This is a genomic window from Streptomyces sp. H27-H5, from assembly GCF_026627505.1.
GTDB lineage: Bacteria > Actinomycetota > Actinomycetes > Streptomycetales > Streptomycetaceae > Streptomyces.
In genome coordinates this window covers 55,060-111,622 of record NZ_JAPNLK010000010.1, presented here as the reverse complement: position 1 = coordinate 111,622, position 56,563 = coordinate 55,060, and the positions used below count along the sequence as shown (strand labels likewise).

Annotated in this window: 49 protein-coding genes and 1 pseudogene (2 of these 50 running past the window's edge); 22 read left to right on the top strand and 28 right to left on the bottom strand. The window is 73.2% G+C overall.

Annotated elements, in window-relative coordinates; all coding sequences use genetic code 11:
- Positions 1–234: the 5' portion of a roadblock/LC7 domain-containing protein gene (locus OTB19_RS07010; RefSeq protein ID WP_267797139.1), read on the bottom strand. Its footprint begins 240 nt before the window's first position; 234 of the gene's 474 nt are visible here — the first part of the coding sequence; the start codon lies at positions 232–234; its stop codon lies off the left edge, out of view.
- Positions 231–3,332 carry a nitrate- and nitrite sensing domain-containing protein gene (locus OTB19_RS07005; RefSeq protein ID WP_267797138.1) on the bottom strand — a complete coding sequence of 1,034 codons (3,102 nt, stop codon included), beginning with the start codon at positions 3,330–3,332 and terminating at the stop codon, positions 231–233. Before OTB19_RS07005 ends, OTB19_RS07010 begins: the two co-directional genes overlap by 4 nt.
- A gap of 472 nt (positions 3,333–3,804) precedes the next feature.
- Between OTB19_RS07005 and OTB19_RS07000 the strand changes: the two genes are divergently transcribed.
- Positions 3,805–4,578 carry a protein phosphatase 2C domain-containing protein gene (locus OTB19_RS07000; protein ID WP_267797137.1) on the top strand — a complete coding sequence of 258 codons (774 nt, stop codon included), beginning with the start codon at positions 3,805–3,807 and terminating at the stop codon, positions 4,576–4,578.
- Positions 4,579–4,634: 56 nt separating this feature from the next.
- Here the strand turns inward: OTB19_RS07000 and OTB19_RS06995 are convergent, their stop codons facing one another.
- The 5 genes from OTB19_RS06995 to OTB19_RS06975 form a co-directional block, all read right to left on the bottom strand.
- Positions 4,635–5,081 carry a MarR family winged helix-turn-helix transcriptional regulator gene (locus OTB19_RS06995; protein ID WP_267797136.1) on the bottom strand — a complete coding sequence of 149 codons (447 nt, stop codon included), beginning with the start codon at positions 5,079–5,081 and terminating at the stop codon, positions 4,635–4,637.
- A 123-nt stretch (positions 5,082–5,204) separates the two neighbouring features.
- Positions 5,205–7,601 carry an endopeptidase La gene (gene lon, locus OTB19_RS06990; protein WP_267797135.1) on the bottom strand — a complete coding sequence of 799 codons (2,397 nt, stop codon included), beginning with the start codon at positions 7,599–7,601 and terminating at the stop codon, positions 5,205–5,207.
- Between the two features lie 192 nt (positions 7,602–7,793).
- A complete protein-coding gene (locus OTB19_RS06985) occupies positions 7,794–8,582 on the bottom strand; it encodes a DUF4097 family beta strand repeat-containing protein (RefSeq protein WP_267797134.1) in 789 nt (262 codons plus the stop codon).
- A 64-nt stretch (positions 8,583–8,646) separates the two neighbouring features.
- Complete coding sequence (locus tag OTB19_RS06980; protein ID WP_267797133.1) at positions 8,647–9,489, bottom strand: sulfurtransferase; 843 nt, start codon at positions 9,487–9,489, stop codon at positions 8,647–8,649.
- A gap of 174 nt (positions 9,490–9,663) precedes the next feature.
- On the bottom strand, positions 9,664–11,088 hold the full coding sequence (locus OTB19_RS06975; protein WP_267797132.1) for a glycosyltransferase family 39 protein: 1,425 nt from the start codon (positions 11,086–11,088) through the stop codon (positions 9,664–9,666).
- Positions 11,089–11,129: 41 nt separating this feature from the next.
- Between OTB19_RS06975 and OTB19_RS06970 the strand changes: the two genes are divergently transcribed.
- The 5 genes from OTB19_RS06970 to OTB19_RS06950 all read left to right on the top strand — a co-directional run bounded on the left by OTB19_RS06970 (position 11,130) and on the right by OTB19_RS06950 (position 18,607).
- The gene (locus tag OTB19_RS06970; RefSeq protein WP_267797131.1) at positions 11,130–11,735 is read left to right on the top strand and encodes a hypothetical protein; all 606 of its coding nucleotides are present in this window, start codon (positions 11,130–11,132) and stop codon (positions 11,733–11,735) included.
- Positions 11,736–11,861: 126 nt separating this feature from the next.
- A complete protein-coding gene (locus tag OTB19_RS06965) occupies positions 11,862–12,551 on the top strand; it encodes a spermidine synthase (RefSeq protein ID WP_267797130.1) in 690 nt (229 codons plus the stop codon).
- A gap of 60 nt (positions 12,552–12,611) precedes the next feature.
- Positions 12,612–13,352 carry a response regulator transcription factor gene (locus OTB19_RS06960; protein WP_053676466.1) on the top strand — a complete coding sequence of 247 codons (741 nt, stop codon included), beginning with the start codon at positions 12,612–12,614 and terminating at the stop codon, positions 13,350–13,352.
- The gene (locus tag OTB19_RS06955; RefSeq protein WP_267797129.1) at positions 13,349–14,425 is read left to right on the top strand and encodes a HAMP domain-containing sensor histidine kinase; all 1,077 of its coding nucleotides are present in this window, start codon (positions 13,349–13,351) and stop codon (positions 14,423–14,425) included. Before OTB19_RS06960 ends, OTB19_RS06955 begins: the two co-directional genes overlap by 4 nt.
- A 258-nt stretch (positions 14,426–14,683) precedes the next feature.
- A complete protein-coding gene (locus tag OTB19_RS06950) occupies positions 14,684–18,607 on the top strand; it encodes a multifunctional oxoglutarate decarboxylase/oxoglutarate dehydrogenase thiamine pyrophosphate-binding subunit/dihydrolipoyllysine-residue succinyltransferase subunit (protein WP_267797128.1) in 3,924 nt (1,307 codons plus the stop codon).
- A 75-nt stretch (positions 18,608–18,682) separates the two neighbouring features.
- Here the strand turns inward: OTB19_RS06950 and fxsT are convergent, their stop codons facing one another.
- The 7 genes from fxsT to OTB19_RS06915 all read right to left on the bottom strand — a co-directional run bounded on the left by fxsT (position 18,683) and on the right by OTB19_RS06915 (position 31,127).
- Entirely contained in the window at positions 18,683–21,685 is a 3,003-nt protein-coding gene (fxsT, locus tag OTB19_RS06945) for an FxSxx-COOH system tetratricopeptide repeat protein (protein WP_267797127.1), read from the bottom strand.
- A gap of 63 nt (positions 21,686–21,748) precedes the next feature.
- Positions 21,749–23,014: an HEXXH motif domain-containing protein gene (locus OTB19_RS06940; RefSeq protein WP_267797126.1), complete on the bottom strand. Its 1,266-nt coding sequence runs from the start codon at positions 23,012–23,014 to the stop codon at positions 21,749–21,751.
- On the bottom strand, positions 23,011–24,276 hold the full coding sequence (locus tag OTB19_RS06935) for an FxsB family cyclophane-forming radical SAM/SPASM peptide maturase (protein WP_267797125.1): 1,266 nt from the start codon (positions 24,274–24,276) through the stop codon (positions 23,011–23,013). The genes OTB19_RS06940 and OTB19_RS06935 overlap by 4 nt, the downstream gene beginning before the upstream one ends.
- A 130-nt stretch (positions 24,277–24,406) precedes the next feature.
- The gene (gene fxsA / locus OTB19_RS06930) at positions 24,407–24,601 is read right to left on the bottom strand and encodes an FxSxx-COOH cyclophane-containing RiPP peptide (protein WP_267797124.1); all 195 of its coding nucleotides are present in this window, start codon (positions 24,599–24,601) and stop codon (positions 24,407–24,409) included.
- Between the two features lie 109 nt (positions 24,602–24,710).
- Complete coding sequence (locus tag OTB19_RS06925) at positions 24,711–27,872, bottom strand: SAV_2336 N-terminal domain-related protein (RefSeq protein ID WP_267797123.1); 3,162 nt, start codon at positions 27,870–27,872, stop codon at positions 24,711–24,713.
- Between the two features lie 5 nt (positions 27,873–27,877).
- Positions 27,878–28,888 (bottom strand): AAA family ATPase, encoded by a 1,011-nt coding sequence (locus OTB19_RS06920; RefSeq protein WP_267797122.1) that lies wholly within the window; start codon positions 28,886–28,888, stop codon positions 27,878–27,880.
- Positions 28,889–29,018: 130 nt separating this feature from the next.
- Positions 29,019–31,127 (bottom strand): trypsin-like peptidase domain-containing protein, encoded by a 2,109-nt coding sequence (locus OTB19_RS06915; protein WP_267797121.1) that lies wholly within the window; start codon positions 31,125–31,127, stop codon positions 29,019–29,021.
- 131 nt (positions 31,128–31,258) lie between these two features.
- Between OTB19_RS06915 and OTB19_RS06910 the strand changes: the two genes are divergently transcribed.
- A complete protein-coding gene (locus tag OTB19_RS06910; protein ID WP_030190019.1) occupies positions 31,259–31,444 on the top strand; it encodes a DUF6104 family protein in 186 nt (61 codons plus the stop codon).
- 111 nt (positions 31,445–31,555) lie between these two features.
- Here OTB19_RS06910 and sodN read toward each other — a convergent pair whose 3' ends face one another.
- The gene (sodN, locus tag OTB19_RS06905) at positions 31,556–31,951 is read right to left on the bottom strand and encodes a superoxide dismutase, Ni (protein WP_030036761.1); all 396 of its coding nucleotides are present in this window, start codon (positions 31,949–31,951) and stop codon (positions 31,556–31,558) included.
- 171 nt (positions 31,952–32,122) lie between these two features.
- Between sodN and sodX the strand changes: the two genes are divergently transcribed.
- The gene (sodX, locus tag OTB19_RS06900) at positions 32,123–32,551 is read left to right on the top strand and encodes a nickel-type superoxide dismutase maturation protease (protein ID WP_267797120.1); all 429 of its coding nucleotides are present in this window, start codon (positions 32,123–32,125) and stop codon (positions 32,549–32,551) included.
- On the opposite strand, the gene OTB19_RS06895 is transcribed toward sodX, so the two are convergent.
- Positions 32,455–33,084: a CGNR zinc finger domain-containing protein gene (locus OTB19_RS06895; protein WP_267797119.1), complete on the bottom strand. Its 630-nt coding sequence runs from the start codon at positions 33,082–33,084 to the stop codon at positions 32,455–32,457. The genes sodX and OTB19_RS06895 overlap by 97 nt on opposite strands.
- A gap of 82 nt (positions 33,085–33,166) precedes the next feature.
- Between OTB19_RS06895 and OTB19_RS06890 the strand changes: the two genes are divergently transcribed.
- On the top strand, positions 33,167–33,937 hold the full coding sequence (locus OTB19_RS06890; protein WP_267797118.1) for a class I SAM-dependent methyltransferase: 771 nt from the start codon (positions 33,167–33,169) through the stop codon (positions 33,935–33,937).
- Positions 33,938–34,019: 82 nt separating this feature from the next.
- Here the strand turns inward: OTB19_RS06890 and OTB19_RS06885 are convergent, their stop codons facing one another.
- From OTB19_RS06885 to OTB19_RS06875, 3 genes are read right to left on the bottom strand one after another with little or no spacing between them, the layout of a single operon-like run.
- Positions 34,020–34,772, bottom strand: a complete 753-nt coding sequence (locus tag OTB19_RS06885) for an amino acid ABC transporter ATP-binding protein (RefSeq protein ID WP_267797166.1) — start codon at positions 34,770–34,772, stop codon at positions 34,020–34,022.
- 11 nt (positions 34,773–34,783) lie between these two features.
- Positions 34,784–35,731 (bottom strand): amino acid ABC transporter permease, encoded by a 948-nt coding sequence (locus OTB19_RS06880; protein WP_266969831.1) that lies wholly within the window; start codon positions 35,729–35,731, stop codon positions 34,784–34,786.
- A gap of 30 nt (positions 35,732–35,761) precedes the next feature.
- Complete coding sequence (locus tag OTB19_RS06875) at positions 35,762–36,712, bottom strand: ABC transporter substrate-binding protein (RefSeq protein WP_267797117.1); 951 nt, start codon at positions 36,710–36,712, stop codon at positions 35,762–35,764.
- Positions 36,713–37,238: 526 nt separating this feature from the next.
- On the opposite strand from OTB19_RS06875, the gene OTB19_RS06870 reads away from it, so the two are divergent.
- The 4 genes and pseudogenes from OTB19_RS06870 to OTB19_RS06855 all read left to right on the top strand — a co-directional run bounded on the left by OTB19_RS06870 (position 37,239) and on the right by OTB19_RS06855 (position 40,742).
- Entirely contained in the window at positions 37,239–38,441 is a 1,203-nt protein-coding gene (locus OTB19_RS06870) for an NAD(P)-dependent malic enzyme (RefSeq protein WP_267797116.1), read from the top strand.
- A 485-nt stretch (positions 38,442–38,926) separates the two neighbouring features.
- A pseudogene (locus tag OTB19_RS06865) lies at positions 38,927–39,888 on the top strand (zinc-binding dehydrogenase).
- A gap of 84 nt (positions 39,889–39,972) precedes the next feature.
- On the top strand, positions 39,973–40,182 hold the full coding sequence (locus OTB19_RS06860) for a hypothetical protein (protein WP_053676451.1): 210 nt from the start codon (positions 39,973–39,975) through the stop codon (positions 40,180–40,182).
- On the top strand, positions 40,182–40,742 hold the full coding sequence (locus tag OTB19_RS06855; RefSeq protein WP_267797115.1) for a Clp protease N-terminal domain-containing protein: 561 nt from the start codon (positions 40,182–40,184) through the stop codon (positions 40,740–40,742). The genes OTB19_RS06860 and OTB19_RS06855 overlap by 1 nt, the downstream gene beginning before the upstream one ends.
- 60 nt (positions 40,743–40,802) lie before the next feature.
- On the opposite strand, the gene OTB19_RS06850 is transcribed toward OTB19_RS06855, so the two are convergent.
- The 3 genes from OTB19_RS06850 to OTB19_RS06840 form a co-directional block, all read right to left on the bottom strand.
- The gene (locus OTB19_RS06850) at positions 40,803–41,699 is read right to left on the bottom strand and encodes a PadR family transcriptional regulator (RefSeq protein ID WP_267797114.1); all 897 of its coding nucleotides are present in this window, start codon (positions 41,697–41,699) and stop codon (positions 40,803–40,805) included.
- Position 41,700: 1 nt separating this feature from the next.
- Entirely contained in the window at positions 41,701–42,621 is a 921-nt protein-coding gene (locus OTB19_RS06845) for a DUF4097 family beta strand repeat-containing protein (protein ID WP_267797113.1), read from the bottom strand.
- A gap of 283 nt (positions 42,622–42,904) precedes the next feature.
- Positions 42,905–43,837: a LysR family transcriptional regulator gene (locus tag OTB19_RS06840; protein ID WP_267797112.1), complete on the bottom strand. Its 933-nt coding sequence runs from the start codon at positions 43,835–43,837 to the stop codon at positions 42,905–42,907.
- Positions 43,838–44,044: 207 nt separating this feature from the next.
- On the opposite strand from OTB19_RS06840, the gene snpA reads away from it, so the two are divergent.
- Positions 44,045–44,704: a snapalysin gene (snpA, locus tag OTB19_RS06835; protein ID WP_267797111.1), complete on the top strand. Its 660-nt coding sequence runs from the start codon at positions 44,045–44,047 to the stop codon at positions 44,702–44,704.
- A gap of 45 nt (positions 44,705–44,749) precedes the next feature.
- Here snpA and OTB19_RS06830 read toward each other — a convergent pair whose 3' ends face one another.
- The 4 genes from OTB19_RS06830 to OTB19_RS06815 form a co-directional block, all read right to left on the bottom strand.
- A complete protein-coding gene (locus OTB19_RS06830) occupies positions 44,750–44,950 on the bottom strand; it encodes a hypothetical protein (RefSeq protein WP_267797110.1) in 201 nt (66 codons plus the stop codon).
- A gap of 59 nt (positions 44,951–45,009) precedes the next feature.
- A complete protein-coding gene (locus tag OTB19_RS06825) occupies positions 45,010–45,603 on the bottom strand; it encodes a GNAT family N-acetyltransferase (RefSeq protein ID WP_267797109.1) in 594 nt (197 codons plus the stop codon).
- Positions 45,604–45,780: 177 nt separating this feature from the next.
- A complete protein-coding gene (locus OTB19_RS06820; protein WP_267797108.1) occupies positions 45,781–46,830 on the bottom strand; it encodes a family 2 encapsulin nanocompartment cargo protein polyprenyl transferase in 1,050 nt (349 codons plus the stop codon).
- A gap of 45 nt (positions 46,831–46,875) precedes the next feature.
- Entirely contained in the window at positions 46,876–48,282 is a 1,407-nt protein-coding gene (locus OTB19_RS06815) for a family 2B encapsulin nanocompartment shell protein (RefSeq protein WP_267797107.1), read from the bottom strand.
- 223 nt (positions 48,283–48,505) lie between these two features.
- Between OTB19_RS06815 and OTB19_RS06810 the strand changes: the two genes are divergently transcribed.
- The 4 genes from OTB19_RS06810 to OTB19_RS06795 all read left to right on the top strand — a co-directional run bounded on the left by OTB19_RS06810 (position 48,506) and on the right by OTB19_RS06795 (position 52,132).
- A complete protein-coding gene (locus OTB19_RS06810; RefSeq protein ID WP_267797106.1) occupies positions 48,506–48,967 on the top strand; it encodes an RrF2 family transcriptional regulator in 462 nt (153 codons plus the stop codon).
- 141 nt (positions 48,968–49,108) lie between these two features.
- On the top strand, positions 49,109–50,314 hold the full coding sequence (locus tag OTB19_RS06805; RefSeq protein ID WP_267797105.1) for a globin domain-containing protein: 1,206 nt from the start codon (positions 49,109–49,111) through the stop codon (positions 50,312–50,314).
- Between the two features lie 170 nt (positions 50,315–50,484).
- Complete coding sequence (locus tag OTB19_RS06800; protein ID WP_267797104.1) at positions 50,485–51,075, top strand: N-acetylmuramoyl-L-alanine amidase; 591 nt, start codon at positions 50,485–50,487, stop codon at positions 51,073–51,075.
- A gap of 148 nt (positions 51,076–51,223) precedes the next feature.
- On the top strand, positions 51,224–52,132 hold the full coding sequence (locus OTB19_RS06795; protein ID WP_267797103.1) for a 1-aminocyclopropane-1-carboxylate deaminase/D-cysteine desulfhydrase: 909 nt from the start codon (positions 51,224–51,226) through the stop codon (positions 52,130–52,132).
- A gap of 132 nt (positions 52,133–52,264) precedes the next feature.
- Here the strand turns inward: OTB19_RS06795 and OTB19_RS06790 are convergent, their stop codons facing one another.
- Complete coding sequence (locus tag OTB19_RS06790; RefSeq protein WP_267797102.1) at positions 52,265–53,845, bottom strand: Na+/H+ antiporter; 1,581 nt, start codon at positions 53,843–53,845, stop codon at positions 52,265–52,267.
- Positions 53,846–53,900: 55 nt separating this feature from the next.
- Here OTB19_RS06790 and OTB19_RS06785 point away from each other — a divergent pair, with 55 nt between their 5' ends.
- From OTB19_RS06785 to OTB19_RS06775, 3 genes are all read left to right on the top strand, one after another.
- A complete protein-coding gene (locus OTB19_RS06785) occupies positions 53,901–54,161 on the top strand; it encodes a UBP-type zinc finger domain-containing protein (RefSeq protein ID WP_267797101.1) in 261 nt (86 codons plus the stop codon).
- A gap of 205 nt (positions 54,162–54,366) precedes the next feature.
- A complete protein-coding gene (locus tag OTB19_RS06780) occupies positions 54,367–54,780 on the top strand; it encodes an anti-sigma regulatory factor (protein ID WP_267797100.1) in 414 nt (137 codons plus the stop codon).
- Positions 54,781–54,791: 11 nt separating this feature from the next.
- The gene (locus OTB19_RS06775; protein WP_267797165.1) at positions 54,792–55,790 is read left to right on the top strand and encodes an RNA polymerase sigma factor SigF; all 999 of its coding nucleotides are present in this window, start codon (positions 54,792–54,794) and stop codon (positions 55,788–55,790) included.
- A gap of 57 nt (positions 55,791–55,847) precedes the next feature.
- Here the strand turns inward: OTB19_RS06775 and OTB19_RS06770 are convergent, their stop codons facing one another.
- Positions 55,848–56,300 (bottom strand): hypothetical protein, encoded by a 453-nt coding sequence (locus OTB19_RS06770; protein ID WP_267797099.1) that lies wholly within the window; start codon positions 56,298–56,300, stop codon positions 55,848–55,850.
- An 84-nt stretch (positions 56,301–56,384) separates the two neighbouring features.
- Here OTB19_RS06770 and OTB19_RS06765 point away from each other — a divergent pair, with 84 nt between their 5' ends.
- A protein-coding gene (locus OTB19_RS06765; protein ID WP_267797098.1) for a diacylglycerol/lipid kinase family protein crosses the window boundary here: on the top strand, positions 56,385–56,563 show its start. It continues 787 nt past the right edge of the window; the window shows 179 of its 966 coding nt (coding positions 1–179); the start codon lies at positions 56,385–56,387; its stop codon lies off the right edge, out of view.

Sequence of the window (56,563 nt, the reverse complement as noted above, 5' to 3'; positions counted from 1 at the left end):
GGTCAGGCTGCCGAGCCCGGACACGATGGTGGCGAGGTCGGCCGAGGCCCCTCGGGGGCCCTTGGGCCGGTCCTGCGGGGACTGCGCCGGCGGCTCGGAGGAGAGCAGCAGGAGCCCGTCCGAGGAGACGACGGCGACGGAGTTGACGCCGGGAACCTCCTCGACCAGGTCGGTCAGCAGCCACTGCAGGTTGCGGGCCTGGGTGCTCAGTCCGTACGTACTGGGCGCGGTCATGTGCGTGCCTCCTGTGCGGTGTCCCCCTGGTCGGTCTGTCCCCGGTCCTGCCCGCGGTCCTGCGCGAGCTCGGCCTCGACGACTCGCCTGCCGTCCTGGGTCCCCTGGTAGAACCCGCCGAGCCTGCGCCGCAGTTCGTCGGCGTCCACCCGGCGCGGTTCGGGCCGCGCGTCGGCGGGGCGACCTCCGGTGGCCACGTTGCGCGGGGTCCGCTTGGGGAGGCCCTTGTCGGTCAGGACGTCTTCGGGGTGGCCGGCCTGGCGCGGGAGCCAGTGCTCCTCGGCCTCGGCCCGCCGGTGCGGATCGGACGTCGCGGCGGCGACGGGCCGCACGGGCAGTCCCGGTTCCGCGTCGGGCCGTATCCGCCGGGGCAGCCCCTGCGCGGGCTCCGCGCCCTCCGGTGCCTCGGCCGCGGGGGCGGGCACCGTGAAGACCTGCTCGGCGGGCGGCGCCTGCGCGTCCGGGGCCACGAAGGCCTCGGCGTCGGCCTCCGACACCACGCGGGCGAGGAGTTCCTCGTCCGCGGACAGCACGGGCTGCGGATCCGGAACGGCGGCCGGGGCGTCGATCACGTCGGCGACCTCGTCCGCGACCGCCTCCGCGGCCTCGTCGGCGGCGTCACCCGGGTCGCTCGTCGCGTCCGGGGCGTCGCTCGCGGCCGGCTCGGCCGGCGCCTCGGCGGACGACGGCTCTTCCGGCTCCCGCGCGGGGACGGTGAACACCTGGTCGGCGGGCGGAAGCGGTTCGGAGTCCGTGCGGGCCTCGAACTCTGCCTCGAACGCGGCGTCGAACGCGGCCTCTGTCTCGGCGAGCGGCTCGGCCTCCGGGTCCGTGAGCGGGTCCGAAGCCGGGTCCGAAGCCGGTTCCGTCCCCGTGCCGGACTCGGCGTCCACCCCGGCGTCCATCGCGGCGTCCGCCGGCGTGGGCGTGGCGGGAACCGGGTCGCCGAACGCGGCGGCCAGGTCGGCGGCGATCCCCGGGTCCCCGACCGGCTCGGCCGCCGGTTCGAAGACGGGCTCGGCCGCGGCCTCCACGACCGGGTCCGCCGCCGGGGGCGTCCGCTGGGACATCAGGGTGTTCTCGTTCGCCTCGGCGATCGCCCCGGGCAGGCGCAGCCCGGACGCGCCGGGCATGGCCAGGGAGTGCACCGGCGAGACGGGCGGCGTGGTCGGCAGCAGCGTCGCCGGAACGACCACCAGGGCCTCCGTCCCGCCGTGCCGGGGCGCCCGCAGTTCGGCGGTGACGCCGTGTCGGGCGGCGAGCCGCCCGGCCACGTACAGGCCGAGACCCAGGCCGTGCTCCGACTCGGGTTCCTCGTCGTACGCCTCGGGGGTGGCCAGTCGGGCGTTGAGGGCCGCCATCCGGTCCTCGGTGACGCCGATGCCCTCGTCCAGCACGGACAGCACCACTTCGCCGGTGTCCAGCAGTCGGCCGGACACCTTCACCTTGACGTCCGGCGGCGAGAAGGTCGTCGCGTTCTCCAGCAGTTCCGCGAGCACGTGCGAGATGTCGTCGGCGGCGTGCCCGGCGACCTGCGTGTACGAGGGCATCGCCGCGAGGTCGACGCGATCGTACCGCTCGATCTCGCTGACCGCGGCCCGCATGACGTCGACCAGGGGTACCGGCAGGGCCTGTCCGTGGCCGTGTTCCTGGCCGGCGAGGACCAGCAGGTTCTCGTTGTGCCGGCGCATCACCGTCGCGAGGTGGTCGAGCTTGAACAGGGTCGCGAGCCGGTCCGGGTCCTGCTCCTTGGATTCCAGCTCCTCGATGACCGCCAGTTGGCGCTCCACGAGGCCCAGGGTCCGCAGGGACAGGGACACCGATGTCGCCGACATGACGCGGCGGTGCTCTTCGAGCCCGGCCCGCAGCTTCCTCAGCTCGGCGTCCAGGGCCCCGCGGCCGGAGGTCAGCGCCTCGTTTCGGCCGATGAGGCGGCGCCGGTCGGCGTCGAGTCCGGCGATCCGGGTGTGCAGGGAGACCGTCTGGTCCCGTACCGCGTTCAGGTGGCGGACGACCTCGGCGAACTCGTCGTTGCGGCCGGTGAAGCGCACCGGCTCGACGGAGCCCTCCGGGGTCGCCAGCCGCTGGGCGCCCCGGCGGAGCACCGAGAGCGGGCGGGTCAGGGAGCGGGCGACGGCCGTCGAGAAGCCGACGACGAACAGGAACAGCACGCCCACGAAGGCGATCAGCAGTTCCAGGCGGGTCACGTCGTCGTCGCGCAGGGTCGCGAGGGCGGTGGCCCGTCGGCTCGCCAGTGTGGCTTCGACCGACTGCATCCGGTCGACGCGGGCGGTGAGCGCGGCGCCGACGGCGGCGCGGTCGACCTTGCGGTCGGTCGAGTTCAGGGTGGGCCGGTCGGTGAGCCGCTTGAGGTACTCCTCGGCGGTCTTGACCTCGGGGCCGGTGACGGTGGCGGCGAGCGTCTCGCGCACGTCCGGTCGCGCGGTGCGCGAGAAGTCGTCGAGGGCGGCCTGTTCGCGGACCCGGGAACGCTGGGCGGCGACGGTGAGTTCGTCCACGGGCGCCAGGCTCACGGCCTGTTCGGAGCGCGGGACGGCCAGGGCCGCGAGCAGCAGGCCGCGGGTGGCGCCGGCCTGTTCCACGGCCTGTCCGAGCGGGGCCAACGGCCGGGTGGTGACCAGCGCGGCCTCCGCGCGGGGCGGGGTCAGTTCGACGAGCCGGTCGCCCGGTGCCATGAGGTCCGCGATGACGCCGGCGTAGGCCTGGTGCGCGGCGAGGGCGCCGCCCTTGCCGTCGAGCGCCTCGGCACGGACGGCTCCGATGCGGCCGAGGGCGACGGAGAGGTCCTCGTCGGCCTCCGCGCGGACCTCGTCGAGCTGCCGGTCCGTGCGCGCGGTGCGCTCCCGGACGGCGCTCTTGCCGGAGGCGGGGCGTCCCTTGGCGACGTACTCGATGACGGCGTCGCGTTCGTCGCCGATCAGGTGCGCCAGGGTGAGGGCCGCCCGGGTCTGCTCGGCGAGCGTGACCAGCCGCTGGGAGTCGTTCAGTTCTCTCGTCGCGGAGACGACGGCGGGTGCGCCGGCCACCAGGACCGTGAGGCCGGCGACGGCCACACCGATCACCAACCTGCGGCGCACGCGGACGCGACGTCCTGCGATGGCGGGACCGTCGGCGCTGGCGGTGCCGTTCTTCCGAGACCGCTTCTTCTGCACCGGTGCTCGCAATCCTGTACGTGTGCTCGTGCTCGTCTACTCGTGTGGCCGAGGTAACGGCCGGTCAACAAGTAAACGCTCCCTGCCCCCTCGTACCGCCTCAGACCATTGCAGTGTGTTGGGAAGAGAGCCGAACATCGCCCACCCGGCCACTCGAAGGAGTGAACATCAAGGATCAGTTGGCGACCAACTCGGACGGCGCCCGTCAGGGTCCGCCCGTGGACCGGTGGTTGAAAGATGGCGGCGCGCTTTGGCAAGATGCGCGCCCGCACCGCCGGGGCGGCCCGGTATCGCCCGCCACGCCCCCCGCCCGTTGGTACGGACTTTCCTTCGGCCGGGGATCGGCGCACGGCCGCCCGGATCCGCCCGCAGGCCTCCCCGCGGGCAGAATGTCCGTATGCGCATCGACCTGGCAACGGCCCCCGGCAACCCGGAACGCCCCAATGAGGACTGGCTGTCGGCCGCGATGCCCACGTCGGGTGGCGGTGTCGTGGTGGCGCTCGACGGAGTGACCCCGCCGCGCGGGGACGACGGGTGCGTGCACGGTGTGCCCTGGTTCGTGGCCCGCCTCGGCGGTCGATTGACCGAACTGTCCGGATCGCGGAGGGACATGCCGCTGGACCGGATCCTGGCGGCTGCCATCGAGAGCACCGCCGCGACCCACCGGGGCACCTGTGACCTTTCTCACGTGCGGACACCGCAGGCGACGGTGGTCGTGGCGCGCTGGGACGGGGCGACCGTGGAACACCTCGTGCTGTCGGACTCCGTCCTGCTGCTCCGGACCGGGGACGGTGAGGTCCACGCCGTCCTCGACGACCGACTGGACCGGGTGCCGCGCGAGGCGCTGCGCTCGGTGGCCGCCGCGGACGCGCTGCGCAACGTCGAGGGCGGGTTCTTCACGGCGGCGGCCGATCCGGAGGTGGCGGGCCGGGCGGTCACCGGCCGGACCCCGCGCTCCGAGGTGCGGGCCCTGGCCGCCCTCACGGACGGCGCGAGCCGTTGGACGGACACCTTCGGGGAGGGTGACTGGGCGGCCTGTCTGGGGGTGCTCGGCAAGGAGGGCGCGCAGGGGCTGATCGCCCGCGTGCGCGCCCTGGAGTGCGACCCCACCCGCCCGCCGGGCCGCCACAAGCGCCACGACGACGCGTCCGCGGTGTACGCGGAGCTGTGACGGGGGGCCGGTGACGGGGAGTCCGTGACGGGGCCTGGTGACGGGCGCGGGTCCGGCTACTCCGAGTCCGCGCCCTGGTTCAACTGGTTGAGCAGCCGCGCGAGTTCCGCGACCTCCCCCCGGTCCCAGTCGGCGAGCTTGCGCATGTACTGCTCGCGCCGCGCCCCCCGCACCCGCAGGAACCGCGCCCGCCCCTCGTCCGTGAGCCCGACCAGGAAGGCCCGACCGTCGGCCGGGTCCGGTTCGCGGGCCACCAGACCCAGCACCTCCAGGGCCCGCAACTGGCGGCTCATCGTGGCCTTGCCCACCCCGAAGTACGCCGCCAGCTCCGTGGCCCGCTGTCGTCCCGCGGCCTCCAGCCGCACCAGCAGTCCGTAGGCGGCCGGCTCCAGCTCCGGGTGGAGTGCGCGGGCCATCTCGCCGGAGGAGGCCCGGGCCCGCCGGAGGAAGACGGACAGCTCCCGCTCCAGGGCAAGGAACTCCTGATCTTCACTCCCGTGCACGTCCGGCTCCTGTCGATGGTGGTGTCGTCGCGGTGCGTGTCCGCCCGGTCAGTATTTCGCAGCGGGTACGCCGACGGCCCGGGGCCCCGCCGAAGCGGGGCCCCGGGCCGTCCGTGTGCCGGATCAGGCGGCCACCGCGGCCGCGACCTCCGCCCCGGCCAGGGCCAGCTCCAGCACCTGGCGGACGTCGGTCACCGGGTGTACCTCCAGTCCCTCCAGCACCTCGGCCGGGACGTCGTCCAGGTCGGCCTCGTTGCGCTTGGGGATGATCACGGTGGTCAGGCCCGCCCGGTGCGCGGCGAGCAGCTTCTGCTTGACCCCGCCGATGGGCAGGACACGCCCGGTCAGCGAGACCTCGCCCGTCATGGCGACGTCGGTGCGGACCTGGCGGCCCGACAGCAGCGAGGCCAGCGCGGTCGTCATGGTGATGCCCGCGCTCGGCCCGTCCTTGGGGACCGCGCCGGCCGGGAAGTGGATGTGCACGCCCCGGTCCTTCAGGTCGGCGACCGGGAGTTCCAGTTCCGCGCCGTGCGAGCGCAGGAAGCTGAGCGCGATCTGCGCGGACTCCTTCATCACGTCGCCCAGCTGGCCGGTCAGGGTCAGCCCGGCAGCGCCGGTCTCCGGGTCGGCCAGGGAGGCCTCGACGTACAGGACGTCGCCGCCGGCCCCGGTGACGGCGAGGCCGGTGGCCACGCCGGGCACGGCGGTCCGCCGCTCGGCCGGGTCCTGCGCGGACTCCGGGACGTGGTGCGGTCGCCCGATGAGCGGCCGCAGGTCGTCGGCGCCGACGTGGAACGGCAGTTCCCGTTCCCCCAGCTCGTGTTGTGAGGCCACCTTGCGCAGCAGCCGCGCGAGGGAGCGCTCCAGGGTCCGTACGCCCGCCTCGCGGGTGTACTCGCCGGCGAGCCGGCGCAGGGCGTCCTCCTCCAGGACCACCTCGTCGGCGCCGAGGCCGGCGCGCTCCAGCTGGCGGGGCAGCAGGTGGTCGCGGGCGATGACGACCTTCTCGTCCTCCGTGTAGCCGTCGAGGCGGACCAGTTCCATGCGGTCGGCGAGGGCTTCCGGGATGGCTTCCAGGACGTTGGCGGTGGCCAGGAAGACCACGTCGCTGAGGTCGAGTTCGACCTCCAGGTAGTGGTCCCGGAAGGTGTGGTTCTGGGCGGGGTCGAGTACCTCCAGGAGGGCGGCGGCCGGGTCGCCCCGGAAGTCGGACCCGACCTTGTCGATCTCGTCCAGGAGGACGACCGGGTTCATCGAACCGGCCTCCTTGATGGCCCGCACGATCCGGCCGGGCAGCGCGCCGACGTAGGTCCGCCGGTGGCCGCGGATCTCGGCCTCGTCCCGTACGCCGCCGAGCGCGACGCGCACGAACTTGCGGCCCATCGCGTGGGCGACGCTCTCGCCGAGGCTGGTCTTTCCGACCCCGGGCGGGCCCACGAGGGCCAGCACGGCCCCGCCGCGCCGCCCGCCGATGACGCCCATGCCGCGATCGCTGCGCCGCTTGCGGACCGCCAGGTACTCGGTGATGCGGTCCTTCACGTCGCTCAGTCCGGCGTGCTCGGCGTCGAGCACCGCCCGGGCGCCGCGGATGTCGTACTCGTCCTCGGTGCGTTCGTTCCAGGGCAGTTCCAGCACGGTGTCGAGCCAGGTGCGGATCCAGGAGCCCTCGGGCGACTGATCGCTGGAGCGCTCCAGCTTCTCGACTTCCTTGAGGGCGGCCTCCCGTACCTTCGCAGGCAGGTCGGCGGCCTCGACGCGGGTGCGGTAGTCGTCGGACTCCTCGCCGTCCTTCTCGCCGTTGAGTTCGCGCAGTTCCTTGCGCACGGCCTCCAACTGTCGCCGCAGCAGGAACTCGCGCTGCTGCTTGTCGACGCCGTCCTGGACGTCCTTGGCGATGGACTCGGCGACGTCCTGCTCGGCCAGGTGGTCGCTCAGCGCCTTGACGGCGAGCCGGAGCCGGGCGACGGGGTCGGCCGTCTCCAGCAGTTCCACCTTCTGGGCCACGGTCAGGAAGGGCGAGTAGCCGGAGTTGTCGGCGAGCGCCGACACCCCCTCGATCTGCTGGACCCGGTCCACGACCTGCCAGGCGCCGCGCTTCTTGAGCCAGCTGGTGGCGAGGGCCTTGTACTCCTTGACGAGCTCGGTGACGGCGCCGGGCAGCGGCTCGGGCACCGTCTCCTCGACGGTCTCGCCCTCGACCCAGAGCGCGGCCCCGGGCCCGGTGGTCCCGGCACCGATGCGGACGCGTCCGCGCCCCCGGATGAGCGCGCCCGGGTCCCCGTCGGAGAGCCGTCCCACCTGCTCGACGGTTCCGAGCACACCGGTGCCCGCGTACTGTCCGTCGATCCGCGGCACGAGCAGCACCCGGGGCTTCCCGCTGCCCGCGGCGGCCTGGGCGGCCTCCACGGCCGCCCGTACGTCGGCGTCGGACAGGTCCAGCGGGACGACCATCCCGGGCAGCACGACCTCGTCGTCGAGCGGCAGTACGGGCAGGGTGAGCGATACGGACGTCGAAGCCATGATCTTCCCTCCGGCAGTGAAGTTGAGCTATGCCGACTCAATGCCGATGAGCCCCTCGATGTTCCCCCACCGCCGTTCGCCGGCGGCGAACACCCCGGCCGGCCCTCGTCCGATGCCCGATCGGCCACCCTCGCCGGCTCGGCGCCGGCTCCCGCCGACCCCTCAGGCCGCCTCAGGCCGCCTCAGGCCGCCTCAGGCCGCCGAGACGCGGACGTCGCCCGAGGTGGTCTTCACCGAGAGGCGGGCGCCGGCCGCCGGGTCGGTGGGCAGGGCGATCCGACGGTCGCCCGAGGTGGTGGAGACGTCGACCCGGTAGGGCGCCGACGGCACCGTCAGGGTGACGTTGCCCGAACCGGTTTCGGCGGCCACCGCGTTCGGGGACGTCGTGAACGCCAGGCGGGCGTCGCCGGACGTGGAACGGATGTCGGCTCCCGGGCCGGCCAGGGCCGAGCCGGTGATGTCGCCCGAGGAGGTACGGGCCTTCAGCGCGCCCGCGATGCGCTCCAGTTCCACGTCGCCCGACGAGGTCTCGACGTCCGCCGCGGCCACCCCGGTCACCGTGACGCGGCCGCTGCTGCTTTCGAGCTTGACCGTCGCGGAGGCCGGCACCTCCAGGCGGTAGTCGACGTAGCAACTGCCGGTGCAGCCGCTGTCGAAGGTGAGCAGGCCCCCGGAGACGCGCTGCCCCGGCCGGGGCGCCGTGTCGCCCCGGTAGTGGACGGTGCGGTGGACGGCGACGCCCGGGCCGCTGCCCGGCGTCACCTCGATGGAGCCGTGCCGGGCGCCCGTGATCTCGACCGCCGTGACGGCTTCGGCGACGGTGGCGTCGGCGCGCACGGTCTTCATCGTGTGCGCGGTCAACGAGCAGCCGGTGAGGAGGAGCCCGCCGACGACGGCGCAGGCCGCGACGGCGGTGCGGGCGGGTCGGGAGGCCCGGGCGAGTGCACCGGGGCGGGCGGCGTGCGCGGTGTGGGAAGGCATGGCGCCAGTCTGTCGAGGCGCGGTCCGCACGACGATGGGGCCGGTACCCGGAGCCCGGGTGGGGTTAACCCCCGGTCGCGACCGGCCGGTTGGACGGCAGACCCCATTCGCTCCACGAGCCGTCGTACACCGCGAGGTCCCGGTACCCGGCGAGGTCGGCGCCCAGCGCGAGCACGCAGGCGGTCACCCCCGACCCGCAGCTGAGGTACAGGCGTTCCCGCTCGCCGGCCAACGCCGCGAAGGCCTGCCGGAGTTCCCCGGCGGGCCGCATCAGCCCGTCCGGGCCCTTGAGGTCGCCGAAGGGCAGGTTCAGGGAGCCCGGCATGTGTCCGCCGCGCAGGCCGGGGCGGGGTTCCGGGGCGGTGCCCGCGAACCGTTCCCGGGTGCGGGCGTCCAGCACGGCCGCCGCCGGGTCGGCCAGGGCGTCGGTCACGGCGGCGGCGTCCACCAGCAGTCCGGCGCGCGGCCGGGCGGTGAAGGAGCCGCGGGGTCCCCCGTATCCGGGCCCGGTGTCTTCCACGGGCAGGCCGGCGGCCTCCCACGCGGGCAGTCCGCCGTCCAGGACGGCGGCCCGGTCGAAGCCCATGGCGCGCAGCATCCACCACGCCCGGGCGCTCGAATGGAGGCCCGCGCCGTCGTACACGACCACCGTGGCCCGGTCGTCGAGGCCGAGGTCCCGCATCGCGTGCTCGAAGGCGGCGGGCGCGGGCATCGTGTGCGGGAGGTCCGTGGTGTGGTCGGACAGGGCGCCGTCGAGGTCGAAGGGCCGGGCGCCCGGGATCCGTCGGTCGGCGCCGCGGTGAGGGGCGACGGAGGCGTCGAGGACGACCAGGTCGGGCCCGCCGAGGCGGGCGGCCAGCCAGGAGGTCCCGACCAGGGGGCCCGGGGGGTTCTGCGACACGGTCATGCGGCGCCTCCGACAGCGTGGTCCACGGGCCGCGGCGGTCCGGCCCGCCTCCCATCCAACCACCCGCCCCGACGTACCACTTGGGCCGACGCCCGCACCGACCCCGCCACGAGCCCCACGCCGATCACGGCCCCGGTACCGATCTCGGCCTCGGCCCCGGCCCTCACCCCCGTCTCAGTCCCGGTCGCAGCCGCCGGCCGCGCCCCGGGCCGCGTAGACCACGATCCGCGCGCCCCGCACCCGCGTCTGCGAGCACGGCACGAACCCGGCGGTCAACGCCTCCCGCTTCGCGACCTCCGCCGGGTACGGGTCCAGGGGTTGTCCCTCCGGGTCCAGCAGGGCCACCACCCGGGGGGCCGCGGCCAACCGCGCCCGGATCCGCGCCGGGTCGGCCTCCGTGCCCCACAGGCTCCGCGAGGCGGTCGGGGAGCGGTCCAGGGCGAGGTCGCGCAGGGGCGCGTACACGGCGGGCGAGGACAGCAGCCACTCGCGGCGCCGGGACGGCATGAACAGCACGGCGTCCCCGGGCCGGGCCCGTTCCCGGACGGCGGCCGCCACCGCGAGCACGTCGTCCGTGCGGCTCTCCGGGGTCCGCAGCCACACCGACCACCAGCCGAACGGCGCGAGCAGCGCGGCCGTCAACACCCACGGCCAGAGCCCGCGGGCGGCCGCGAGCCGGGCGCCGGCGAGCAGGGCGAGCCCGGCCAGCGCGTAGAGGACGTACCGGTCGACGTACCAGGGGTGTGCGAGCGAGACGAGCAGCAGCAGTCCGGGCGGCAGCAGTGCGAGCGGTACGGCGACCCGGACGAGTTCCCGGGGCACCGACGTCCCCCGGGCGAGCAGTGCCACCGCGAGCACGAGCACCCCGTACGCCGCCCAGTCCTGCCCACTCGGCCGCCCGAGCCAGCCCAACTGTCGCTCGGCCTGCGCCGCGCTGACCCAGGCCGGCGGCAGCAGCGCGACCACGACGACGGCGGCGCTCCACCGCCAACCGCGCGAGCGCCGGGCGACGAAGCCGTGCGCGAGCAGGGCCAGTACGGCGAACTCGTGCAGCCAGCAGCCGAGCAGCAGCACCACCGTGTACGCCGCCCACCGCCCGCACAGCATCAGGTGGGTGGCCCACACCACGGCGCAGGCGACGAGAGCGTACGAGCGCCCCTCCTGCGCGTACATCTGCACGGGCGGCAAGACGGCGTACGCGGTCCCGGCCCACAGGGCGGCCCGCTCCCCCGCCGGCCGGTAAGCCACCGCGGCCACCCCGGCGGCGGCCAGGGCGGTGGCGGCGACGGACGGCAGGCGCAGCGCCCACAGGCCGCCGTCCCACAGGGCGAACACGCCGTGCATGAAAAGGTAGTGGAGCCCGTGCACGGCGTCGACCTGCCCGAGCAGCGTCCACAGGTCGCCCAGGGGGCGGTGCGCCACCTGGACGGTGACGGATTCGTCGCGCCACATGCTGCCGCCGGCCGGACCGCGTTCCAGGGACCAGAGCCCCAGGGAGACGGCGACGAGCGGGGGCACCCACCGCCAGAGGGCCGTGCGGCTGATGTCGCGGCTGATGTCGACCTCCGGGTGCTTCCGCGGGACGGGTACGGACTCCATACTCGGGGTCCGGGTCGGCCGAATTCCCGCGGGGGTGTGGCGTGCGCACAGGGCGAACGGGACGGGCGACGGCGGCGACGGGCGCGGTACTCGGGGCGGTGCTGGCCGCCTTGCTGCTCGGCGGGTGCGGCGCCGACGGGAAGCCGGCCGCCCAGCGGACGGAGCCGATCGCGACGGCCGACGGTTCGTCACCCGGAACCCCGTCCGCCCCGCCCGCCGGCACCCCGAGCGCACCCGCCCCCCGGGACCCGACCACCCCGGGCCCCGGTCCCACCGGGACGGCGCCGCCCTCCTCGCCCCGCGCCACCTCCCCGAGCACGACCCTGGTCCGGGTCACCCGCAGCGGCGGCTTCGCCGGGCGCACCGGCACCCTGGTGATCGGCGAGGACGGGTCCTGGAGCCGGCTGGACGGGCGGGCGGACGAGGTCGGCCGCGGGAAGCTGACCGCCCCTCAACTCGGCACGCTGCGGGCGGCGCTCCGGGAGGCGGACTTCGCCCGGCTGCCCCGGACGTCGAAGAGCGGGACCGTGTTCGACGGGTTCACCTACGCCTTCGCGTACGGGGGCTTCGAGGTGGCCACCGGCGACGGCTCGGTGCCGATGGCCCTGACGCGGGTGTTGGACGCGCTGCCCCCGTTCGAGGACTGAGGGCCCGGCCGCGGACGCGCCCGCGACGCGGACCGGAAGGCGGGCCCGTACCCGGAACAAGCGGCACGGGGGCCTCGTTGTGTCCGGCGACGAGGAGTGGCCGAGCGGCCACGGGAAGGAAGACCGATGACCGCCCCCGCACCGGAACCCGTCACCGTCGACCGCCGCGAAGGACCGTACGGGGAGGTGGTGTTGCGCCGGCGCGGGGAGACGCACGAGATCATCGCCAACGGCTGTTTCCTCATGGACACTTCGGACGGCCGCTCCGAACGCCTGCTGATCGACGCGGCGTTCGGGGCCCTGGACCCGGCCCCGGCGGCCCCGTCCGTGCTCGTCGGCGGTCTCGGCGTCGGCTTCTCCCTCGCCCACGCGGCCTCCCAGCCGCACTGGGGTCGGATCGTCGTCGCCGAGCGCGAGGAGGCGATCATCGACTGGCACCGCGGCGGGCCGCTGGCACCGCTCTCGGCCGCCGCCCTCGCCGACCCCCGGGTCCGCGTCCTGCACACCGATCTCGTCGCCTACCTCCACGCCACGGACGACCGGTACGACGCCCTCTGCCTGGACATCGACAACGGCCCGGACTGGACCGTGACCGACGACAACCGCGGCCTGTACTCCCCCGCGGGCCTCGCCGCCTGCCGGGCCCGCCTCACCGCCGGCGGGGTGCTCGCCGTCTGGTCCGCGCGACCGTCCGCGGCCTTCGAGCAGGCACTGCGGAATGCCGGATTCGAGTCGGTACGGACGGAAGAAGTGCGAGTCGCCCGAGGTGTCCCGGACGTCGTCCACCTGGCCCGGGGTCCGGTCGGCCCCACATAGCCGCAGGCCTGCGCCTCCTCTACGCTGCACCCCATCACGCGGGTTCTTCAGGGGCGGGACATGGAACAGACACACACCACCCACAACGGCGCCGCGGCCACCCCAGGCGCCCAGCGGCGCGTGCTCGTGGTCGAGGACGACCGCACCATCGCCGACGCCATCGCGGCCCGGCTGCGCGCCGAGGGCTTCCAGGTCCAGGCCGCCCACGACGGCCCTGCCGCCGTCTCGGCGGCCGAGAGCTGGCTGCCCGAGCTGCTGGTGCTGGACGTCATGCTGCCCGGCTTCGACGGGCTGGAGGTCTGCCGTCGGGTGCAGGCACAGCGTCCGGTGCCGGTGCTGATGCTCACCGCCCGGGACGACGAGACCGACATGCTCGTCGGCCTCGGGGTCGGGGCCGACGACTACATGACGAAGCCGTTCTCGATGCGCGAGCTGGCCGCACGGGTCCACGTACTGCTGAGACGGGTGGAGCGGGCCACACTGGCCGCGACGGCCCCGCGCGGGGCCACCCTGCGCCTGGGCGATCTGGAGATCGACCACGCGCAGCGCCGGGTCCGCGTGCACACCGAGGACGTGCACCTGACACCGACCGAGTTCGATCTGCTGGTGTGCCTGGCCGGCACGCCGCGGGCGGTCCTCTCGCGGGAGCAGTTGCTGGCGGAGGTGTGGGACTGGGCCGACGCGTCCGGGACCCGTACCGTCGACAGCCACATCAAGGCGCTGCGCCGGAAGATCGGCGCGGAACGGATCCGCACGGTCCACGGCGTCGGGTACGCCCTGGAGACCCCGGCCCAGCCGTGAGCCAGCGGCAGCCGGGCGGGCTGCGGCCCTTCTCGCCGTTCTCGATCAAGACGAAGCTGGGCACGCTCGTCGTGGTGTCGGTCTTCATCACCACGGGCCTGCTGCTGGTGGCCCTGCGCACGGACACCGAGCTGCGGTTCATCACGGTGTTCTCGGTGATCGCCTCGATGCTGATCACCCAGTTCGTGGCGCACGGTCTGACGGCGCCGCTCGACGACATGACCACGGTGGCCCGGGCGATCTCGCACGGGGACTACACCCGCCGGGTCCGCGAGGCGGGGCGCCGCGACGAGCTGGGCGACCTGGCCGCGACGATCAACCTGATGGCGGACGACCTGGAGGCGGTGGACCGGCACCGCAAGGAGCTGGTCGCCAACGTCTCCCACGAGCTGCGCACGCCGATCGCGGCCCTGCGGGCGGTGCTGGAGAACGTGGTCGACGGAGTGTCGGCCGCCGACCCGGAGACCATGCGGACGGCGCTGAAGCAGACCGAGCGGCTGGGCCGGCTGGTGGAGACCCTGCTGGACCTGTCCCGGGTGGACAACGGCGTGGTCCCGCTGCGGGCGCGCCGGTTCGAGGTGTGGCCGTACCTGTCGGGGGTGCTCAAGGAGTCCGGGCTGGCGGCCGCCGGGCGGCCGGGGCTGACCTCCGGTTCGGGCGGGCACACCCGCAACGACGTCCACCTCCACCTGGACGTGTTCCCTTTCGAACTGACGGCGTACGCCGACGCGGAACGGCTCCACCAGGTGGTGGCGAACCTGATCGACAACGCGGTCAAGCACAGCCCCCCGCACGGCCGGGTCACGGTCCGGGCCCGGGCCGGCGACGCGCCCGGGAGCCTGGACCTGGAGGTGCGGGACGAGGGTCCCGGGATCCCCGAATCCGAGTGGCACCGGGTCTTCGAGCGCTTCAACCGGGGGAATTCCGGTGGCGGCGACGGGGGCACCGGACTGGGCCTGGCGATCGCCCGCTGGGCCGTCGGCCTGCACGGGGGCCAGATCGGAGTGGCCGAATCGTCACGCGGCTGCCGCATCCTCGTCACGCTTCCGGGCAGCTCCCAGGCATCGCGTTGACGTAGGGTTCGAGTGGGAAGGACATGATCTCGGCCACACGCGCCGGGGTCCGTCAGGGGTGCGAAGCCAAGGGGGCCGCAACCACGGTGTCCCCTACCCGAACCACGCTTGTTTCCCGCCATTCCAAGCGGCGAAACACGCCTTTCGATGTGACCTGCGCGACGTAAGTCCCGCCCGGCCTGCATCGGACGCCGGGGGAGGCGTAGCCTTTATTCCCGCTGTCCATACCTTGTGAAGCGGAAGAGGGCGGTTGCCGCCGTGTCGCCACAGTCCCCCAGTAACTCGAGCACCACGACCGAAGCAGCAGAGGGCGGGAAGACCCCTGCCTCAGGCTTCGGTGCCAATGAGTGGCTCGTCGACGAGATCTATCAGCAGTACCTCCAGGACCCGAACTCGGTCGACCGGGCCTGGTGGGACTTCTTCGCCGACTACAAGGCCGGGGGCGCAGCAGCCCCCGCCAAGGCCGACGGTCCCGAGAAGTCCCCGACGACGAAGGATGGCGCCTCCGCACAGGCCGCCAGCCCCGCCGCCCAGGCCCCGCAGGCCCCCGTCGCGGCCGCCACGGGGGCGGCGAGCGCCGGTGCGAGCACCGGTGCAGCGGGAGCGGCTGACGCCGCGCCCTCGCCCTCGGCCGCGACCCCGCCTGTGCCAGCTCCTGCCCCTGCTCCTGCCACCCCCTCTGGTGCCCCTGCTGTGACTGTCACCTCCCAGGCCCAGGCCGCCGCACCGGCCGCGCCCTCCGCTCAGGCTCCGGCTGCCGCCGCGCCCGCTCCCGCAGCTCCCAAGGCCGCGCCCGCCACCGAGGCCCCCTCGGGACCCGAACTGGTGACGCTCCGCGGCCCCGCCGCTGCCGTGGCGAAGAACATGAACGCCTCCCTCGACGTCCCGACGGCCACGTCCGTCCGCGCCGTCCCGGTGAAGCTGCTGTTCGACAACCGCATCGTCATCAACAACCACCTCAAGCGCGCCCGGGGCGGGAAGATCTCCTTCACGCACCTCATCGGCTACGCGATGGTGCAGGCGATCAAGGCCATGCCGGCCATGAACTACTCCTTCGCGGAGAGGGACGGCAAGCCGACCCTGGTCAAGCCGGAGCACATCAACTTCGGTCTCGCGATCGACCTGGTGAAGCCGAACGGCGACCGCCAGCTCGTCGTCGCCGGCATCAAGAAGGCCGAGACCCTCAACTTCTTCGAGTTCTGGCAGGCCTACGAGGACATCGTCCGGCGCGCCCGCGTCGGCAAGCTGACGATGGACGACTTCACGGGCGTCACGGTCTCGCTGACCAACCCCGGCGGCCTGGGCACCGTGCACTCCGTGCCCCGCCTGATGCCCGGACAGTCGGTCATCATGGGCGTCGGCTCCATGGACTACCCCGCCGAGTTCCAGGGCACCTCGCAGGACACCCTGAACAAGCTGGGCATCTCCAAGGTCATGACCCTGACCTCGACCTACGACCACCGGGTCATCCAGGGCGCGGCCTCCGGCGAGTTCCTGCGCATCGTCGCGAACCTGCTGCTGGGCGAGAGCGGCTTCTACGACGACGTCTTCGAGGCGCTGCGCATCCCGTACGAGCCGGTCCGCTGGCTCCGGGACATCGACGCCTCGCACGACGACGACGTCACGAAGGCCGCCCGCGTCTTCGAGCTGATCCACTCCTACCGGGTCCGCGGCCACGTCATGGCCGACACCGACCCGCTGGAGTACAAGCAGCGCAAGCACCCCGACCTCGACATCACCGAGCACGGCCTCACCCTGTGGGACCTGGAGCGCGAGTTCGCGGTCGGCGGCTTCTCCGGCAAGTCGATGATGAAGCTCCGCGACATCCTCGGCGTGCTGCGCGACTCGTACTGCCGCACCACCGGCGTCGAGTTCATGCACATCCAGGACCCGAAGCAGCGCCGCTGGATCCAGGACCGCATCGAGCGCCCGCACTCCAAGCCGGAGCGCGAGGAGCAGCTGCGGATCCTGCGCCGGCTGAACGCGGCGGAGGCCTTCGAGACCTTCCTGCAGACGAAGTACGTCGGTCAGAAGCGGTTCTCCCTGGAGGGCGGCGAGTCCGTCATCCCGCTGCTCGACGCCGTCATCGACTCGGCCGCCGAGGCCCGCCTCGAAGAGGTCGTCATCGGCATGGCCCACCGCGGCCGGCTGAACGTCCTGGCCAACATCGTCGGCAAGTCGTACGCGCAGATCTTCCGCGAGTTCGAGGGCAACCTCGACCCGAAGTCGATGCACGGCTCCGGCGACGTCAAGTACCACCTGGGCGCCGAGGGCACCTTCACGGGCCTGGACGGCGAGCAGATCAAGGTCTCGCTCGTCGCGAACCCCTCCCACCTGGAGGCCGTGGACCCGGTCCTGGAGGGTGTCGCCCGCGCCAAGCAGGACGTCATCAACAAGGGCGGCACGGACTTCACCGTCCTGCCGCTGGCCCTGCACGGCGACGCGGCCTTCGCCGGCCAGGGTGTGGTCGCCGAGACGCTGAACATGTCGCAGCTGCGCGGCTACCGCACCGGCGGCACCGTGCACGTGGTCATCAACAACCAGGTCGGCTTCACCGCCGCCCCGGAGTCCTCGCGTTCCTCGATGTACGCGACCGACGTGGCCCGCATGATCGAGGCGCCGATCTTCCACGTGAACGGCGACGACCCGGAGGCCGTGGTCCGCATCGCGCGGCTCGCCTTCGAGTTCCGTCAGGCGTTCAACAAGGACGTGGTCATCGACCTCATCTGCTACCGCCGTCGCGGCCACAACGAGTCCGACAACCCGGCGTTCACCCAGCCGCTGATGTACGACCTGATCGACAAGAAGCGCTCGGTGCGCAAGCTGTACACCGAGTCCCTCATCGGTCGCGGCGACATCACCCTGGAAGAGGCCGAGCAGGCGCTCCAGGACTTCCAGGGCCAGCTGGAGAAGGTCTTCGCGGAGGTCCGCGAGGCCGCCACGCAGCCCGCGGCCGCCCCGCAGATCCCGGCGCCCACCGCCAACTTCCCGGTCCCGGTGAACACCGCGGTCTCGCAGGAGGTCGTGAAGCGGATCGCCGAGGCCCAGGTCAACATCCCCGACACGGTCACCGTGCACCCGCGTCTGCTGCCGCAGCTCCAGCGCCGCGCGGCGATGATCGACGAGGGCACGATCGACTGGGGCATGGGCGAGACCCTGGCCTTCGGTTCGCTGCTGATGGAGGGCACCCCGGTCCGGCTGTCCGGCCAGGACTCCCGCCGCGGCACCTTCGGTCAGCGTCACGCGGTCCTCATCGACCGGGAGACCGGCGAGGACTACACCCCGCTGCTGTACCTGTCGGACGACCAGGCCCGCTACAACGTCTACGACTCGCTGCTCTCCGAGTACGCGGCCATGGGCTTCGAGTACGGCTACTCGCTGGCCCGTCCGGACGCGCTGGTCCTCTGGGAGGCCCAGTTCGGTGACTTCGTCAACGGCGCGCAGACCGTCGTCGACGAGTTCATCTCCTCGGCCGAGCAGAAGTGGGGCCAGACGTCCGGCGTCACGCTGCTGCTGCCGCACGGCTACGAGGGCCAGGGCCCGGACCACTCGTCCGCGCGTCCCGAGCGCTTCCTCCAGATGTGCGCGCAGGACAACATGACGGTCGCGATGCCGACCCTGCCGTCGAACTACTTCCACCTGCTGCGCTGGCAGGTCCACAACCCGCACCACAGGCCGCTCATCGTCTTCACCCCGAAGTCGATGCTGCGTCTGAAGGCGGCGGCGTCGAAGGCGGAGGAGTTCACCAACGGTTCGTTCCGTCCGGTCATCGGGGACTCCACCGTGGACCCGAACGCGGTCCGCAAGGTCGTCTTCTGCGCCGGCAAGGTCTACTACGACCTGGAGGCCGAGCGGGAGAAGCGCGGCATCACGGACACCGCGATCCTGCGCATCGAGCGTCTGTACCCGCTGCCGGGTGCGGAGCTCCAGGCGGAGATCGCCAAGTTCCCGAACGCGGCCAAGTACATCTGGGCGCAGGAGGAGCCGGCGAACCAGGGTGCGTGGCCGTTCATCGCGCTGAACCTGATCGACCACCTCGACCTGGCGGTCGGCGCCGACATCCCGGCGGGCGAGCGGCTGCGGCGCGTGTCGCGTCCGCACGGGTCGTCCCCGGCCGTGGGTTCCGCCAAGCGTCACCAGGCGGAGCAGCAGCTGCTGCTGAACGAGGTCTTCGAGGCCTGATCGACGCACCGGCTCGCACCGTGAAGGCCCGGACCCCCGAGGGGGTCCGGGCCTTCCGGCGTTTCCGGCCGGGGTCTACGGCTGGGGTTCGAAGTCCCAGTAGGGCCGGGTCTGTTGGCGTGCGGACACGGTGTGGACGTGCTGCGGGCCGAGGGTGCGCATCAGCGCCCGCAGCCCGGCGTCCTCGTGCTTCGAGGCCTCCACGTCCTCCCGGACGGCCCGCAGGTCGGCGGCGAGGGCGATCTCCGCGCTCAGCGTCATGGGGTGGTCGGGTCCCAGGACCTGTTCGGCGGTCCGCAGGGTCTCCCGGCTGAGGTCCACGGCGTCCTCCAGCCGTCCGGTGATGTTGCGGTGTCCGGTGGCGTTCAGGGCGCAGCCCAGCGTCCAGGGGTGCCGGCCGCCGAGTGCGCCCCGCATGCCGACCAGGGCCTGTTCGGCGAGGTTGAGGGCCTCCTCCCGTTCGCCCTGGGCGCGCAGGACCAGGCCGAGGTTGCCCACGGTGCCGATGCTGTACGGGTGGGCCAGGCCCAGTTGGGACTGGTAGCCGCGCACGACCTCCTCGGAGATCCGGCGGGCCTCGCCGACGTCGCCGTACTCGCGCAGATAGGTGGCGTAGTCGGAGGCGACCATCAGGGTCCAGGGGAACTCGGCGCCGAACACCCGCGTCGAGCGTTCCAGGACGCCGCGCAGGCGGGCGCCGGCGCCGGGGATGTCGCCGGCGCGGCGCAGGCACATGCCGAGGTTGTGTTCGGCGCGCAGGGTCTGCGGGTGGTTGGGGCCGAGTACCTGGGCGTTGAGTTTGAGCCCTTGTTCCTGACGGGCCTGTGCCTCGCGGTAGCGGCCCATGAGCCGCAGGCCCATGGCGCAGCCGATGCCCGAGGAGAGGGTGGCGATGTGCCGTACCCGCAGGACCCGTTCGCGGCGGCGCAGGGTGTCGAGGTCGGTGTCGTACGCCTCCTGGTAGCGGCCGAGGAGGCGCAGGGCGACGGCGACGTTGTTCTGGGCGTTGAGGGTGGTGGAGTCGTCCTCGCCGAGCAGTTCGCGGTAGGTGGTGAAGGCGTGTTCCAGCAGCAGGCGGGCCTGTTCGAACTTGGCGGTGCCGAGCAGCACTCCCGCGTACGTGCTGGTCGCGCGCAGGGTCTCCAGGTCGCGGTCGCCGCGTTCCTCGACGAGCCGGTCCGCGACCGACTTGGCGAGGACCTCGGCCCGGCGGAAGTGGCCGAGCATGCGCAGGGCGCCGCCGTGGTGGTAGCTGAGTTCGCGGACCTGGTCGTGGTCCTCGCCGAGCATGGACCGCCAGGCGCCGTCGGTCTCCTCGGCGAGCCGCAGGCAGGTGCGGTACTCCCCGGCGAGGATCAGGTAGCGCAGGCAGTGCAGCAGGAAGTTCTGGATGCGGGGGTTCGTGCTGGTCAGGACGCCGGCCGTCTCCAGGTGCGGGATGAGTTCGGCGTACCGGGGCCAGAGTCGGGAGTCGGTGGGCCGGCCCGGGTCGGCGGCGGCGAGGACCTGGCGGACGGCGCGGGAGAGCTGCTCGGCCTCCTCCTCGCCGAGGTCGTCGCGGACGATGTTGTGGACCATGCGGTGCAGTTGGACGGTCTCCAGGCCGCCGCCGCCCTCCTCGACGGACAGGTCGGAGTACTCCAGGCGGACGACGGAGAACTGCACGAGCTTGTTGAGGGCGGCGTTCCAGCGGATCTGGTCGTTGATCAGGCCGGCGAGGTGCTCGGGGACGTCGGCGGCGGGGAACTCGCGCAGCAGGCGCAGCGGGACGCGGCCGGGCGCGAAGAAGACGAACAGGCGCAGCAGCGCGAGGGCGTCGGGGAAGTTCTCCCGGACGTTGTTGAGCAGTATCGCGAGCGCCGTGGGGAAGGGCAGCGGGTAGTCGTCGGAGAGGGTGACGGCCTCGTGGGTGTCCAGCCGGCGCCGGAGCAGGGTGAGGTACTCGCCGACGCCGAGCGGCGAGTCCGCGAGCCAGCCCGCGGTCTGGTCGAGGGCCAGCGGGTAGTCCTCCAGCGCTTCCGCGAGCTGGTCGGCCTCCTCACCGGAGAGCCGGCGGGCCCGCCGGCGGATGAAGGTGACGGACTCGGGCCGGGCGTAGAGCGGGACCTCGACGAGGCTCGTGTGGCGGGCGGCCCACTCGCGGTTGCGGGAGGTGATGATGACGTCGCCGGCGCCGGACGGCAGCAGGTCGATGAGGTCGTCGGGGTGGTCGCAGCCGTCGAAGACGAGCAGCCAGCGGTGGTAGGGGGTGCCGCGCCGCAGCGCCTCCAGCACGGCCCGGATCTGCTCGCCGTAACTGCCCGCGCCGCGCGGCAGGTCGAGGGCGGGGGCCAGGTCGGCGAGGCGTTCGCGCAGGGTGGGCCGGTCCTCGGCGGGGACCCACCACACCACGTCGTACTCGGAGGCGAAGCGGTAGGCGTACTCGGTGGCCACCTGGGTCTTGCCGACGCCGGAGAGCCCCAGCAGGGTGACGGTGGACGCGCCGGGGGGTGCCTCGGTGAGGGCGGCCCGCAGGGCGCCGATGACGTCGTTGCGGCCGGTGAAGCGGGGGTTGCGGCGCGGGACGCGGCCCCAGACCTCCGGGGGGTCGTTGGGGAAGCGGGGGCCGCGGCGGCCGCTCTCGGTGCCGATCCGGTCGGTGGGCAGCTCCAGTCGGCGCAGGACGCGGTACTCGGCCTCGTACGCGTCCAGGCCCCACAGGTCGGTCTTCTCCAGGGCGGCGACGGCGCTGGGCAGCGGGGAGTCGGTGAGGCAGACGGCCGCGAACCGGTCGGGGTGGGCGCCGGTGACGGTGCGCAGGGCGGCGTTCCACTCCTCGTCGGTGTGGGTGCCCGCGGAGAAGTAGCGCTCGCTGAGGACGACCAGGATCCGGCCGCCGGAGCGGGCCAGGTCCTCCAGGGCCTCGGTGAGGCCGGGGCTCGTCTGCGGGTCCCAGCGTTGCAGGGCCACGCGGTGGCCGTGCTCCTCCAGGCGGTGGGCGATCCACACGGCCCAGGGGCGGTTGAACCCCGCGAAGCTGATGACGAAGCGTTGCGGCTGCGGGGCTCCGTCGCGGTCGTGGCGCGTACCGGTCGTCATGCGGCCGTCTCCCTGGGATCCGGGCGGTGGACGGGTTTGAAAGGTACCGCAGCGGACGGTTCGTCAGCCCTCGGCGAATGCGGTGAGTTCGGGGTGGTTCTCGCACCAGGCGCGGCGTTCGCGCTCCAGGGTCCGGCGGGCCGTGGCGTACTGGTTTCCGGGCGGTGGCAGTTCGTCCATCGCGCGTTCGGCGGCGGCCATGCCGTCGGTGAACTCCCTTCCGGTGGCGGTCAGTCGGGGATGTCCGCGCAGTGCGGGCAGCACGGCGGCCACCTGGGCGCGGATCCGGGCGTGTTGGGCCCAGGCGCCCCGCGCCCCGTACAGGGCGGCGCGCTGCCAGTAGCCGGCCAGGGCCAGGTGGGCGTACGCGCCGTGCAGCAGCCCGTCCAGGGGGCGCGGGTCGCTGCGCCAGGGGGCCCAGTGGCAGGGGGTGCGGTCGGCGGTGTGCAGGGTCAGGACGTCCGCGAGGGCGGTCAGCTTCCCGTGCTGGACCTCGTGGACGAGGGTGGCGGCGAGGGCGGGCGGGGGCTGCGTGCGGGCGAGCACGGAGCCCGCGGCGGCGGGCAGGGTGGCGCCGCTGGAGCGGGAGCCGCCGGCCAGCGGGACGACGGAGCGCAGGAGGCGGCCCATCTCGTCGGCGCGGGCGGCGTCGTAGCGGCGCAGCAGGGTGAGCGCGCCGGACCACTGGGTGTCCCAGCGCTTGTGCCCCTTGGGGGTGAGCCGTCGGGCGGGGCGCACGGGGGCCGGGGGGCCCGAGGGCGCCCGGTACGGGTCGAGGTCGTCGAGGGCGGTCCGGCCGCCGGGCAGCCCGTGCAGGGGCACGGCGTCCACGGCGGTCTCCCAGGAGCGTTCGGTGACGGCGAGCGGGCCGGGACGATCGGGCCGCAGCAGGCCGAGGGTGGGCAGCACGAGCCGGCCGTGCACGGGGCGCAGGGTGGTCTTGAAGGTGATGCCGGAGCGCAGCGCGGCGGCGGCGGCGAGCGCCCCGAGCCGGCCGAGGTCGGGCGCGGGTCCGTCGGGGTCGTGGAGCCGGCGCAGGGTCTCCTCGGCCCAGACGCCGGTGGCGGGGTAGTGCAGTACGTCGCGCACCGCGTCGGGGTCGTGCCGCTCGGCCTCCTCCAGCAGCGCCCAGTGCTCGGCGGTCTCGGGGCCGGGTGCGGCGTCGAGGACGGCGCGCAGCAGGAGCAGTCGTTTCGACCTGCGGACGTCGCGGACCAGGCGGGTGCCCTCGGCGGAGGGTTCGGTGGAGGCGAGGGCGCGCAGGGTGTGGGAGTCGACGGTGAACGGGGCGAGGCCGGTGCCCGCCGGGGGTTCGGGGTCCTCGCTCATGAGGCGGCCCGTCCCGCGGTGGCGGTGTGCAGCGCCCGGGCGATGTGCCGGATGAGGACCTGGAGGTCCGCGCAGTAGACGGAGGGCCGGCGGAAGCCCTCGCCGGCCCGGTAGCGGTGCGGGTAGTGGCCGCCGCCGCACACCTCGACGAGTTCGCAGGCGCGGCAGCCCGGCGCGAGCGCGTCCCGTCCGAGTTGGCGGGCGGCGAACCCGGGATGGTCGAGGAGTTCGTCGAAGCTGTGGCGGTCGACGTGGAGTCCGGTGGCGGCGGCGCCCTCGTAGGCCGACTTCAGGGAGTCGGCCTGTTCGATGGCGCCGTCCGTCTCGATCACGGCGGTGGTCGCGGGCGCGAGCCCGAGGGTCTCGGTGGCCTCGGGCAGGCCGAGGAGCAGGGCGATGATCTCCTCGAAGATCCGGACGCGGGTCCGCCGTGCCCCGTCGTGCCACCAGCGTTCGAAGACGGCGAGCAGCCAGTCGGCGTACGGGGTGGTGTGCGGGGCGCGTCCGGGCGGCGGGTCGTTCCAGTTGGCCAGGGGCAGCAGCAGGCCGAGGGTGGGCGGCGCGAAGCCGAGCAGCGAGGAGTACACCTCCAGCGGGTCCTGCGTGACGTCGACGACGCACAGCACCCCGGCGTAGCTCTCCGGGTGTCGGGCGAGCAGCCGCAGCCCCCGGGCGGCGGCGGCGAAGCCGGGGCGGCCGGCGTGATCCACCCGGCGGGCGTTGTGCGCGGGCAGTCCGCCGTCGAGGCTGACGCCGACGCGGATGCCGGCGGCGGCGAGCGCGGCGAGCCGGCCGCGGGTGAGCAGGGTGCCGTTGGTCTGCACGGTCGCGGTGACCCGCACGCGGGGGCCGGTGGCGGCCCGGACGGCCTCGACGGGGGCGGCCAGTTCCTCGGGGGCGCCGAGCAGGGGTTCGCCGCCGTGCAGGACGAGGTCGACGCGGGTCAGGTCGTGGGCGGCGGCGTGCTCGGCGATCCGTTCGGCGGCGCGGTGGGCGGTCGCGGGCGTCATGATCGCGGGGCGGCCGCGCCAGCTCTGATCGGCCATCTCGTAGACGTAGCAGTACGTACAGGCGAGGTTGCAGCGGCTGTGCGTCTTGAGCACGAACTGCCGGATGGGGTGCGGGCGGTGGCCCGCGGCGCGCAGGGCGGGCACGTCGAGCCGGGTGTAGGGCCACGGCGCGTGGTGCGCGTGACCTGCGGGGACGTCGCGGGGCGGCCGTTGCGCGGGCAGCGCGCCCTCGCCGGTGATCGCTCGCCTCATCGCCTGCGCCTCCCTCCCCCGGCTACCGCTGGGGGGACCCCCGGGACGGTCCATCCCTGCCCCCCGGACGGCCTGCACTAACGGCGGAAAGTGGTCAACTCCCGTCGTATACGGCGGTGGTGGGCTCGTGTCAGGTGACTCCCGAGTCGAAGGCGTTCAGGATCTCGGCGGGGTGGGTGACCCGCTCGACCATGCCCTTCATCACCTCGGCCAGCACCGGATGCTCGATCTCCCGCAACGCGGTCAGATCCAGTCCGGACAGGTCCGGTAACCGCCCGGGACACCTCCGGACACCGGTCGTCGTCTCCTGCCGTCCCGTCACCATCTCCGGTCCGCCCCCCTGTCGTGTCCCGGGCCGGACGCTCGCCGGCCCTCTTCCCCGCGCCGCCCACCGGGGCCGGTCCGGTCCGCTCGCGCCGGCGCGCGGGGCGCGGTCACAGGCCGGCCTCCAGGACACGGATCCGTGCCCGCAGGCGCTCGGTCCGCCGCTCGGCGTCCCCGCCCCCGAGTCCCTGCCACAGCTCCACCGCGGAGCGGTACGCGTCGAGCGCCGCGCGCGGTCGGGCCAGCCGTTCCAGCACCTCCCCCCGCAGCTCCTGCGCCCGTACCGCCAGCCGGAGCGCCGCCTCTCGGTCGGGCCCCGGCTCCGTCTCCGACGCCTCGCGCCAGGCCCGGCGGTAGGAGTCCGCCGCCCGGTCGAGCCGGTCGACGGCCCGCGTGTGTCCGTGGATCTCCCGCTGGACGTCACCGTGCTCGCGCCAGGCCCCGGCCCGCTCCAGCGGGCCCCGGCCGTGCCGGGCCGCCAGTTCCAGCAGGTACTCCGCCTCGCGCAGGTCCACCACGTCGCCCTCGTAGGCGTGCCGCAGCCGCAAGCCCGCCGCGAGGCGCCGCAGCCGGTGCCCGGCGCGGGGGTCGGACTGGGGCACGGCGGCCCGGCTCTCGCGCAGCACCCGTACGGCCGTCGACGCGAACCGGTGCGCGTCGGCGTCGGGCGCCCGTGCCCGGTCCAGGAGCACGTCACCCCACTCGGGCAGCAGTTCCCCGAAGGCGTCCCCGTCCCGGGGGATCAGCCGGCGGGCCCGTCCGTACGCCTCGGCCGCGTCCTCCAGCGCCCGCGGGTCCGCGTCCCGCGCGTACCGTGCCCGGTGCACGCGGGCCAGGCACACCAGCGCGGCCACCCGCGCGCCGGCCTCGCCGGTCTCGGTCAGCGCGGTGGCCAGTTCCCCGGAGGCCTCCTCCAGCCGTCCGGGCAGGTGGCTCAGGGCCGCGGCGCGCTCGACGCGGACCCGGGCGCGTGCCTCCGGTTCGGCCCGCGGGTCGGCGGTGAGCCGCCCGGCGGCCGCCTCGGCCAGCTCCGCGCGCTCGGTCGGGTCGGGGGTGTGGGGCAGCAGGGCCAGCAGGACCCGACCGAGTTCCCGGCCCCGGCGCGCCTCGGCCTCCCCCGCGTCGCCGGCGTCGTCCGGGTCGGCGAGCGCCTCCAGCGCGGCCCGTGCCTCGCGCAGCGCCCCCGGGTCGTGGCGCAGTTCGCCGAGCCGGACCAGGCTGCGGGCGCGGCGCACGGCGCAGTCCAGGCGCAGCGCCCGATCGGCTCCCGGCGCGGCCCCGGCCGCCGCGAACTCCCGGTCCGCTGCCTCCAGCAGTGCGCCGTCGGGGAGCCCGCCGTCCGGCGCGACGCCGGCGAGCGCCCGTTCGTACAGCACGCGGCCCCGCAGTGCGCGGGCCCGGGCGTCGGGCTGTCCCTCGACGGCCCGCTCGGCCTCCGCGAGCAGTTCCGGGTCCCGCTGGAGGGCCCACAACCGCAGGAGGGCGCCGGCCAGTTCGGCCTCGGCCTCGCCCGGCGGGTCGTCGGGCCCGGGCGGGGCGGCCACGGCCCGGCGCAGCAGGGTGACGGTCTCGTACAGCCCGCGCTGCCCTCCGTCGAGGGGCCGGGCCAGGGCGGTGCGCAGCGCCCGCTCCCGCGCGTCGGCGGCGGGCGTCGCGGGCGGCGGCGGGGCCTCGGCCGTGTCGGGCGGCGGGCCGGGCAGGTAGCGCCGTACGACCTTCGCCGACACCTGGGCGAAGGCCTGCGGGAGCCGGCCGGCGGGCATCCGCTCCTCGGCGGAGTCCATCGGCGCGCCGGTGAGCTGGGAGACGGCCAGCGCGGGGAAGTTGCGCACGCCCCGCCCGAAGTGGGCCAGGACGTACTCCGAGCAGTGCTTGAGGACCAGGGCGGCCTCGTCGCGCCCGAGCGGCCCCAGCAGCACGTCCCGCACGCCCGGCACGAACGCGTACCAGCCGCTGTCGGGCCCCCGCCGCAACAGCCCGCTCAGCAGCACCTCGGCGAGGTCGGAGGGCTCCGAGTCGGGGAGCATCGTGCGCTGTACGAGCCGCATCACGGGCAGGGTGAGCGGCGCCGCGGCGAGGTAGACGGCGAGCTGTACGGCCCCGGGGGACGCCGACGAGCGGAAGCGGCTCACCAGTTCGCGCGGCGGTCGCGCGGCCCGGGGCGGCGGCGCGGGGGCCGCCGGGTGGTCGGCGAGGACCCGGCCCACCTCGGCGGGCACGGGCCCGGTGCCGAGGCCGGCGACGAGCCGGGCCCAGGCGCCCAGGGCGTGGGCGTGGGGCGGCAGCACGGGCACGGTCAGGCCGCCGGTGGGGCGGCCGGGCCGGGGCGGCCGTTCCGGGCGGAACCGCAGCCGGCGCCCGCGGCCGTCGACCCGGGACAGCTCCCCGCGCTCGGTGGGCAGCCAGCTGCGGCCCCACAGCCGCTGGGGCAGCGGCTGTACGACGACGCAGGGGGCGCACTCGGCCCACCGGTACAGGAGCCGCTGCGCCTCGCCCTCGCGCCAGACCGGTCCGGCGCAGTCGGAGACCACCATGGTCAGGGTCCGCCCGGTGGGGTCCCGCAGTTGTTCCCCGGACCGCAGTGCGCCTCCCGGCGAGGGGCCGCGTCCGATGAGCGCCGTTCCGTCGCCGAGCCGGTGCAGGTAGTGGACCTGTACGTCCCGGAAGGCGCCCAGCCGCTCGCACACGGAGCGCAGTTCGTCGAACAGGTCCTGCCAGACCGCCATCGACGGGGAGGCGTCCATGACCAGCCGGACGGTGGCCTCGCGCCGGCTGTCGGACCGCAGCACGGGGATGAGCAGCCCGAGCGCCCGGGCGCTGGCCTCCGCGGTGGCCGCCTCGTCGAGCACGGTACGGGTGGGCGGCGCGGCGGGCCGGCGCCGTTGCAGGGCGCGCAGGGCCCGCTGGACGTCCATGATCCGGGGCAGCGCGGTCGCGCCGGGCACCCGTACGGGCAGCCCCGCCGGGGCCTCGACCTCGACCTCGGCGCCGGGGAACCGGCGCCCGGCGGGATACAGGGTGACCGGATCCTCGGGGTCGGTGTCCTCCCGCGCGGGCTCCGGCGCCCGGGGCGGCCGCGTCGACTCGGCCCGCGCGGGCGGCGGCGGCCGGCGGACCCGCGCGGGCCGGGTGCCGGGCTCCCCCGGTGGTCCTGCGGTCAGCCCGGCCAGCCACAGGGCGTCGGCCAGTTCCTCGGCGGACGGGTCGAGGCCGGCGGCCCGCAACAGGGCGGCCAGTTCCCGGATGGGCTCGACGGGGGACGCGGAGGGCACGGGGGTCACCTCGGCCGGTCGAGGCGCTGGATGAGCAGGTCGGCGAGGTCCTCCCGGGTGGGCGGGGCCGCGTGGTGGGTGAGGTAGATGGCGTTGAGGAGTTGGTCGGCCGCCACGAGTTCGGTCTGCGAGCGACTGAGGAACTCCCGGATCAGGTCGGCGCCCAGCCGGGCGGCCTCCTCGCCCAGGTGGGCCCGGACCATGGTGGCGAGCCGTTTCTCCCCGGGCTGTCCGAGCTTGAGCTGGATGCAGCGGCGCAGCAGGGCGGCGGGGAAGTCCCGTTCGCCGTTGCTGGTGAGGATGATGAAGGGGAAGGCCCGGCAGCGGATCCGGCCGTCCCGCACGGCCACCTTGGCTCCGTCGTCGGTGAGCACCCGCACCTCGGGTTCGGTGTCCGCGACCCGTTCCAGCTCGGGCAGCGTGAACTCGCCCTCCTCCAGCACGTTCAGCAGGTCGTTGGGCAGGTCGATGTCGCTCTTGTCGATCTCGTCGATGAGCAGCACGCGGGGGCGTTCCGTGGGCAGCAGCGCCGTCCCGAGCGGTCCTAGGCGGATGTACTTGCCGATCCCGGGCGAGCCGCCGGGGTTCCCGCCGCCGGCCGCGATCTGTACGTCCTGGAGCCGGGCGATGGCGTCGTAGCGGTACAGGCCCTCCTGGAGCACGGTCCGTGAGACCACGGGCCAGCGCAGGACGCGGCCGAGCCTCAGTTCGTGCGCGACGGCGTGCGCGAGCGTGGACTTGCCCGTTCCGGGGAAGCCGGTGACGAGCAGCGGCCGGCGCAGGTACAGCGCGGCGTTGACCGCCTCCAGTTCCTCGGGCTCCGGCCGGTGCATTTCCGCCGCCTGTCGGTGTGCGCCGAGCCGGCGGGCCACGTTCGCGTCGGCCGCCGCGCCGGGGCCGCCGGCCTCCAGGGCGGGGCCGCCGTCGAAGTCCCGCCAGGGGGGCGGGTCGGGGAGCGCGTCGATGCCGTCGTGGGGTTCACCGACGCCCCGGTAGATGAGCCATTCCTCGTTCACGTCCGCTCCTCCCGTGCCGTGCGCAGCGTTCCCGTGCCGTCGGGGGGCGTCTCCCGGCGCCGCCCCGGGTCCCCCGTACGCCGTGCCGGCCACCGCCGCGGCCGACGCGGGCGCCCCGCCGCGGGGCCCGTCACAGGTCCCCCTGGAGCGGCTCGTCCTGCGGCAGCGCCCGTCCCGGGTCCTCCCACACCAGCGTCATCCCGGCGGCCCAGTAGGCGTCGGGGTCCGCCCCGTGGGCCCGGCTCCGCAGGGCCTTCAGCCGCAGCGGCAGCACGGCCGCCCGGCCTGCCTCGGCGAGTTCCTCGCGCAGCCCGCGGTGGAACGGCGCGCACGACTGCCCCGGGTCGGCCGGTGGCCGCCGGCACACGAGCACCCCGTACCCCGCGTCCCGGACCGCGTACAGCGCCCCGAGGGTGGGCTCGGCGGCCGCGTCCCGGCACAGCACCGGGACGGTGTTGTCGACCAGGGCCGCCAACCAGGCCGGTGAGGGGCTGCGTTGACGGCCGCGGAAGCAGTCGGCGCGCCGCCCCTGGAGCGGGCCCTCCTGGACGCGCGCCCACCGTCCGCCCGGTCCCGCCGCGCCGGCGTCGCGCTCCGCACCGTCGCCCGGGTGGCGGAACACCACCGGCCGCTGGACGCCCACCGGGATCCCTCCCGCCACCGGCCACTCGTCGACCGCCAGCCCGAACAGCTCGGGGGCGACGGCCACTTCGAGGAGGGCGACCGCCTCGTGCGTGTCGCACCGCCGGAACCCCTCGGCGAGCGCCGCCCGCGAGGCCGCCGGCAGGCGGGCCGGGCTCACGCGGGTGCCGGAGTCCAGCGGGGTGACCCGCTGCGGCCCCGTGAGCACCGAGACCCGCCAGTCGTAGACCTCTTCCCAGCTGTGCGCCCACACCTCCAGCAGGACCGAGGGACCCGCCGGCAGGCCGCCGGCCGCCCGGGCCCTTCCCGGGGCCGTCTGCCCGGCCCGGGCGCGCCGGCGCAGTTCCCGGTCCGCGAGGCCCCGGTCGCGGCGTTCGCCGAGTTCGCGCCGCAGGGGTCGCCACAGCCGTTCCGCGGTCGTGCGCACCCAGTCCCACAGTTCCTCGTCGGCGCCCGGGGAGGGCGGTTCGCGGTGGTCGGCGACGCTGACGTCGGTCGCGTAGCGGAGCATCGCGGCGGCCTCCCCGCCGGCGCCCGGCGGGTCGTGCAGCAGTCCGAGGCCGTCGCGCCAGCTGAGCGGGGCGGGCAGCCCGGTGTCGGGTTCCTCGCCGCGGGCGGCCTCGGCGAGCGACCGGACCGCCTCCGAGGAGCCGGGGGGCGGCAGTTCGGCGAGCAGCCCGCACAGGGTGGTGCGCTCGGCGGGGGTGAGGCGGGTGAGCCGGCCCCGGCTGCCGTAGGGGTCCTGTTCGTCGCCCGGGAGTTCGTCGTGGACGTCGGTCCAGGTGCGGCGGCTGTTGAGATCGCTGAGGTGTTGGTCGTAGTGGTAGAGGTCGTGGGCCTGCATGACCCTGCGGTACAGGCCGATCTGTCCGGTGGCGGCCATGGGCAGGGTGCGCAGTTGGGCCACGGACACGGCGAGGCCGCCGCCGCCGGCGTGCCGCCGGGCCTTGATCACCCCGATGACCTCGCCGCGCGCCAGGTCCACGACGGGGCCGCCGGACATGCCGGGTTCGATCTCGTCCTCGTCGCCGAGCCGGATCGCCGCGCCGCCCCCGGCGGTGCCGCGCAGTCGTGTCGTACGGCCGGTGATCTCGCGCATCCCGAGGTCCTCGGTGCAGCCGAAGTACGCGGCCTCGTCGATGCGGGGTCGGGCCCGGTCGGTCAGCCACACGCAGGCGTGCGAGACGGGGGCGAGGACCCGGATCAGGGCCAGGTCCGGGAGGTCCCACAGGGCGCCCCGGCCGGGGCGGCGTTCCTCCAGGCGGTCCGGGAGCACGCATTCGACCCGCCCCGCGACCGTCCCGGTGACCGCGGCCGCGCCCGGGATCCCCGCGGCGGCGCCGCCGGAGAAGAAGGAGATGCCGACCTCGCGTCCGACCAGGCGCACCGCAGCACCCCCTTCGCCGATCACGTGCGCGCACGTCAGGACCCAGCCGGGGGCGATGAAGAAGCCGCTCCCCCACGTGGGACCGGACCAGTGGCTGCCGGGGAGTGCATACCCGTCCGGGGCCGCGTGCACGCGTACGGTGGCCGCCCGGACGAGGGGCTCCAGGAGCTCGAAGGCGCGCGCGGCGCCGCCCGTGCGCCCGTCCTGCATCCCCCGCCCCCTCAGGTCGTGACCATCCAGGCTAGCGGCGGCCCGGGGAGGGCGGGAGGCCTGGCCGCGAGCCGGGATTATCCTGGCGGGAAACACCCCACGCCCACTTTCATCACGGCACGGAGCCCGACTTGTACTTCACCGATCGCGGCATCGAGGAGCTGGAGAAGCGGCGCGGCGAGGAGGAGGTCACTTTCGAGTGGCTCGCCGAGCAGCTCCGCACCTTCGTCGACCTGAACCCGGACTTCGAGGTCCCGGTGGAGCGGCTGGCCACCTGGCTGGCGCGTCTCGACGACGAGGACGAGGACGAGGAATAGCAGGTGCCGGGCGGTCCCCCGCGGACTTCCCGGTGTCCCTCGCGGCACCCACGACGAAGGGGCCCGACCGTTTCCGGTCGGGCCCCTTCGTCGTGGGGACGCGGGCCTGGATCAGGCGGCCTTGGTCTCCCAGAAGATGCGGTCGATCTCGGCGATCAGGTCGAGCGCCTTCTGACCGGTCGCCGGGTCGTTCGACGCCTTGGCGGCCGAGAGGGCCTTCAGGGTGTCGTTGACCAGGGTGTGGAGCTGCGGGTACTTCTCGAAGTGCGGCGGCTTGAAGTAGTCGCTCCACAGCACCGAGACGTGGTGCTTGGCCAGCTCGGCGCGCTGCTCCTTGATGGTGATCGCGCGGGCGCGGAAGTCCGCGTCGTCGTTGGCCTGGTACTTCTCCTGGACGGCCTTGACCGACTCGGCCTCGATACGGGCCTGGGCCGGGTCGTACACGCCGCAGGGCAGGTCACAGTGGGCGGAGACCTTCGCCTTGGGGGCGAAGAGGCGGGAAAGCATGGAGTTTGTCCTCCTCGTGATCGTCTTCTCAAGGGGGAGATTACTCGCTGACCGACCGGAATTCGCGGGCGCCCCTGCGGGCTTAGGACAAAAGTCCAGCGTCGACGCGCCCGCGGTGAGCGAATGTACGGACCCATGCGGCAGCATGCGGAGGGGACGAGGAGGTCGCTCATGGTGGAGGACAAGCGCGCCTGGAAGCGCTTGGGCGTGCTGGACGTGTACGGGCCGTCGATGGTCCCGACGCTGGTCCACGGGGATCAGGTGGTCGTCCGGTACGGGGCGCCCGTGCGTCCGGGGAACGTGGTCGTCCTGCGGCACCCGTTCCAGCAGGACCTGCTGGTGGTCAAGCGCGCGGTGGAGCGGCGGCCGGGCGGCTGGTGGGTGCTCGGGGACAACCCGTTCAACGAGACCGGCGACAGCACCGACTACGGGACGGTGCCCGCGGAGCTGGTGCTGGCGACGGCGTTGGTGCGGTTGCGGCCCAGGCCGGCGGGGCCGGGGGCTCAGCGTTCGCTGAGGACCTGGCTGTCCTGGGCGGCGTCGGCGGTGCGGCCGCTGCGTGCGGACTCGTCCGCCTCCAGGCGCTTGCGGGCCCGGTAGGCGGCCACGTTCGCGCGGGTGGCACAGCGGTCGGAGCAGTAGCGGCGGGACCGGTTGGTGGAGGTGTCGAGGTAGGCGTTGCGGCAGGGCGCCGCCTGACACAGGCCCAGGCGCTCCGGGCCGTGCGCGGTGAGGTGGAAGGCGAGCCCGAAGGAGGCCATGGCGGCGTAGCCGGCAGAGGCGTTCGAGGGGTGCTCGGCGAGGTGGATGTGCCAGTCGGGGCGGCCGTCGTCGTCGAGGGTCTCGTGCCCGGAGACCTGGGGGCTGACGGGGAACTCCATGAGCAGGGAGTTCAGCAGGTCGACGGCGAGCACGTGGTCGCCGCCGTCGGCGGCCTCGAAGACGGAGCGCAGCCGGCCGCGGACGTTGCGGAAGCGGGTGACGTCGGTGTCGGTGACCCGGCGGGCCATCTGGGTGCTGGCCCCGAAGAGCGCGCGGACGGCGTCCACCGAGGTGAGCGAGTCCTTGTTGCGGGCCGGCTCCTCGGTGTTGACCAGGCGCACGGCGTAGTCCGAGTAATGGGCCAGTTCCACTTGTAGTCCTTACGGCTGCGGATTAAGGTCTGCGGTAACAGCTACTACAGGTTCGAGGGTATTACGCATGGAGGGGTTCGGGATGACCGAAGCGTCGAATCCGGTGACCGTCGGGGACTGGCAGGCCTGGCAGCACAGCTGGGACCGTCAGCAGGAGTGGTACATGCCCGACCGCGAGGAGCGGTTCCGGGTGATGCTGGACATGGTCGAGGCACTGGTGGGACGCGCTCCCCGGGTACTGGATCTCGCGTGCGGTACGGGAAGTATCACGGACCGCGTGCTCAAGAGGTTCCCGGAGGCCCGCAGTACGGGCGTGGACCTGGACCCGGCCCTGCTGACGATCGCCCGCGGCCACTTCGAGGGCGACCCCCGGGTCACCTTCGTGACCGCGGACCTCAAGGACCCGGACTGGACCGCGGCCCTGCCGCACGACACCTACGACGCGGTGCTCACCGCCACCGCCCTGCACTGGCTGCACAGCCCGCGGCTCACGGTGCTCTACGGGCAGCTCGCCCCGCTCGTGCGCGAGGGCGGGGTCTTCATGAACGCCGACCACATGCCCGACCCGACGACCCCGCGGCTCAACGCCGCCGACCGTGCGCAGCGGCACGCCGGCATGGATCGGGCCCGGGCCGCCGGCGCCGTCGACTGGGCCGACTGGTGGGCGCTGGCCGCGGCCGACCCGCTGCTCGCCGAGCCGACGAAGCGCCGCTACGAGATCTTCGGCGAGCACGCCGACGGGGACACCCCGGACGACGCCTGGCACGCCCGCACCCTGCGCGAGGCCGGTTTCGCGGAGGCCCGCACGGTCTGGCGCTCCCCCTCGGACGCGCTGGTCCTCGGCCTGAGGTAGGCCCCGCGCCCGGGCGCCCGGTCCGGGAACGACGGGAGGGGCGGTACGGAAACCCGTACCGCCCCTCCCGTGCGTCGATCGGTCACAGCACCTTGGACAGGAACGCCTTCGTCCGGTCGTGCTGCGGGTTGCCCAGGACCTCGCGCGGGTGGCCGGACTCGACCACCACGCCGCCGTCCATGAAGACGAGGTTGTCGCCGACCTCGCGGGCGAAGCCCATCTCGTGGGTGACCACGATCATGGTCATGCCGGACTCGGCGAGGTCGCGCATGACGTCGAGGACGTCACCGACCAGCTCCGGGTCGAGCGCGGAGGTGGGCTCGTCGAAGAGCATCAGCTTCGGCTCCATGGCCAGCGCGCGGGCGATCGCCACGCGCTGCTGCTGACCGCCGGAGAGCTGCGAGGGGTAGTTCCCGCCCTTGTCGCCGAGGCCGACGCGGTCGAGGAGCTTGACGGCGCGCGCCCGCGCCACCGCCCGGCTCTCGCCCTTGACCATGACCGGGGCTTCCATGACGTTCTCGATGGCCGTCATGTGGGGGAACAGGTTGAAGCGCTGGAAGACCATGCCGATGTCCCGGCGCTGGGCCGCGACCTCGCTGTCCTTCAGCTCGTAGAGCTTGCCCGCCTTCTCGCGGTACCCGACGAGCTGCCCGTCGACCGAGAGCCGGCCGGCGTTGATGCGCTCCAGGTGGTTGATGCACCGCAGGAAGGTGGACTTGCCGGAGCCGGACGGACCGACCAGGCAGAAGACCTCACGGGGGGCGACCTCCAGGTCGATGCCCCGGAGGATGTGGGCGGGGCCGTACGACTTGTGGACGGCCTCGGCCTTGACCATCGGCTGGGCGGTCACTTCGCCACCTCCGTACGGCGGAACATGTTCAGGTTGGCCTTGATCCGCTGCAGCGGGGTGGGCGGCAGGGACCGCAGCGAGCCGCGGGCGTAGCGACGCTCCAGGTAGTACTGGCCGACGCTGAACACGCTGGTGAGCGCCAGGTACCAGATGGAGGCCACGAAGTACATCTCGATGATGGCGCCGGCGGTGGAACCGATGTTGCTGGTGGCCCGCAGGAGCTCGGTGTACTGGACCGCCGAGACCAGCGACGAGGTCTTCAGCATGTTGATGAACTCGTTGCCCGTCGGCGGGATGATCACCCGCATCGCCTGGGGCAGCACCACGCGGCGCATGGTCTGCACCTGCGTCATGCCCAGCGCGTGCGAGGCCTCGCTCTGCCCCTCGTCCACGGACTGGATGCCGGCGCGCACGATCTCCGCCATGTAGGCGCCCTCGTTCAGGCCGAGGCCCAGGAGGGCGACCAGGAACGGGGTCATGACGTCGACGGTCTCGTTCTTGTAGATCGGACCGAGGTCGATGTACTGGAAGATCAGCGGCAGGCTGAACCACACCAGCAGCTGGACGTAGACCGGCGTGCCGCGGAAGAACCAGATGTAGAGCCAGGCGACGGCACTGGTCACCGGGTTGTTCGACAGCCGCATCACCGCGAAGAGGATGCCGAGCACCAGACCCAGCAGCATCGAGGTGACGCTGATGAGGATGGTGTTGCCGAGGCCGGTGATGACCGTGGGGTCGAACAGCTTGTCGCCGACGGTGCCCCAGTTGACGTTGCCGTTGGCGAAAGCGAGAACCAGCCAGCCCAGCACCGCGACGACGACCACGGCACTGATCCAGCGTCCGTAGTGTCGGACGGGAATCGCCTTGATGGCCTCGTACGGGGTGGCCGAGGGGCCGGGTCCGGCCGGGGTTGCGGCCGGACCCTTGTCGATCTTGTCAGTCACAATGACTGCCCTTCAGTGGAGCGCCCGGAATTACTGACCTGCGTTGACGGTCGCGGACTTGACGGCGCTGTCCTTGACGTCCCACTTCTCGAGGACCTTGGCGTAGGAGCCGTCCTTGATGATGGCGTCGAGGGCCTGCTTGAGGGCGTCACGCAGCTGCGTGTTCTCCTTGGCGACACCGATGCCGAAGAGGCCGACGTCGCTCTGCTGGCCGGTGACCTCGAAGTCGTTGCCGCCACCCGAGGTCTTCGCGGTGTACGCGGCGACCGGGTAGTCGTTCAGGTCGGCCACGGCGCCGCCGGCCTTGACGCGGGTCTGCGCCTCGGCGTCGGTGTCGAAGGCCTCGATGGTGAGCTTCTTGTCCCCGCACTTCTCGGCCTGCGCCTTGAAGGTGTCCTCGTAGATCGTGCCGCGCTGGACGGCGACGGTCTTGCCACACAGGTCGTCGAGGGACTTGATGCCCTGCGGGTTGCCCTTCTTGACGATGAGCGAGACGCCGGACGAGAAGTAGTCGACGAAGTCGACGCCCTTGCCGATCTTGGCGCCCTTGTCGTCCAGACCTTCCTGACGCTTCTTGTTGTCCGTGATGGACGACATGATCGCGTCCTGGCGGCCGGTGTAGACCGAGGTCATCAGGCCGTCGAAGGTACCGGCGGTGAACTGGAACTTCACCCCGAGCTGCTTGCCGAGGGCCTCGGCGATGTCGGGGTCGACACCGACGATCTTGTTGCCCTCGGTGAACTCCATCGGCGCGTAGGCGGCGTCCGTGCCGACCTTGATGACACCGGCGTCCTGGATCTTCTTCGGCAGGGCCGAGAAGAGCGGGGCGGCGTTGGTCTTGCCCGAGGGAGTGGAGCTGCCGCTGTTGTCGGTCTGGTCGCCACAACCGGTGAGGATGAGGGCGCCGGCGACCGCGATCGCACCGGCCGCGGCGATCCGGGACCGGGCGGCGGTCGTACGACGGGTGGTGCTTGCGGTCATGAGCTGGTTCCTCCGGCAGTGGGGAAAAAAGCATCCGAGAACGGTCGGGGCACGCACCATCGAGTGTCGCGACCTTGTGTGATTACGGCATCTTGCCATTCGGACTGAGACATTCAGGGTGCCCGTCAGGTCAAAATCGGATAACGGGCGACCCGGGGTACCCAACAGGACTGCGGAGAACGGGCTTCACGGCGGGATTATGCGCTGTGACCAGGGCTTTTCTCCGCAGTATTTGCGGTGCGTCTCGCCCGTTGGACATCAAGGTTTGGACTTTTCGCCAAAACAGGGACAACCGGCCTACGATCGAGCGGGAATCGACTCGTCTGAGCGAGCGTTCTTCCGGTAGAACAGATCCTTACACCCCTCATCCGGGGCTCAGGGCGCGCGTGCGGCGCGCCCGCGCGTACGAACCTCCCTCTTCGCGGAGACGGGCCAACCGTCGATGCGGAGCACGGACGCGGTGCCCGCCCACCCCTTAACCAGGAGTGGCCACCCTCAACGATTAAAGACTTAAGGGGTCAAGAAAGTGGCAGCGGAGATCGTCAATCCTCGCAGCGACAGCGTGACGGACAACAACCCCGATGCGGTGTTCGCGCTGCACCGGGGCGGCAAGATGGCCGTGCAGGCCACCGTGCCGGTCCGCAACAAGGACGACCTGTCCCTCGCGTACACGCCCGGTGTGGCGAAGGTCTGCAGCGCCATCGCGGAGAACCCGGAACTCGTCAACGAGTACACCTGGAAGTCCAACGTGGTCGCCGTCGTGACCGACGGCACGGCCGTGCTCGGCCTCGGGGACATCGGTCCCGAGGCCTCCCTCCCCGTGATGGAGGGCAAGGCGATCCTGTTCAAGCAGTTCGGCGGTGTCGACGCGGTTCCGATCGCGCTCGCCACCAAGGACACGGACGAGATCATCGAGACGGTCATCCGTCTCGCGCCCTCCTTCGGCGGGGTCAACCTGGAGGACATCTCCGCGCCCCGCTGCTTCGAGATCGAGCGCCGGCTCCAGGAAGCCCTGGACATCCCGATCTTCCACGACGACCAGCACGGCACGGCCATCGTGACGCTGGCCGCCATGCGCAACGCGGCGAAGCTCACCGGTCGCACCCTCGCCGACCTGCGTGCGGTCATCTCCGGCGCGGGCGCGGCGGGCATCGCCATCGCCAAGATCCTCGTGGACGCGGGCATCGGCGACGTGTGCGTCACCGACCGCAAGGGCGTCGTCTCGGCGGACCGCTCCGACCTGACGGACGTCAAGGCAGAGATCGCGGGCCTGACCAACAGGACGGGCCAGACCGGCTCCCTGGAGAGCGCCCTCGCGGGCGCGGACGTCTTCATCGGCGTCTCCGGCGGCACCGTCCCCGAGGCCGCGGTGGCCACGATGGCGAAGGACTGCTTCGTCTTCGCCATGGCCAACCCGAACCCGGAGGTCCACCCGGACGTCGCGCACAAGTACGCGGCGGTCGTGGCCACCGGTCGTTCGGACTTCCCGAACCAGATCAACAACGTGCTGGCCTTCCCGGGGATCTTCGCGGGCGCCCTCAAGGTGCGCGCGACCCGGATCACCGAGGGCATGAAGATCGCCGCCGCCGACGCCATCGCCGGCGTCGTGGGTGACGAGCTCGCGGCCGACTACATCATCCCGTCGCCGTTCGACGAGCGCGTCGCCGAGGCCGTCACGGCCGCGGTCGCCGCGGCGGCGAAGGCCGACGGCGTGGCCCGTCTGGTCTGAGCGGCACGTTCCGTTCCGCACGCTGAGCTGTACGGGTGAAGGCCCGGTCGGATCCGTTCCGGCCGGGCCTTCCCCGTGTCCGGGCCGGTGTCCGTGGCGAGCGGGGTGCCGGCGCGGGCGGACGTGTCCGAGCGTGAAGGGCCGGCCGGAACGCGCGGAGAACGCACCCTCCCGGCCCCCGAACCGGGAGGGGTCGCTCCGTGCGTCGCCCGGCCGAGCCGGGCGGTCGTGGGGGTCGCCGTCGGGCAGAGCGCGCCGGACGGGACCACGGGCGGGAAATGACAGGCTCATGGCGAGCATCACCGCACGGCCAGAATGTTACCCCCGATCCCGACTCGATCCCGACGTTCCGATTAGGCATCCCAGCCGCACAAACCAACTGGTACGGCGGGTACTTGGGGACCCGACCGGACATTCCGCTCCGACTCACCGCCGACCTGATGCCTCTGGCCAGGCCCCGCTACCGAGCGGTAGCGTCTGGCGGCATGTTCGCTGCCTACGCCGCCCGAATCGACCGAGACCAGCCGCTGAGCGGCCTTGAGCTGGGCGACCGCCCCGCCCCCGAGGCCCGCCCCGGCTGGGTGACCGTGAACGTCAAGGCCGCCTCGCTCAACCACCACGACCTGTGGTCGCTGCGCGGAGTCGGCCTCGGCGAGGAAAAACTGCCCATGATCCTCGGTTGCGACGCCGCCGGGATCGACCAGGACGGCAACGAGGTCGTCCTGCACTCCGTGATCGGCCAGAGCGGCCACGGGGTCGGCCCCGACGAGCCGCGCTCGATCCTGACCGAGCGCTACCAGGGACCTTCGCCGAGCAGGTGACCGTCCCCGCCTGGAACGTCCTGCGCAAGCCCGCCGAGTTGTCCTTCGAGGAGGCCGCCTGCCTCCCCACCGCCTGGCTGACGGCGTACCGGATGCTGTTCACCAACGCCGGCGTGCGCCCCGGGGACTCCGTCCTGGTCCAGGGCGCGGGCGGCGGTGTCGCCACCGCCGCGATCGCCCTGGGCAAGGCGGCGGGCCTGCGCGTCTTCGCGACCAGTCGGGACGAGGCCAAGCGCAAGCGGGCGGTGGAGCTGGGCGCGGTGGACGCGTTCGAGCCGGGCGCCCGACTGCCGCAGCGGGTGGACGCGGTGATCGAGACGGTCGGCGCCGCCACCTGGTCGCACTCGATCAAGTCCCTGCGGCCCGGCGGGACCCTCGTCATCTCGGGCGCGACGAGCGGCGACCGCCCGGCGCACGCGGAGCTGACCCGCATCTTCTTCCTGGAGCTGAAGGTGGTCGGCTCGACCATGGGCTCGAAGGACGAGCTGGAGGACCTGCTGTCCTTCTGCGCGGCCACGGGCCTGCGGCCGGTCATCGACGAGGTGCTGCCGCTGGACCGGGCGCGCGAGGGCTTCGAGAAGCTCGCGTCCGGAGACCTCTTCGGCAAGGTGGTCCTGACGGTCTGACGGCCCGACTCCCGCGCCTCGCACCGGACACCGCGCGTCAACTGGGGTTGACGCCCTCCTGCATGTCAACCTACATTGACACGCATGACCGAAGCGACCGATCTCGCCGAACGGGCCGGCGACCGTGACCCGCGTGTGGGCCTGCGTGCCGTGGCCGCCCTCCGAAGGCTGCTGGAGCAGCTGGAGGCCGTACAGGTACGCAGTGCCCGCGCGCAGGGCTGGTCCTGGCAGGAGATCGCGGCCGAGCTGGGTGTCACCCGGCAGGCCGTGCACAAGAAGCACGGGAGGCTTTGATGTTCGAACGCTTCACGACCGACGCCCGCACCACGGTGACGGGCGCCGTGGCCGAGGCCCGACGGGCCGGGGCCGCCACGGTCACCGAGGAGCACCTGCTGCTCGCCCTGCTCGCGCAGGGCGCGCTGGATCCGCTCGGCGTGGACCGGGCGGCGGTGGCCGCGGGCCTCGCCGAGGCCCGGCGCCGGGGCGGCATGACCCGGGCCGACGAAGAGGCGCTGGCCGGTCTCGGGATCGACCTCACCGAGATCGTCACCCGGATCGAGGAGACCCACGGCGAGGGCGCCCTGTCGACCGCCACGCCCCGCAGGCGGGGCCTGGGCGCCTCGCTCCGCTCGGCCCTCGGCCGCCCGGAGTCGGACAACCGGCACGTCCCCTTCACCCAGGGCGCGAAGAAGACCCTGGAGCAGTCCCTGCGGATCGCGCTGGGGCGGGGGGACCGCCACATCGGCACCGCCCACCTGTTGCTGGCCCTGCTCTCCCGCCCGGGCGCGGTCGCCGAGGTCCTCACGGACCACGGGGTCACCCTCGCCGGCGCCGAACGGGCTCTGGCGGCCTGAGGACGGCTAGGTCGTCTCTTTCGGATCTTGTCGGCACCGGCAAGATCCGAAAGAGACGACCTACGCCGGGTCCGGACGGAGTTCCGCCGTGACCCGGGTCGCCGCGACGGCCAGGTGCGCGCGGGCCTCGGCCAACTGAGCCGGGCTCACCCCGTGATCGCGGGCCGCGTCGCGGATCTCGTCGCGGAAGCGGTCCAACAGCCGGTCCAGGTCGCGGATCGGGTCCGCGGTCGGGGCCAGGTCCTCGGCCCAGGTGGAGCCCACGTCCGAGGCCGCGGTCGAGGCGCCGGGAGCGGAGGCGGGGGTGCCGGCTCCGAGCCAGGCCCCGGCCAGGCCGCCCAGGACGCCGCTCGACTTCGCGAACTGCTCCTGGAGCTGGCTCGCGATGCGCTGGACCTCCTCGCGGGCCCGTTCCTGGGCCTCCTTGGCCTGGCGGCGGGCCTGGTGGGCCTCCTCGCGGGCCCGGCGGCTCTCGTCCTTCGCCCGCCGCGCCTGCTCCTTCCACTCCGCCTTCGCCTTGCGGAGCTCCTCCTTGGCGGCCTTCCAGCCCTCGTCGTCGACGCGGGTCGTCGTGGCGGAGGCGGCGGCGGCGCGCATCTCGCGCCGCAGGTCACCCGCCGCGCCCCGGACGTCGTCGCGCATCTCGGCGGCCAGTTCGGAGACCGAGTCGCGGATCTCCAGTTCCAGGTCGGCCAGTTCACCGCCGCGGTCGGCGAGTTCGGCGCGACCGGCCTCGGTGATGGAGTACACCTTGCGCCCGCCCTCCGTGGCGTACGTGACGAGCCCCTCGGCCTCCAGCTTCGCCAGCCGCGGGTACACGGTGCCCGCGGAGGGTGCGTACAGCCCCTGGAAGCGCTCCTCCAGGAGCCGGATCACCTCGTACCCGTGACGCGGGGCCTCGTCCAGCAGCTTGAGGAGGTAGAGGCGGAGGCGGCCGTGGGCGAAGACGGGCGGCATGTCAGAGCACCTTCTTGTCGAGCGCGAGGGGGGCGGCGGTGTCGGCGGTGTCGCCGGCCGGGCGGCGCAGCAGCGCGATGGCGCCGGAGACGGTGGTGGCGCGCAGGGTGCCGGTGCCGGCTCCGAGCGTGCCGGTGATCCGCTTGGCGCCGAACTGGCCGGACACCCGCAGGTCCTCGAAGGCGTTGGAGACGCCACCGGTGGCGGTGTTGGCCTCGACCCGCGCGTCGGCCGGGTGCGGCAGGCGGATCGCCACCTGGCCCGAGACCGAGTTCAGGGAGATGTCGACCGGGCTGGGCGCGGTCGGGTCCAGTGCCAGGTCGATGAGCATGTCGCCGCTGACTGAGTCGGCCCGTACGTTGCCGCCCGCGCCGTCGACCACCGTCAGGCCGCCGGAGACCGAGTGGAAGCCGAGTTCACCGGTGACGGACTGGGCCTCGACGCCGCCGGAGACGGTGTGCACCTTGACCTTGCCGGAGAGGCCGACCAGCGTCGTGTCACCGGAGACGCCGTTGACGTCGGTGTCGGCGGCGATGCCGGAGACGAAGGCGGTGGCGCTGACCGCGGCCAGTTGCACGGAGGTGGAGGCGGGCACCGTGAGGGTGACCGTGACGGACCGCTCCCAGGCCTTGCGCCCGGCGCCGCCGGACCACGACTTCCAGGGCTTGCTGTCGAACCATTCCCGGAAGCCCTGGGAACCGTTCCAGGGGAGGTCCTCGTAGGAGAGGGTGAGGACGCCGGCCTCGTGGACGACGTGCAGCGGTGGGCCGTCGACCTCGGCGACCTCCAGGCGGGCGGGCCCCTCGTCGGAGGCGACGACGTTCACGGTCCCGCCGACGACACGGACACGGAGTTCGGTCACCGGCTGCTCGAAGGTGAGCTTCTGCGGTTCGGCGACGGACCACGTCATCTGCTCTGCCATGGTGCTGATCCTCCTCGTGCGTTCACGGACCGGACTCGACGCACGCAACATATCGCGTCTTGTGAGTAACACGATATATCGCGGTCAAGGGAAGTCAAGCGCATCCCTGAAATCCCCATTTTGCGATGATCTGCCCCGTTTTCCAGGCATGCGGAGTCGGCGCGTGCGGCGTGCGCGGCGCGCGGGGCGGGGTGGAGCGGGTCGGGGGTGCGGGCGCGGACGAAGAGGGCCGAGGCACGGCGGGATGCCGCAGCGCGGCCGGTCCCGTTCCGGCCGACAGGACTCAGGCCGCCAGGAGGGGGCTCGCGTGGTGGTGGAGCCAGGCCCGGTACGGCGGGGTGCGCAAGGCGGCTTCGCGATAGGCCGCGCGGAGGTCCTCGTACACCTCGGCGTGCGTGCCCGGCAGGGTCGCCAGGAGCAGCCGGACCGCCAGCGGGTCCCCCGACAGCGGCCGGATGGCCATGTCGTCCCGGGGGCCGGAGGTCGGCTGGCAGGGGGCGACGGCCTCGCCGGAGACGATCAGCGAGGTCGCGGTGTGGTAGTCGGCGTGCAGCACGGGCGGGTCCACCCCGGCTCCGGCGAAGACCCGCCGCAGGCCGTCCCATTCGCCGTCCACGGACGGGTCGACGGTCCAGCGGTCGGCGGCCAGGTCACGTAATTCCACCACCGGCCGGCGCGCGGCGGGATGGTCCCGGGACATGGACACGAACTGCGGTTCGCGCTCCATCAGCACGTGCAGTTCCAGGCCGGGCGGCACCCGCAGCGGACTGCCCTCGACCTCGTGGACGAACGCCACGTCGAGCTGGCCCGACGCCACCATCCGCAGCAGCGCGTTGGCCGACACGTCGACCACCAGGGAGGTCTCGGTCTCCGGCGAGCGCCGGTGCAGCCGGCGCAGCCAGCCCGGCAGCGCCCGGCTGGCGGTCGAGCCGATCCGGAGCCGGGGACCGTGGGCGGCGGCGCGCGCCTCGGCCACCAGCGCCGCCATCTCGGCGAGCAGCGGTCTCGCCCGTCCGAGCACGGTACGGCCGAATGGCGTGGGACGACATCCGGTCCGTTCGCGCAGGAACAGTTCCCCTTCCAGGGCCCGTTCGATACGGCGCAGTTGGGTCGTCAGCGAGGGCTGGCTCACGCCGAGTTGCCGCGCCGCCTTGTGCAGGCTGCCGGCGTCCGCGATGGCACACAGTGCGCGCAGGTGCCTCACCTCGAGCTCCATGACCCGAGAGTAGGGCGGGCGGACGGCGCCGCACCAGCCGCTGATAGCCCCCCGAATCCCGCCATTCTCACGCTAGTTGACCTACCGAAAACTTCCCGATAGCCCGGCGTTATCGATGGCTGACATCATCCGCCGGCCCCTTCCGCTCCCGCAGACTCCGGTACCGAACGACCCACCCCCCACACCGGATGAGTAGGAGCCCCCCACATGCGCCACTCCCGTAAGTCCATGCTGGCCGCCGGCATCGGCCTCGGCCTGGCCGCCGCCCTGGCCTCGGTCGCCCCCACCGCGAGCGCCGCCCCGGCGCCCGTCGGCACCACCGCGAGCTACGCCGCGTACGAGCGTTCGCAGGAGAACGACGCCGCGACGAAGGCCTTCTTCCAGGCCGTGCGGGCTTCGGTGGCCGAGCAGCGCGCCGCGAACCCGGGCGCCCTCGCGGTGACCGTCACGTACAACACCCGCAGCGCCCCGAGCTTCCGCAGCCAGATAGCCCGCTCCACCCAGATCTGGAACAGCTCGGTGAGCAACGTCAGACTGCAGGAGGTGTCCTCCGGCGGGAACTTCTCGTACCGCGAGGGCAACGACTCGCGCGGCTCGTACGCGAGCACCGACGGGCACGGCCGGGGCTACATCTTCCTGGACTACCGGCAGAACCAGCAGTACGACTCCACCCGCGTGACCGCGCACGAGACCGGCCACGTGCTGGGTCTGCCGGACCACTACTCCGGCCCGTGCAGCGAGCTGATGTCGGGCGGCGGACCGGGCACCTCGTGCACCAACCCCAACCCGAACTCCGCCGAGCGCTCGCGCGTCAACCAGCTCTGGGCCAACGGCCTCGTCGCCTCCGGCCTCGGCACCAAGGGCTAGGTCGACCCCGGCAAGATCCGAAAGAGCCGGCCCAGGTCGCTTCCGCTAGACCTCCCTGGGGACGTATGTGGGGCAGTCCGGGTTCCTACAGGAGCCCGGGCCCCACTGCGGCACGAAGATCCCGAGGGACTTGCGCCGTCGGACCACCGTGTCCACGGAAAGCCCGCAGGCCGGGCACGACTGCTGTTCGTGCCCGGCCTGCGGGGCCACCGTCTCGTGCGTGCGCTGCTGCTCTTGACCGGCCATACCTCAACGGTAGGCCGGTTTCGCGCGTTCGGCGGGGCGGCGCCGGCGGCGACCGTTCCTCACGCCCGCGGCTTGCGCCACATCGGCCACATCAGGGGCCCCTCCGGCAGGCGTACCGCCGTCCCCGTGAACTCCCAGCCGAGCCGTTCGTACAGCCCCTTGCTGCGCTCGCTGCTCGCCTCCAGGTACGCCGGCAGCCCCTCGCGGTCGCAGCGCTCCAGCACCGGGCGCATCAGCTCCGTGCCCAGGCCCTCGCCCTGCCGGTCGGGCGCGACGGCGATCATCAGCAGGTACTCGTGCTCCTCGGACGTCGGGTGCACCTCGCCGGTCAGCCGGCCCACCAGCTCGCACCGCTCGTTGTCGGGGTCGGCCACCGCCCGCATCCTCGCCGGGACCTCGTCCTCGCCCTCCGGTTCGCCCGCCGGGATCCGCAGCCACAGCGCCGCCGCCGAACCGTCGACCGCGTAGTCGATCCGCCCGTCGGCCAGCGCGACGTCCACGAAGACGCCCAGGAACCTCCCGTGCACCGCCGCCCGGTGCCCCGGATCCGGGAAGACCCATGTGCTCACGGGGTCGTCACGGAAGGCCTCGTCGAGCAGCCGCGCCACCGCGTCCCGGTCCGACCGATCCGCCTGACGTATCTCCAGCACCACTGGACCCACCCCTCACTCGCCTGTCAACGACTGCGGGTGATCCTAGAGTTGGCCCGAACGGCCCGGAAGGCGCGGCCGCGACCGCGCGCGCGAAAAGGCCTGTTCCCCCGCCGTGCGGCGGGGGAACAGGCCTCGCTCTGCTCGCGTGCGCGACCGCGCGTGCGCGGCCCGGCCGACCTACCGGGTGCGCCGGGTGACGAACTCCGCCAGCGCCAGCAACCCGCCCGCCGCCCCCAGGTCCGGGACGGCCCTGGAGAGCTGCTGCACGGCCCGGCCCATCCGGTCGGCGGCGTGGGCCTGCGCCCAGTCCCGCCCCCCGGCCCGGTCCACGGCGTCGGCCGCCGCGCGCACGTCGTCCCCGGTCATGGGGCCCGCGTACAGCGCGGCCAGTTCCTCACCCGCCGCAGTGCCCGAGGTGAGGGCGGCCACGACCGGGAGGGACTTCTTGCGGGCGATCAGATCGGCCCCGGCGGGCTTGCCGGTGTGCCCCGGGTCCCCCCAGATGCCGATCAGGTCGTCGATCAGCTGGAAGGCCAGACCGGCCTCCCTGCCGAAGGCGTCCATCGCGTCGACCTCGTCCGGGCCGGCCCCCGCGTACAGCGCCCCCAGCGCGCACGCGCAGCCCAGCAGGGCCCCGGTCTTGGCCGTCGCCATCGTCAGGCTCTCGTCGAGCGAGACGTCCCCGCGCCGCTCGAACGCGCAGTCCGCCTGCTGCCCGGCGCACAGCTCGATCACGCAGGCCGAGAGCCGGGCCGCGGCCGCCGGGGCGGCCGGGTGCGGATCCTCGGCCAGCAGCTTCAGCGCGAGCGACATCATCGCGTCGCCCGTGATGATGGCGTCCGGCATCCCGAACACGGTCCAGGCCGTGGCCCGGCCGCGCCGCCGGACGTCCTTGTCGATGACGTCGTCGTGCAGCAGCGTGAAGTTGTGCGCCAACTCCACGGCGACGGCCGGCCGCACGGTGTCCCCGGCCTCCACGCCCGCCCCCTGGAGGGCCTGCGCCGAGGCGAGGACGAGCGCGGGCCTGATGGCCTTGCCCGCGTTCCCCGCGGCCGGGCTGCCGTCCGCGTGTTCCCAGCCGAAGTGGTACATCGCCACGCGCCGCATCCCCGCGGGCAGGCTCTCGATCGTCCGGCGCAGCTCCGGGTTGACCGTTTCTTTCGTCCGCTCCAGCAGGGCCGCGGCCTCGTGGCCCTCGCCGGTGGTGATCGCCTCAGTGGTCGCCATCGCGCTCCCCCGTACTCCCCCGTCGCCGTTCGGCCGGGCCTCTCATCAGTGCCGGCGGGCGATCTCGACGTTCTCCAGCACGCCGAGCGCGTCCGGCACGAGCACCGCGGCGGAGAAGTAGGTGGTGACCAGGTACGAGATGATCGCCTGCTCGCTGATGCCCATGAAGCGGACCGACGTGCTCGGCTCGATCTCGTCCGGGATCCCCGGCTGGTGCAGACCGATCACGCCCGACTCGTCCTCGCCGGTGCGCATGCAGAGGATCGAGGTGGTCCGGGCGTCGCTGATCGGGATCTTGTTGGACGGGAAGATCGGCACCCCGCGCCAGGACGGCACCCGGTGCCCGCCGATCTCGATCGACTCCGGGTACAGCCCGCGCTTGTTGCACTCGCGGCCGAAGGCGGCGATGGCCTTGGGGTGCGCGAGGAAGAGCTTGGATCCGCGCCGCATGCTGAGCAGCTGGTCCATGTCGTCGGGGCTGGGCGCGCCGTCGTGCGGCTGGATGCGCTGGTCGTAGTCGGCGTTGTGGAGGAGGCCGAAGTCGCGGTTGTTGAGCATCTCGTGCTCCTGGCGCTCGCGCAGCGCCTCGACCGTGAGCCGCAACTGCTGCTCGGTCTGGTTCATCGGCTGGTTGTAGAGGTCGGCGACGCGGGTGTGCACGCGCAGAACCGTTTGGGCGATGGAGAGTTCGTACTCGCGCGGCCTGGCCTCGTAGTCGACGAAGGTGCCGGGCAGCACGGCCTCGCCCTCGTGGCCGGCGGAGAGGTCGATCGCGGCCTCGCCGTACTTGTTGGTCCGCTGGGCGGGCAGGGCCCGGACCGCGTCCACATGCGCCCGCAGCGAGTCGACCCGGTCGGCGAGGAGCTGGAAGTCCTGGCGGGAGAGGACGAGCGCGGTGCCGGAGGTGGCGGCGCGGGCGGTGTACTCCCAGATGGCCTCCTCGTCGACGAGGGCGTCCTCGCCGAAGTAGGCGCCGTCGGCGACGGTCTGCAGGACGGCGTCGTCGCCGTAGGGGCCGGTGCCGATCTGGTCGACGCGGCCGTGGGCGAGCAGGAACACCCTGTCGGCGGGGCTGCCGAAGGAGGTGAGCTCCTGGCCGGCCTCGAAGTCGATCTGGTGGCACCGGGCGGCGAGTTCGGTCAGGACGTCGATGTCCTCGTACTCGCGCAGCAGCGGGAGCTCGCCGAGTTCGGCGGGGATCACCTGGACCTGGGTGCCGGTCTTGATGAACTCCACCCGGCCGTCACCGACTGAGTAGCTGAGCCGCCGGTTGACCCGGTACGTACCGCCCTGCACGGACACCCACGGGAGCATCTTGAGCAACCACCGGGAGGTGATCTCCTGCATCTGCGGCGCGGACTTGGTCGTGGTTGCCAAGTTCCGCGCGGCCGAGGTCCCGAGACTGCGCTGCGGTGCCTGGACTTCGGATTCGGAACCTGCCTGGACCGACATGTGTTTCCCTTTCGATCACTCCATGGATCTGCGGGATCAGCCTTCCAGTGCACAGCGTGGTGAGACCATTACACAAAAGGGTGGGACTACTCCGTATGGGGTGTGGGCACTCTGATGAGTCCCTTTCTCCCCTCCAGCCCCTCTGACCCCCCTGGTTTCAGCCATCCACGGCCCTCCCGCCGCCTAACTTGCATCAGAAATTCAAGTTTTCTACGGTGGAGTCATGCGGCTGACCCGATTCACCGATCTGGCGCTCCGCGTCCTGATGCGTCTGGCCGTCGAGGACACGGACCTCCCCACCACGCGCGACGTCGCGGCGACCATGGAGGTCCCGTACACCCACACCGCGAAGGTGGTGGCCAGGCTGCAACACCTCGGCCTGGTCGAGGCGCGGCGCGGCCGGGGAGGGGGGCTCGCCCTGACCGGCGCCGGCCGCGCCGCCTCGGTGGGCGCGGTGGTGCGCGAGCTGGAGGGCGTGGGCGACGTGGTGGACTGCGAGGGCGCCGTCCCGTGCCCGCTGCGGAGCGCCTGCCTCCTGCGGGGCGCGCTGCGTCGGGCCCAGGAGGCCTTCTTCGCCGCACTGGACCCGCTCACGGTGAACGACCTGGTCGCGGCCCCCACCGGACCGCTGCTGCTGGGCATTTCGGGCGGACCGCCCGGTCGGGGCGGGGGCCCCGCCGACTGAGGCGCGGGTGGCCGGTTCCGAGCGGCCGCGACCCCGCCCACGCCACACCCGAGGGCCCTTCGAACACGTCTCCGCATCACTCCGGAGGCCCTCGCGCCCTTTAATTGGTATCCAATAGTCCATTTACAGAGGAGCTCCCCGATGCTGTCCGAGAAGTCGACCGCGACCGTCCGCGCCACCCTGCCCGCCGTGGGAGCGGCCGTCGGCGACATCGCGGAACTCTTCTACGCGAAGTTGTTCGCCGCCCACCCGGCCCTGCTCCGCGACCTGTTCAACCGCGGCAACCAGAAGGCCGGACTGCAACAGCAGGCCCTGGCCGGCTCCATCGCCGCGTTCGCCGGCCACCTCGTCCGGCACTCCGACACCCGGCCCGACGTGATGCTCGGCCGCATCGCCCACAAGCACGCCTCGCTCGGCATCACCCGCGACCAGTACGCGATCGTCCACCGGCACCTGTTCGAGTCCATCGCGGAGGTCCTCGGGGAGGCCGTCACGCCCGAGGTCGCCAAGGCCTGGGACGAGGTCTACTGGCTGATGGCGGGCGCCCTCATCGCCATCGAGGAACGGCTGTACGCCGAGCAGCGGGTCGTCGCGGGCGACGCCTGGCGCCCGTGGACGGTCGTCCGCCGCGTCGAGGAGACCGTCGACTGCACCACCTTCCACCTGGTCCCGGCCGACGGGGCGCCCGCGCCCGGCTTCAAGCCGGGCCAGTACGTCTCCGTCCAGGTCGAACTCCCGGACGGCGCGCGCCAGATCCGCCAGTACAGCCTCGCCTCGTCGCCCGGCTCCCCGGTCCGCGCGATCACCGTCAAGCGGGTCCACGGGCCGGCCGCGGCGGGCCCGGACGGGGAGGTCTCCCACCACCTGCACGCCGCGGTCCGCGTCGGCGACACACTGAGCGTCTCGGTCCCGTACGGCGACCTGGTGCTCCAGGACCCGACCTCGCCCGTACTGCTGGCCTCGGCCGGGATCGGCTGTACGCCGATGCTGTCGATGCTGGAGCACCTCGCCGAGACCGGGCACGACGCCCCGGTGACCGTCCTGCACGCCGACCGCTCCCCCGCCGACCACGCCCTGCGGGGCGACCACCGGGCCCTGACGCACAAGCTCGCGGACGCCTCGGCCCGATTCTGGTACGAGACCGGCCACGAGGACGCCGCGGCCGACGACGGGGTCGGCCGGCTCGACCTCTCCGACGTCCCGGTGGCCCCGGGCACCCACGCCTACCTGTGCGGACCGCTGCCTTTCATGCGGGCGGTCCGCGAACAACTGCTGGGCAAGGGCGTGCCGGCGGCGGACATCCACTACGAGGTCTTCGGCCCCGACCTGTGGCTCGCCTCCGCGTGACGTCCGGAGTCGGTGGGGCGCCAGGGGCGGGCGGGACCTCCGGGAATGTCCGGATTCGATCGCTCGCCGTACGAACGCGCTAGCCGCGGAAGGACTCCCTCCACTACACCGGAACGTGATGGACCGGACACGAAAGGTGACCGCTCCCTCACGCACGGAAGGAGGCGTCCATGTCCGCACCCATGTCCGCAGACCGTTTCCTCACCCAATTGCGCAACGAGGGACTGCGCGTCGTCGAGGTCGGCGCCTGGCGCACCCACAACCGCAACCACAAGGGGCCCTGGGGGCCGGTCAACGGGGTGATGATCCATCACACCGTCACGCAGGGCACCGCGTACACCGTCCGGCTCTGCCGGGACGGCGACGAGGCCCTGCCCGGCCCGCTCTGCCACGGCGTGATCACCAAGGACGGCCGGGTCCACCTGGTCGGCTACGGCCGCGCCAACCACGCGGGCTCCGGCGACTCCGACGTCCTGGCCGCGGTCATCGCCGAGAAGCGGCTCCCCCCGGACCACACCGCGAACACCGACGGCAACCGACACTTCTACGGCTTCGAGTGCGAGAACCTCGGCGACGGCAAGGACCCCTGGCCCGCAGTGCAGCTCGACGCCATGGTCCGGGCGGCCGCGGCCGTCTGCCGCTTCCACGGTTGGACCGAGCGCTCGGTGATCGGCCACCTCGAATGGCAGCCGGGCAAGATCGACCCCAAGGGGTTCACGATGACGTGGTTCCGCGAACGCGTGGCGGACCGCCTCAAATGACCACCCCACCCCGAGTCGCCCCCTGACACCCCCGCCCCGGCGGCGCCGTCCCCTATCCCCGTCGGCGTCCGCCGGGACCCGCGCCGGGGGGCCGCGCGGGCGCCCGACCTCCTCCGGCGCGGCCACCGTCACCGGCGACAATGAGCAGGTGGACAGCCCCGTGGATCCCCGTTCCCTGCTCCGGCCCCGGCCGCCGTCGCCGCTGGTCGAGGCGTCGGACGGGCGGTTCGAGCGGCACGGCGTGCGGTTGGTGCTCAAGCGGGACGACCTCGTGCACCCCGAGCTGCCGGGGAACAAGTGGCGCAAGCTCGCGCCGAACCTGCGGGCGGCCCTGGACGGGGGGTTCCCGGCGCTGGTGACCTTCGGCGGGGCCTACTCCAACCACCTGCGGGCCACCGCCGCCGCCGGGCGGTTGCTCGGGTTGGCGACGGTCGGGGTGGTCCGGGGCGACGAGTTGGCCGGCCGGCCGTTGAACCCGTCGCTGGCCCGTTGCACGGCCGACGGGATGCGGCTGCACTTCACGTCCCGGTCGGAGTACCGCCGCAAGGCCGAACCGGGCACCCTGGCCCGGCTGCTCGCCGCGGCGGGCGCGCAGGGCGCGTACGTGATCCCCGAAGGCGGCAGCAACGCCCTCGCCCTGTCGGGCTGCGCCGAGCTGGGCCGCGAGCTGCGCGGCGCGGCCGACGTGGTGGCGGTCGCCTGCGGCACCGGCGGCACCCTGGCGGGCCTGGCGGCGGGACTGGCCCCCGGCCAGCGGGCGTGGGGCGTACCGGTGCTCGCGGGTGGCTTCCTGGGGGCGGAGATACGTTCCCTCCAGCGGGCCGCGTTCGGGGGCCCGGCCGGCGACTGGACCCTGGCCGAGGGCTTCGACCACGGCGGCTACGCGAAGGTCCCGGCGGAGCTGGAGGCGTTCGCGGTGGGCTTCGAGCGCCGCCACGGGGTCCCCGTGGAGCGCGTCTACGTCGCGAAGTTGCTCTGGGCGCTGACCGCCCTGACGGAGTCCGGCACGTTCCCCCGCGGCACCACCCTCGCGGCCGTCGTCACCGGCCGCCCCTGATCCCGCCGCCCGGGAGTGACGGCCTCCCCGACCCCGACCCCCGACCCGCCGCCCCGGCCCCCGCACCCGACCCGGACCCCGGCCCGCCGCCCCGCGTCGGCTGCCGTCAGGCCAGGCCCGCCGCGCCCGGGATCAGGAGGAGTCCTCCCGGTAGGCCGCCGCCTCCTCCAGGTCCAGCCTGCGCAGCAACGCCCGCAGCATCTCGTCGTCGATCCGCCGCTGGTCCCGCAGCGTCACGAACACCTCCCGCTCGGCCTCGATCATCTCGCCGGCCAGCCGCCGGTAGACGTCGTCCGCCGACTCGCCCGTGACCGCGTTGACCTCGCCGAGCCGTTCCCACACCGCGTTGCGCCGCCGCTCCAGCACCGTGCGCAGCCGGTCCGCGAGCGGCGGCGGGAGCGCGTTCGCCGGGTCGGCGAGCAGTTCGTCGAGCCGCTCCTCGGCCGACCGCGACGCCTCGCTCTGCGCCTGCGCCTCGGCCAGCGTCTCGGCCTGCGCGTCCCTCGGCGGCAACTTCAGCAGGCGGATCAGCGGGGGCAGCGTCAGTCCCTGGACCACCAGGGTCCCGATGACGGTGGTGAAGGTCAGGAACAGGATCAGGTTGCGGTGCGGCACGCTCAGCGGGACCGAGAAGGCGATGGCCAGCGAGACCACACCGCGCATGCCCGCCCACCCCACGATGACGGGCGCCTTCCAGTTGGTCTCCGGTTCCCGCTCGCGGATCCGCTCGGACAGCACCCGCGGCAGGAAGGTCGCCGGGAACACCCAGACGAACCGGGCCACGACCACGGCCAGGAACACCGCCAGCGCGTACCAGGCCGCGTCGCCGCCCGCGTACTCGTCGAGCCCCTTGAGGACCACCGGCAGTTGGAGCCCGATCAGCGCGAAGACCACCGACTCCAGGACGAAGGAGATCACCTTCCACACCGCGGCCTCCTGCAGCCGGGTGGCGAAGTCGACCTGCCAGTTGCGGTGTCCGAGGTACAGCGCGACGACGACCACGGCGAGCACGCCGGACGCGTGCACCCGTTCGGCCGCCGCGTACGCCACGAAGGGGATCAGCAGCGACAGGGTGTTCTGGAGCAGCGGGTCCCGCAGCGACCTGCGCAGCAGGTGGATGGGCACCATCAGCAGGAGGCCCATGCCGACGCCGCCCACCGAGGCCAGCAGGAACTCGACGATCCCGCCCGCCCAGCCGGCACTGACGCCGACCGCGGCCGCCAGGGCCACCTTGTAGGCGGTGATGGCAGTGGCGTCGTTCACCAGGGACTCGCCCTGGAGGATCGTCGTGATCCGGTTCGGCAGGCCGAGCTTGCGGGCGATCGCGGTGGCGGCCACGGCGTCCGGCGGCGCGACGACCGCGCCCAGCACCAGCGCCACCGGCAGCGACAGACCGGGAACGAGCAGGTAGGCCGCGTACCCGACGGCGAGCGTCGCGAAGAGCACGTACCCGACGGACAGTAGGGCGATGGGACGCGCGTTGGCCCGCAGGTCCAGGTAGGAACTCTCCATGGCGGCGGTGTGCAGCAGCGGAGGGAGCAGCAGCGGCAGCACGATGTGCGGGTCGAGCGTGTACGACGGCACGCCCGGGATGTACGACGCCAGCAGACCGGCCGCGACGAGCAGCAGCGGAGCCGACACGGACGTCCGACGGGCCAACCCCGCGACCACCGCGCTGCCCGCGACCAGCGCCACCAGCGGCAATACCTCCATCGAAGACCCATCCTCTTCAGTCCGCGGGCGTCCGCACCTCAGTACGCTGGCCATCATGAGCGAGTGCACCCACGTTGCCGAACTGCCGCGCCCCGAGCCCATCCCCCTTGCCCAGACCTGTCCCGAATGTCTGGCACTGGGCAGCCACCCCGTGCAGCTGCGGATGTGTCTGGCGTGCGGTCACGTGGCCTGCTGTGATTCCTCCCCCTTCCGGCACGCCACGGCACACCACCACCAGACGGGTCATCCGATGATGCGCAGCTTCGAACCGGGCGAGACCTGGCGGTGGTGTTTTGTCGACGGTTCGATCGTCTGAGGCGGGGTAGGTCAACCCTCCGCCGGTTCCCCTGATTTGGGCCCGCAGACCCCTAGCCACTGTCCGTACCCATGGACTTACCATCGGTCACCGGCCTGCGGACGTGGGTACTCCGGGCAGGTGTCACACGGGGTGCCGCGACACGATCGCCCGGATCGCGATAGCGTCACCGGCGAACAGAGCTCGTACCACCTTGGAGGTGAGGGTGTCCCACATCGCAGGCGAGCCCGGGACTCAGGACTTCGTGGAAGTCCGGCTGCCGGCTGCGGGTGCCTACCTGTCGGTGCTGCGAACGGCCACGGCCGGTCTCGCCGCACGTTTGGACTTCACCCTCGACGAGATCGAGGACCTCCGCATCGCGGTGGACGAAGCCTGCGCGATCCTGCTCCAGCAGGCCGTGCCCGGCTCCGTCCTCAGTTGCGTCTTCCGGCTGGTGGACGACTCGCTGGAGGTCACGGTCTCCGCACCGACCACCGACGGGCGCGCACCGGAGCGGGACACGTTCGCGTGGACGGTCCTGTCGGCGCTGGCCGGCAAGGTCGAGGCGACGGTCGAGGAGGACCGGACAGTGAGCATCAGCCTCTACAAACAGCGCGGCGCGGGACCAGGACCGGCGTGAGCGGCGGGGAGATCCCGGTGCGGGGCGGGGATCGGCCCCGGGTACGACACGAGGTCGACGGCGGCATCCCGGAGCAGCTGCACGCCCGGCCGCACCCGGCCGACGCGGATGCGGAAGACGGCTTTTTGGACTCGGCGGAGCGACGGGCGGGCCCTGTGAGCGAGAACCAGCACGAAGAACCACAACCAGCACAGCCACCGCCGGCCGCTGCCACGGCCCCGATGGCACCGGCGGCGCACGTGCCGCTGCCGGATCCGCGCGACCGCAGCGGCGCCCGGGCCCTCTTCTTCGAGCTGCGGGAACTGCCCGACGGCTCGCCGGAGCGGGCCGAACTGCGCAACCGGCTGGTCCGGATGCACCTGCCGCTGGTCGAGCACCTGGCACGGCGGTTCCGCAACCGCGGCGAGCCGCTGGACGACCTGACCCAGGTGGCGACCATCGGCCTGATCAAGTCGGTGGACCGGTTCGACCCGGACCGCGGCGTCGAGTTCTCGACGTACGCCACGCCCACGGTCGTCGGCGAGATCAAGCGCCACTTCCGTGACAAGGGCTGGGCGGTGCGGGTGCCGCGGCGCCTTCAGGAGCTGCGGCTCTCGCTGACCACGGCCACGGCGGAACTCTCGCAGCAGCACGGCCGCTCCCCCACCGTGCACGAGTTGGCCGAACGGCTCGGCATCTCCGAGGAGGAGGTGTTGGAGGGGCTGGAATCGGCCAATGCCTACAGCACGCTCTCCCTGGACGTCCCCGACACCGACGACGAGTCGCCGGCGGTGGCGGACACCCTGGGTTCGGAGGACGAGGCGCTGGAGGGCGTCGAATACCGCGAGTCCCTCAAGCCGCTGCTGGAAGGACTGCCGCCGCGGGAGAAGCGGATCCTGCTGCTGCGATTCTTCGGCAACATGACCCAGTCGCAGATCGCGCAGGAGGTCGGCATCTCCCAGATGCACGTCTCCCGCCTGCTGGCCCGCACCCTGGCCCAGCTCCGCGAGAAGCTCCTCGTCGAGGAGTAGGACGTACGGGAAGCAGGACGTACGGGAAGTGGACGTACGGAAAGTAGGACGTACCGGTTATCGGGTCTGTTCCCCAGGCCCGATACCAAGCGCTTCGGTGGCCGTCGGGTTCACCAGCAGCGCCCCCACGGCCACGGCCGTGAGCGCCAGCGCCACCGCGGCGGCGACCATCGCCCCGCCCGTGGTCCACAGGGTCCAGGCGACCGGCATCGCCATCAGCTGGGTGATCAGCGCCGGGCCGCGGCTCCAGCGGCGGCCCAGGCGCAGCCCGCGCGCCGCGATCAGCGGGAGCGCGGCGAGCGCGAGCAGGGTCACACCCCCGGTCTCGGCCTGCTGCGGGGAGTCGGGGTCGCCGGCGATGCCCACGTACAGCATGTAGACGCCGAGGCCGGCGAGCGCCAGGCCCTCCAGCGCGGTGAGCACGGCGGCGGCCGTCAGCCGACCGGGCAGCGCGACGGGCGACGGCGCGGGCGAGGGGGCGGGAACGTTCGAGGTCGGCTTCTTACTCACCCCAGCAGGGTAGCCGCGCCCCGCCGGCCCCGGAGGGGACGGGCAGTAGGGGCCTCCCGCGGAGGGGTGGGTAGGCTGGCGCTCATGCGTGCACTTCTCGTGGCCAACCCAGCAGCGACGACGACCAGTGCGCGCACCCGTGACGTATTGACCCACGCCCTGGCCAGCGAGATGAAGCTGGAGGCGGTGACCACCGAGTACCGGGGGCACGCGCGGGACCTCGGGCGCAGGGCGGCCCACGAGGGTGTCGACCTCGTGGTGGC

Coding starts and splice junctions, on each gene's coding strand:
- OTB19_RS06850 (WP_267797114.1), bottom strand. CDS start 41,699: ATGCCGCCCGTCTTCGCCCACGGCCGCCTCCGCCTCTACCTCCTCAAG.
- OTB19_RS06885 (WP_267797166.1), bottom strand. CDS start 34,772: ATGGTCAAGGCCGAGGCCGTCCACAAGTCGTACGGCCCCGCCCACATC.
- OTB19_RS06805 (WP_267797105.1), top strand. CDS start 49,109: ATGCTGTCCGAGAAGTCGACCGCGACCGTCCGCGCCACCCTGCCCGCC.
- OTB19_RS06815 (WP_267797107.1), bottom strand. CDS start 48,282: ATGTCGGTCCAGGCAGGTTCCGAATCCGAAGTCCAGGCACCGCAGCGC.
- OTB19_RS06785 (WP_267797101.1), top strand. CDS start 53,901: ATGAGCGAGTGCACCCACGTTGCCGAACTGCCGCGCCCCGAGCCCATC.
- OTB19_RS06845 (WP_267797113.1), bottom strand. CDS start 42,621: ATGGCAGAGCAGATGACGTGGTCCGTCGCCGAACCGCAGAAGCTCACC.
- OTB19_RS06960 (WP_053676466.1), top strand. CDS start 12,612: ATGGAACAGACACACACCACCCACAACGGCGCCGCGGCCACCCCAGGC.
- OTB19_RS06985 (WP_267797134.1), bottom strand. CDS start 8,582: ATGCCTTCCCACACCGCGCACGCCGCCCGCCCCGGTGCACTCGCCCGG.
- fxsT (WP_267797127.1), bottom strand. CDS start 21,685: ATGACGACCGGTACGCGCCACGACCGCGACGGAGCCCCGCAGCCGCAA.
- OTB19_RS06935 (WP_267797125.1), bottom strand. CDS start 24,276: ATGAGGCGAGCGATCACCGGCGAGGGCGCGCTGCCCGCGCAACGGCCG.
- OTB19_RS06840 (WP_267797112.1), bottom strand. CDS start 43,837: ATGGAGCTCGAGGTGAGGCACCTGCGCGCACTGTGTGCCATCGCGGAC.
- OTB19_RS06875 (WP_267797117.1), bottom strand. CDS start 36,712: ATGACCGCAAGCACCACCCGTCGTACGACCGCCGCCCGGTCCCGGATC.
- OTB19_RS06940 (WP_267797126.1), bottom strand. CDS start 23,014: ATGAGCGAGGACCCCGAACCCCCGGCGGGCACCGGCCTCGCCCCGTTC.
- sodN (WP_030036761.1), bottom strand. CDS start 31,951: ATGCTTTCCCGCCTCTTCGCCCCCAAGGCGAAGGTCTCCGCCCACTGT.
- OTB19_RS06800 (WP_267797104.1), top strand. CDS start 50,485: ATGTCCGCACCCATGTCCGCAGACCGTTTCCTCACCCAATTGCGCAAC.
- sodX (WP_267797120.1), top strand. CDS start 32,123: ATGGTGGAGGACAAGCGCGCCTGGAAGCGCTTGGGCGTGCTGGACGTG.
- OTB19_RS06810 (WP_267797106.1), top strand. CDS start 48,506: ATGCGGCTGACCCGATTCACCGATCTGGCGCTCCGCGTCCTGATGCGT.
- fxsA (WP_267797124.1), bottom strand. CDS start 24,601: ATGGTGACGGGACGGCAGGAGACGACGACCGGTGTCCGGAGGTGTCCC.
- OTB19_RS06965 (WP_267797130.1), top strand. CDS start 11,862: ATGACCGCCCCCGCACCGGAACCCGTCACCGTCGACCGCCGCGAAGGA.
- OTB19_RS06980 (WP_267797133.1), bottom strand. CDS start 9,489: ATGACCGTGTCGCAGAACCCCCCGGGCCCCCTGGTCGGGACCTCCTGG.
- lon (WP_267797135.1), bottom strand. CDS start 7,601: ATGGCTTCGACGTCCGTATCGCTCACCCTGCCCGTACTGCCGCTCGAC.
- OTB19_RS06975 (WP_267797132.1), bottom strand. CDS start 11,088: ATGGAGTCCGTACCCGTCCCGCGGAAGCACCCGGAGGTCGACATCAGC.
- OTB19_RS06790 (WP_267797102.1), bottom strand. CDS start 53,845: ATGGAGGTATTGCCGCTGGTGGCGCTGGTCGCGGGCAGCGCGGTGGTC.
- OTB19_RS06915 (WP_267797121.1), bottom strand. CDS start 31,127: ATGCAGGACGGGCGCACGGGCGGCGCCGCGCGCGCCTTCGAGCTCCTG.
- OTB19_RS07000 (WP_267797137.1), top strand. CDS start 3,805: ATGCGCATCGACCTGGCAACGGCCCCCGGCAACCCGGAACGCCCCAAT.
- OTB19_RS06830 (WP_267797110.1), bottom strand. CDS start 44,950: ATGGCCGGTCAAGAGCAGCAGCGCACGCACGAGACGGTGGCCCCGCAG.
- OTB19_RS06855 (WP_267797115.1), top strand. CDS start 40,182: ATGTTCGAACGCTTCACGACCGACGCCCGCACCACGGTGACGGGCGCC.
- snpA (WP_267797111.1), top strand. CDS start 44,045: ATGCGCCACTCCCGTAAGTCCATGCTGGCCGCCGGCATCGGCCTCGGC.
- OTB19_RS06860 (WP_053676451.1), top strand. CDS start 39,973: ATGACCGAAGCGACCGATCTCGCCGAACGGGCCGGCGACCGTGACCCG.
- OTB19_RS06820 (WP_267797108.1), bottom strand. CDS start 46,830: ATGGCGACCACTGAGGCGATCACCACCGGCGAGGGCCACGAGGCCGCG.
- OTB19_RS06890 (WP_267797118.1), top strand. CDS start 33,167: ATGACCGAAGCGTCGAATCCGGTGACCGTCGGGGACTGGCAGGCCTGG.